This window comes from Brevundimonas sp. (assembly GCF_035561115.1).
GTDB lineage: Bacteria > Pseudomonadota > Alphaproteobacteria > Caulobacterales > Caulobacteraceae > Brevundimonas.
Genome location: NZ_DATMYH010000109.1, coordinates 1 through 54,676, shown reverse-complemented (window position 1 = coordinate 54,676; position 54,676 = coordinate 1). Strand labels below are relative to the sequence as shown.

Annotated in this window: 53 protein-coding genes; 23 read left to right on the top strand and 30 right to left on the bottom strand. The window is 68.5% G+C overall.

The features are described 5' to 3' along the window. Window positions 1-52 precede the first annotated feature (52 nt). The 3 genes from VN378_RS15065 to VN378_RS15055 all read left to right on the top strand — a co-directional run bounded on the left by VN378_RS15065 (window position 53) and on the right by VN378_RS15055 (window position 2,590). Window positions 53-1,267 carry an NADP-dependent isocitrate dehydrogenase gene (locus tag VN378_RS15065; protein WP_325744377.1) on the top strand — a complete coding sequence of 405 codons (1,215 nt, stop codon included), beginning with the start codon at window positions 53-55 and terminating at the stop codon, window positions 1,265-1,267. A 112-nt stretch (window positions 1,268-1,379) separates the two neighbouring features. Further along, window positions 1,380-1,973: a DUF2939 domain-containing protein gene (locus tag VN378_RS15060; protein ID WP_325744374.1), complete on the top strand. Its 594-nt coding sequence runs from the start codon at window positions 1,380-1,382 to the stop codon at window positions 1,971-1,973. Between the two features lie 62 nt (window positions 1,974-2,035). After that, entirely contained in the window at window positions 2,036-2,590 is a 555-nt protein-coding gene (locus tag VN378_RS15055) for a DUF2939 domain-containing protein (RefSeq protein ID WP_325744373.1), read from the top strand. Here VN378_RS15055 and alaS read toward each other — a convergent pair. Continuing rightward, entirely contained in the window at window positions 2,587-5,259 is a 2,673-nt protein-coding gene (alaS, locus tag VN378_RS15050) for an alanine--tRNA ligase (RefSeq protein WP_325744372.1), read from the bottom strand. The genes VN378_RS15055 and alaS overlap by 4 nt on opposite strands. Window positions 5,260-5,330: 71 nt before the next feature. Continuing rightward, window positions 5,331-5,855 (bottom strand): MarR family transcriptional regulator, encoded by a 525-nt coding sequence (locus VN378_RS15045; RefSeq protein WP_325744371.1) that lies wholly within the window; start codon window positions 5,853-5,855, stop codon window positions 5,331-5,333. Between the two features lie 85 nt (window positions 5,856-5,940). Here VN378_RS15045 and VN378_RS15040 point away from each other — a divergent pair, with 85 nt between their 5' ends. Further along, on the top strand, window positions 5,941-6,357 hold the full coding sequence (locus VN378_RS15040; protein WP_325744370.1) for a VOC family protein: 417 nt from the start codon (window positions 5,941-5,943) through the stop codon (window positions 6,355-6,357). Window positions 6,358-6,371: 14 nt separating this feature from the next. Here VN378_RS15040 and VN378_RS15035 read toward each other — a convergent pair whose 3' ends face one another. Next, complete coding sequence (locus VN378_RS15035) at window positions 6,372-6,836, bottom strand: hypothetical protein (RefSeq protein ID WP_325744369.1); 465 nt, start codon at window positions 6,834-6,836, stop codon at window positions 6,372-6,374. A 168-nt stretch (window positions 6,837-7,004) separates the two neighbouring features. Between VN378_RS15035 and VN378_RS15030 the strand changes: the two genes are divergently transcribed. Next, window positions 7,005-7,301, top strand: coding sequence for a hypothetical protein (locus VN378_RS15030; protein WP_325744368.1), 297 nt, complete (start codon window positions 7,005-7,007; stop codon window positions 7,299-7,301). A 225-nt stretch (window positions 7,302-7,526) separates the two neighbouring features. On the opposite strand, the gene recA is transcribed toward VN378_RS15030, so the two are convergent. The 5 genes from recA to VN378_RS15005 all read right to left on the bottom strand — a co-directional run bounded on the left by recA (window position 7,527) and on the right by VN378_RS15005 (window position 12,228). After that, a complete protein-coding gene (recA, locus tag VN378_RS15025) occupies window positions 7,527-8,609 on the bottom strand; it encodes a recombinase RecA (RefSeq protein ID WP_055827892.1) in 1,083 nt (360 codons plus the stop codon). 221 nt (window positions 8,610-8,830) lie between these two features. Further along, window positions 8,831-9,262, bottom strand: coding sequence for a hypothetical protein (locus VN378_RS15020; protein WP_325744367.1), 432 nt, complete (start codon window positions 9,260-9,262; stop codon window positions 8,831-8,833). An 86-nt stretch (window positions 9,263-9,348) separates the two neighbouring features. Further along, complete coding sequence (locus tag VN378_RS15015) at window positions 9,349-9,750, bottom strand: hypothetical protein (protein WP_325744366.1); 402 nt, start codon at window positions 9,748-9,750, stop codon at window positions 9,349-9,351. Between the two features lie 145 nt (window positions 9,751-9,895). Beyond that, window positions 9,896-10,348, bottom strand: coding sequence for a MaoC family dehydratase (locus VN378_RS15010; RefSeq protein WP_325744365.1), 453 nt, complete (start codon window positions 10,346-10,348; stop codon window positions 9,896-9,898). Next, complete coding sequence (locus tag VN378_RS15005) at window positions 10,345-12,228, bottom strand: M20/M25/M40 family metallo-hydrolase (protein ID WP_325744364.1); 1,884 nt, start codon at window positions 12,226-12,228, stop codon at window positions 10,345-10,347. Before VN378_RS15005 ends, VN378_RS15010 begins: the two co-directional genes overlap by 4 nt. A 187-nt stretch (window positions 12,229-12,415) precedes the next feature. On the opposite strand from VN378_RS15005, the gene VN378_RS15000 reads away from it, so the two are divergent. Next, window positions 12,416-13,093 (top strand): alpha/beta fold hydrolase, encoded by a 678-nt coding sequence (locus VN378_RS15000; RefSeq protein WP_325744363.1) that lies wholly within the window; start codon window positions 12,416-12,418, stop codon window positions 13,091-13,093. Window positions 13,094-13,193: 100 nt separating this feature from the next. Here the strand turns inward: VN378_RS15000 and VN378_RS14995 are convergent, their stop codons facing one another. The 3 genes from VN378_RS14995 to chpT form a co-directional block, all read right to left on the bottom strand. Further along, window positions 13,194-14,009 carry a protein-glutamate O-methyltransferase CheR gene (locus VN378_RS14995; protein ID WP_325744362.1) on the bottom strand — a complete coding sequence of 272 codons (816 nt, stop codon included), beginning with the start codon at window positions 14,007-14,009 and terminating at the stop codon, window positions 13,194-13,196. Between the two features lie 4 nt (window positions 14,010-14,013). Then, complete coding sequence (locus tag VN378_RS14990; protein WP_325744361.1) at window positions 14,014-14,385, bottom strand: response regulator; 372 nt, start codon at window positions 14,383-14,385, stop codon at window positions 14,014-14,016. Between the two features lie 100 nt (window positions 14,386-14,485). Then, on the bottom strand, window positions 14,486-15,154 hold the full coding sequence (gene chpT, locus VN378_RS14985) for a histidine phosphotransferase ChpT (protein WP_325744360.1): 669 nt from the start codon (window positions 15,152-15,154) through the stop codon (window positions 14,486-14,488). 89 nt (window positions 15,155-15,243) lie between these two features. Between chpT and cysQ the strand changes: the two genes are divergently transcribed. Continuing rightward, window positions 15,244-16,029: a 3'(2'),5'-bisphosphate nucleotidase CysQ gene (gene cysQ / locus VN378_RS14980; protein ID WP_325744359.1), complete on the top strand. Its 786-nt coding sequence runs from the start codon at window positions 15,244-15,246 to the stop codon at window positions 16,027-16,029. A 6-nt stretch (window positions 16,030-16,035) separates the two neighbouring features. Here cysQ and VN378_RS14975 read toward each other — a convergent pair whose 3' ends face one another. The 4 genes from VN378_RS14975 to VN378_RS14960 form a co-directional block, all read right to left on the bottom strand. Beyond that, window positions 16,036-17,271, bottom strand: coding sequence for a hypothetical protein (locus VN378_RS14975; RefSeq protein WP_325744358.1), 1,236 nt, complete (start codon window positions 17,269-17,271; stop codon window positions 16,036-16,038). Window positions 17,272-17,373: 102 nt separating this feature from the next. After that, window positions 17,374-18,861: a DUF1570 domain-containing protein gene (locus VN378_RS14970; RefSeq protein ID WP_325744357.1), complete on the bottom strand. Its 1,488-nt coding sequence runs from the start codon at window positions 18,859-18,861 to the stop codon at window positions 17,374-17,376. A gap of 112 nt (window positions 18,862-18,973) precedes the next feature. Beyond that, window positions 18,974-20,479, bottom strand: a complete 1,506-nt coding sequence (locus VN378_RS14965) for a hypothetical protein (RefSeq protein ID WP_325744356.1) — start codon at window positions 20,477-20,479, stop codon at window positions 18,974-18,976. A 59-nt stretch (window positions 20,480-20,538) separates the two neighbouring features. After that, window positions 20,539-22,170, bottom strand: coding sequence for a peptide chain release factor 3 (locus VN378_RS14960; RefSeq protein ID WP_325744355.1), 1,632 nt, complete (start codon window positions 22,168-22,170; stop codon window positions 20,539-20,541). A gap of 159 nt (window positions 22,171-22,329) precedes the next feature. Here VN378_RS14960 and VN378_RS14955 point away from each other — a divergent pair, with 159 nt between their 5' ends. Further along, window positions 22,330-22,476, top strand: coding sequence for a hypothetical protein (locus tag VN378_RS14955; protein WP_325744354.1), 147 nt, complete (start codon window positions 22,330-22,332; stop codon window positions 22,474-22,476). Here the strand turns inward: VN378_RS14955 and VN378_RS14950 are convergent. The 3 genes from VN378_RS14950 to VN378_RS14940 all read right to left on the bottom strand — a co-directional run bounded on the left by VN378_RS14950 (window position 22,460) and on the right by VN378_RS14940 (window position 23,812). After that, window positions 22,460-22,906: a tetratricopeptide repeat protein gene (locus tag VN378_RS14950; RefSeq protein ID WP_325744353.1), complete on the bottom strand. Its 447-nt coding sequence runs from the start codon at window positions 22,904-22,906 to the stop codon at window positions 22,460-22,462. The two genes, VN378_RS14955 and VN378_RS14950, sit on opposite strands and share 17 nt — an antisense overlap. Before the next feature lie 45 nt (window positions 22,907-22,951). Beyond that, on the bottom strand, window positions 22,952-23,332 hold the full coding sequence (locus VN378_RS14945) for a hypothetical protein (protein WP_325744352.1): 381 nt from the start codon (window positions 23,330-23,332) through the stop codon (window positions 22,952-22,954). A 150-nt stretch (window positions 23,333-23,482) separates the two neighbouring features. Next, window positions 23,483-23,812 (bottom strand): DUF1491 family protein, encoded by a 330-nt coding sequence (locus VN378_RS14940; protein ID WP_325744351.1) that lies wholly within the window; start codon window positions 23,810-23,812, stop codon window positions 23,483-23,485. Window positions 23,813-23,868: 56 nt separating this feature from the next. On the opposite strand from VN378_RS14940, the gene VN378_RS14935 reads away from it, so the two are divergent. Then, window positions 23,869-24,729, top strand: a complete 861-nt coding sequence (locus VN378_RS14935; RefSeq protein ID WP_325744350.1) for a hypothetical protein — start codon at window positions 23,869-23,871, stop codon at window positions 24,727-24,729. Between the two features lie 3 nt (window positions 24,730-24,732). Here the strand turns inward: VN378_RS14935 and VN378_RS14930 are convergent, their stop codons facing one another. Further along, entirely contained in the window at window positions 24,733-26,418 is a 1,686-nt protein-coding gene (locus tag VN378_RS14930; protein ID WP_325744349.1) for a HAMP domain-containing sensor histidine kinase, read from the bottom strand. Window positions 26,419-26,590: 172 nt separating this feature from the next. Between VN378_RS14930 and VN378_RS14925 the strand changes: the two genes are divergently transcribed. Next, on the top strand, window positions 26,591-27,022 hold the full coding sequence (locus tag VN378_RS14925) for a SufE family protein (protein WP_325744348.1): 432 nt from the start codon (window positions 26,591-26,593) through the stop codon (window positions 27,020-27,022). A 35-nt stretch (window positions 27,023-27,057) separates the two neighbouring features. Here VN378_RS14925 and VN378_RS14920 read toward each other — a convergent pair whose 3' ends face one another. Beyond that, window positions 27,058-27,780, bottom strand: a complete 723-nt coding sequence (locus tag VN378_RS14920; protein ID WP_325744347.1) for a DUF6456 domain-containing protein — start codon at window positions 27,778-27,780, stop codon at window positions 27,058-27,060. Next, a complete protein-coding gene (locus VN378_RS14915) occupies window positions 27,777-28,133 on the bottom strand; it encodes a chromosomal replication initiator DnaA (RefSeq protein ID WP_325744346.1) in 357 nt (118 codons plus the stop codon). Before VN378_RS14915 ends, VN378_RS14920 begins: the two co-directional genes overlap by 4 nt. Before the next feature lie 296 nt (window positions 28,134-28,429). Between VN378_RS14915 and ctrA the strand changes: the two genes are divergently transcribed. Continuing rightward, on the top strand, window positions 28,430-29,143 hold the full coding sequence (ctrA, locus tag VN378_RS14910; protein WP_300465993.1) for a response regulator transcription factor CtrA: 714 nt from the start codon (window positions 28,430-28,432) through the stop codon (window positions 29,141-29,143). A 2,264-nt stretch (window positions 29,144-31,407) separates the two neighbouring features. On the opposite strand, the gene VN378_RS14905 is transcribed toward ctrA, so the two are convergent. The 3 genes from VN378_RS14905 to VN378_RS14895 all read right to left on the bottom strand — a co-directional run bounded on the left by VN378_RS14905 (window position 31,408) and on the right by VN378_RS14895 (window position 34,707). After that, the gene (locus VN378_RS14905; RefSeq protein WP_325744345.1) at window positions 31,408-32,916 is read right to left on the bottom strand and encodes a DEAD/DEAH box helicase; all 1,509 of its coding nucleotides are present in this window, start codon (window positions 32,914-32,916) and stop codon (window positions 31,408-31,410) included. A gap of 284 nt (window positions 32,917-33,200) precedes the next feature. Beyond that, the gene (locus tag VN378_RS14900) at window positions 33,201-33,878 is read right to left on the bottom strand and encodes a DUF1345 domain-containing protein (RefSeq protein WP_325744344.1); all 678 of its coding nucleotides are present in this window, start codon (window positions 33,876-33,878) and stop codon (window positions 33,201-33,203) included. 76 nt (window positions 33,879-33,954) lie between these two features. After that, window positions 33,955-34,707, bottom strand: coding sequence for an SDR family oxidoreductase (locus VN378_RS14895; protein WP_325744343.1), 753 nt, complete (start codon window positions 34,705-34,707; stop codon window positions 33,955-33,957). Window positions 34,708-34,817: 110 nt separating this feature from the next. Between VN378_RS14895 and VN378_RS14890 the strand changes: the two genes are divergently transcribed. The 4 genes from VN378_RS14890 (at window position 34,818) to VN378_RS14875 (ending at window position 41,957) form a co-directional block, all read left to right on the top strand. Then, the gene (locus VN378_RS14890) at window positions 34,818-35,219 is read left to right on the top strand and encodes a helix-turn-helix domain-containing protein (protein WP_325744342.1); all 402 of its coding nucleotides are present in this window, start codon (window positions 34,818-34,820) and stop codon (window positions 35,217-35,219) included. Between the two features lie 85 nt (window positions 35,220-35,304). Continuing rightward, a complete protein-coding gene (locus VN378_RS14885; protein WP_414642260.1) occupies window positions 35,305-37,410 on the top strand; it encodes a malate synthase G in 2,106 nt (701 codons plus the stop codon). Between the two features lie 88 nt (window positions 37,411-37,498). After that, complete coding sequence (locus tag VN378_RS14880; protein ID WP_325744341.1) at window positions 37,499-38,377, top strand: ABC transporter ATP-binding protein; 879 nt, start codon at window positions 37,499-37,501, stop codon at window positions 38,375-38,377. A gap of 10 nt (window positions 38,378-38,387) precedes the next feature. Then, window positions 38,388-41,957, top strand: coding sequence for an ABC transporter permease/M1 family aminopeptidase (locus VN378_RS14875; protein WP_325744340.1), 3,570 nt, complete (start codon window positions 38,388-38,390; stop codon window positions 41,955-41,957). Here the strand turns inward: VN378_RS14875 and VN378_RS14870 are convergent. The 5 genes from VN378_RS14870 to VN378_RS14850 all read right to left on the bottom strand — a co-directional run bounded on the left by VN378_RS14870 (window position 41,954) and on the right by VN378_RS14850 (window position 46,919). Beyond that, a complete protein-coding gene (locus VN378_RS14870) occupies window positions 41,954-42,526 on the bottom strand; it encodes a hypothetical protein (protein ID WP_325744339.1) in 573 nt (190 codons plus the stop codon). The two genes, VN378_RS14875 and VN378_RS14870, sit on opposite strands and share 4 nt — an antisense overlap. Window positions 42,527-42,636: 110 nt before the next feature. Further along, window positions 42,637-43,713 carry a LuxR C-terminal-related transcriptional regulator gene (locus tag VN378_RS14865; RefSeq protein WP_325744338.1) on the bottom strand — a complete coding sequence of 359 codons (1,077 nt, stop codon included), beginning with the start codon at window positions 43,711-43,713 and terminating at the stop codon, window positions 42,637-42,639. 74 nt (window positions 43,714-43,787) lie between these two features. Then, window positions 43,788-44,417 carry a uracil phosphoribosyltransferase gene (gene upp / locus VN378_RS14860; protein WP_325744375.1) on the bottom strand — a complete coding sequence of 210 codons (630 nt, stop codon included), beginning with the start codon at window positions 44,415-44,417 and terminating at the stop codon, window positions 43,788-43,790. 20 nt (window positions 44,418-44,437) lie between these two features. After that, window positions 44,438-45,679, bottom strand: a complete 1,242-nt coding sequence (locus tag VN378_RS14855; RefSeq protein ID WP_325744337.1) for a URC4/urg3 family protein — start codon at window positions 45,677-45,679, stop codon at window positions 44,438-44,440. Next, window positions 45,666-46,919 (bottom strand): GTP cyclohydrolase II, encoded by a 1,254-nt coding sequence (locus VN378_RS14850; RefSeq protein ID WP_325744336.1) that lies wholly within the window; start codon window positions 46,917-46,919, stop codon window positions 45,666-45,668. Before VN378_RS14850 ends, VN378_RS14855 begins: the two co-directional genes overlap by 14 nt. A gap of 282 nt (window positions 46,920-47,201) precedes the next feature. Here VN378_RS14850 and VN378_RS14845 point away from each other — a divergent pair, with 282 nt between their 5' ends. The 5 genes from VN378_RS14845 (at window position 47,202) to VN378_RS14825 (ending at window position 51,431) form a co-directional block, all read left to right on the top strand. Further along, entirely contained in the window at window positions 47,202-48,059 is an 858-nt protein-coding gene (locus tag VN378_RS14845) for a Ku protein (RefSeq protein ID WP_325744335.1), read from the top strand. 231 nt (window positions 48,060-48,290) lie between these two features. After that, the gene (locus VN378_RS14840; protein WP_056618225.1) at window positions 48,291-48,620 is read left to right on the top strand and encodes a PadR family transcriptional regulator; all 330 of its coding nucleotides are present in this window, start codon (window positions 48,291-48,293) and stop codon (window positions 48,618-48,620) included. 23 nt (window positions 48,621-48,643) lie between these two features. Next, window positions 48,644-49,753 carry an HAAS signaling domain-containing protein gene (locus VN378_RS14835; RefSeq protein WP_325744334.1) on the top strand — a complete coding sequence of 370 codons (1,110 nt, stop codon included), beginning with the start codon at window positions 48,644-48,646 and terminating at the stop codon, window positions 49,751-49,753. Between the two features lie 60 nt (window positions 49,754-49,813). Continuing rightward, entirely contained in the window at window positions 49,814-50,917 is a 1,104-nt protein-coding gene (locus tag VN378_RS14830; RefSeq protein WP_325744333.1) for a bifunctional transcriptional activator/DNA repair enzyme AdaA, read from the top strand. After that, window positions 50,898-51,431: a methylated-DNA--[protein]-cysteine S-methyltransferase gene (locus tag VN378_RS14825; protein ID WP_325744332.1), complete on the top strand. Its 534-nt coding sequence runs from the start codon at window positions 50,898-50,900 to the stop codon at window positions 51,429-51,431. The genes VN378_RS14830 and VN378_RS14825 overlap by 20 nt, the downstream gene beginning before the upstream one ends. Here the strand turns inward: VN378_RS14825 and VN378_RS14820 are convergent. Beyond that, window positions 51,428-52,096: a hypothetical protein gene (locus tag VN378_RS14820; RefSeq protein WP_325744331.1), complete on the bottom strand. Its 669-nt coding sequence runs from the start codon at window positions 52,094-52,096 to the stop codon at window positions 51,428-51,430. The two genes, VN378_RS14825 and VN378_RS14820, sit on opposite strands and share 4 nt — an antisense overlap. Before the next feature lie 157 nt (window positions 52,097-52,253). On the opposite strand from VN378_RS14820, the gene nadA reads away from it, so the two are divergent. From nadA to VN378_RS14805, 3 genes are all read left to right on the top strand, one after another. After that, entirely contained in the window at window positions 52,254-53,333 is a 1,080-nt protein-coding gene (nadA, locus tag VN378_RS14815) for a quinolinate synthase NadA (protein WP_325744330.1), read from the top strand. A 109-nt stretch (window positions 53,334-53,442) separates the two neighbouring features. Further along, window positions 53,443-54,288 carry a metalloprotease gene (locus tag VN378_RS14810; RefSeq protein ID WP_325744329.1) on the top strand — a complete coding sequence of 282 codons (846 nt, stop codon included), beginning with the start codon at window positions 53,443-53,445 and terminating at the stop codon, window positions 54,286-54,288. After that, a partial coding sequence (locus VN378_RS14805) for an FAD-binding protein (protein WP_325744328.1) occupies window positions 54,285-54,676 on the top strand: 392 nt, incomplete at its 3' end. The genes VN378_RS14810 and VN378_RS14805, both read left to right, overlap by 4 nt.

Genomic DNA, 54,676 nt, shown 5'->3' with positions numbered 1-54,676 from the left:
CCGCTATACCGCCCGCCTCACTCCCCATTCCCAGTCAGAGGCGAACACCCGCATGGCCAAGATCAAGGTCGCCAATCCCATCGTGGACATCGACGGCGACGAGATGACCCGCATCATCTGGCAGATGATCAAGGACAAGCTGGTCTTCCCCTTCCTGGACGTCGATCTCGACTACTACGACCTGTCGATGGAAAACCGCGACGCCACCGACGACAAGGTGACGATCGACGCGGCGCACGCCATCCAGAAGCACGGCGTGGGCGTGAAATGCGCCACCATCACCCCCGATGAAGCCCGGGTGAAGGAGTTCGGCCTCAAGAAGATGTGGAAGTCGCCCAACGGCACCATCCGCAACATCCTGGGCGGCGTGGTCTTCCGCGAGCCGATCATCTGCTCGAACGTGCCCCGTCTGGTGCCGGGCTGGACCCAGCCGATCGTCGTCGGCCGCCACGCCTTCGGCGACCAGTACAAGGCCACGGACTTCCTCGTTCCCGGCCCCGGCAAACTGACCATGAAATGGGTCGGCAATGACGGTCAGGAGCAGAACTACGAGGTGTTCGACTTCCCCTCGGCGGGCGTCGCCATGGGCATGTATAATCTCGATGACTCGATCACCGAATTCGCCCGCGCCAGCTTCGCCTTCGGCCTGGGCCGCAATTTCCCGGTCTATCTGTCGACCAAGAACACGATCCTGAAAGCCTATGACGGCCGCTTCAAGGACATCTTCCAGAAAGTGTTCGACGAGGAATTCGCCGCCGAATTCAAGGCCAAGGGCCTGACCTATGAGCACCGTCTGATCGACGACATGGTGGCTGCGGCCATCAAATGGTCGGGCGGCTTCGTCTGGGCCTGCAAGAACTACGACGGCGACGTGCAGTCCGACGTTGTGGCGCAGGGCTTCGGCTCGCTGGGCCTGATGACCTCGGTGCTGATGACCCCGGACGGCAAGATCCTGGAGTCGGAAGCGGCCCACGGCACCGTCACCCGCCACTATCGCCAGCACCAGAAGGGCGAGGCGACCTCGACCAATTCCATCGCCTCGATCTACGCCTGGACGCGCGGCTTCTCGCACCGCGCCAAGCTGGACGGCAACGCCGAACTGGCGACCTTCGCCGATACGCTGGAGCGCGTCGTCGTCGAGACCGTCGAGGCCGGCTTCATGACCAAGGACCTGGCGCTGCTGGTCGGCGATCAGCAGGGCTGGCTGACCACCGAGGGCTTCCTCGACAAGGTGGCCGAGAACCTGACCGCGGCGATGAAGGGGTAAACGCACCTTCGTCCTGAACGACCCGAGGCTCGCCGGACTCGCGTCCGGCGAGCCTTTCATTTGAGCCCGAACGGCGTTCGTGCATTGTGGTGCCTGGACGTCGGGGATCACCATGAAGTTTGTCGGCAGGTTTATCGTCACGCTTATCGCCATTGCCGCGATCAGCTTCTTCGCGGCGCCTGGCATGGCCTTCTTCGCCCTGAGATCGGCGGCGGAAACCAATGACGCCTCCGGTCTGGCGCGGCTGATCGACTACGCCGCCGTGCGCCAATCGCTGCGGCCGCAGCTGGACGGCAACCCTGCGGCCGTCGCCCCGGCCCCGTCTTTCATGGAAGACCCCATCGGCGCCGTGCGTCGCCAGATCGAACAGGCGGCGACGCCCCAGGCCCCGGACGTCGAGGTCTATCTGACCCCCGCCGCCCTCGCGGCCCTGACCCGGGGCGAAGGCCGCTACGCCTCGCAGCGTACGGGCGGCCCCCTGCCGTCGCCGGACGCCACGACCACCGGCGGGCCGATGCCGAGACCGGTCTACTGGGGCATGAACCGCGCCCGGATGAGCGTGACCGACGAGGGCGGGTCCGAGACCATCTTCACCTTCGAGCGCAAGGGCCCGTTCGAGTGGAAGCTGGTCCATATCGGCCTGCCCGAGGGCGTCGCCCCGCCCGCCCCCGCGCCGGCCGCTCCGTCCCCTGCGGTCAAACGCTAGCCAGACGCGGCGATTCCCGGCTACCGTGACGACGGGAAGGCGTTTCGGCGCCAGAGGGAAGCATGGCCAGAAAGATCATCGTCGGCGTCGCCGTGGCGGCCGTGTGCGGGTTCGTGTTCGCCTGGGCGGCGTCGCCCGTTCTGGCGGCCAGGGCCCTGATCAAGGCCGGCAAGGCGGGCGATGCGCGCCGGATCGAACAGCTGGTCGACTTTCCGTCGCTGCGCACCAGCCTGAAGGAAGAGCTGAACGACGAGCTGATCGCCCGGATGCGCCGCGATCCGCGCGTGGTCGAAAGCGGACTGGGCGGCCTGGGCATGATGCTGGCGCCCATGCTGCTGTCCGGCGCGGTGGACACCCTGGTGACGCCCGAGGTGGTGGCGAACATGGTCACGACGGCCGAGGCGCCGGATCCGACGAAGCCCGGCGACCCCGATCCCGCCGACAAGCGCGACGGAAACGACATCCACCAGTCCTGGGGCTATCGCAGCCTGAACGAATTCGCCGTCACCCTGACGGACCGCGACCGGCCCGACGACCATCTGGCGCTGATCATGGAGCGGCGCGGCCTGTTCGAATGGAAGCTGGCCGCGGTGGACCTGCAGAGCGCGCCGGCCTAGGCGGCCCGGGCTCCCAGCGCCGCCCGCACCGCCGCCAGACCGGCCTCGGCCTTCGATCCGTCGGGCGCTCCCCCTTGCGCGAAGTCGGCCTTGCCGCCCGCGCCCTGGCCGCCCATGGCGATGACGGCCGCGCGCGCCAGATCGGCGGCGTTGACCTTGCCCGTCATGTCCGAGGTCACGGCGACGGTGATCGCCGCCTTGCCGTCGGTCAGGCCGATCAGGGCCACGACGCCCGAGCCGACCTGTTTGCGGAAGTCCTCGGCCACGCCGCGCAGACCCTTGCCGTCGACGCCGTCCAGCACGCGGGCGATCAGTTTGACGCCGGCGATCTCTTCGGGGGCGGCGTTGGCGGATGCCCCGCCGCCGCCCAGGGCCAGCTGTTTCTTCAGGTCGGCGACCTGCTTTTCCAGCGCGCGGCGGTCGGCGGTAAGGGCCTCGACCCGGGCCGGGACGTCGGCGACCTGGACCTTGAACGACTGGGCGAGCGATTTCGCGACCCCGGCCTGGGCCAGCAGATACTGACGGGCGGCCTCGCCGGTCAGGGCCTCGATGCGGCGGACGCCGGCGGCGATACCCGTCTCGGAGGTGATCTTGAACAGGGCGATATCGCCGGTGCGGGCGACGTGGGTGCCGCCGCACAGCTCGACCGAATAGGGCCCCTCACCGGTCAGGGCGCGGCCGAGCGTCAGGACGCGGACCTCGTCGCCGTATTTTTCACCGAACAGGGCGACGGCGCCGGCGGCGATGGCTTCCTGCGGCGCCATCATCCTCGTTTCGGCGAGCAGGTTCTGGCGGATGACGGCGTTCACCTCGTCCTCCATCCGGGCCAGCTCGTCCTCGGTGACGGGGGCGTTGTGGCTGAAGTCGAAGCGCAGGCGCTCGGCGTCGACCATCTGGCCCTTCTGGGCCACGTGGCCGCCCAGGACGTTGGCCAGCGCCTTGTGCAGCAGGTGGGCGGCCGAGTGGTTGGCGCGGGTGGTCAGGCGGGCGGCGGCGCTGGAGCGCAGCTGGGCCCGGGCGCCGATGGCCAGGGTCCCCGAGGTGACCTCGATGCGGTGGGCGAACAGGTCGCCGGCGTGTTTCTGGACGTCCAGCACCGTGGCCGAGCCCTGCTGGCCGGTGGCGTCGGTCCATTCGATCTCGCCGCGGTCGCCGGCCTGGCCGCCGCCCTCGCCGTAGAAGGGGGTCTGGTCGAACAGGACTTCGGCGGTCTCGCCGGGCGCCAGTTCGTCGACGGACGCGCCGTCGCGCACGATGGCGAGAACCTCGCCGGATCCCTCGACGGCGTCATAGCCGGTGAAGACGGTGGGGCCGAGGCGGTCGCGCAGGGCCAGCCACTCGCCCGTCGAGGCGGTCTGGCCCGAGCCGGTCCAGTGTTCGCGGCTGCGGCTGCGCTGTTCGTTCATGGCGGCGTCGAAGGCGTCGGTGTCGACGGTGAAGCCGCGGCGGCGGGCCTCGTCCTGCGTCAGGTCGAGGGGGAAGCCGTAGGTGTCGTACAGGGTGAAGGCCGTCTGGCCCGATAGCACGCCGCCCTCGCCGAGGTCGCGCGAGGCGTCTTCGAGCAGGCCCATGCCGCGGCCGAGGGTGGTGCGGAAGCGGATCTCTTCCTGCTTGAGGGTGTCGGTGATGAAGGCCTCGGCGCGGCGCAGCTCGGGATAGGCCTCGCCCATCTCGGCGACGAGGGTCGGCACGAGGCGGTGCATCAGGGGATCGGCGGCGCCCAGCAGGTGGGCGTGGCGCATGGCCCGGCGCATGATGCGCCGCAGGACGTAGCCGCGGCCCTCGTTCGAGGGGGTGACGCCGTCCGCGATCAGGAAGGACGAGCTGCGCAGGTGGTCGGCGATGACCCGGTGGCTGGGCGTCCGGTCGCCCTCGGCCTTCGTATGGGTCGCCTCTTCCGAGGCGGCGATCAGGCTGCGGAACAGGTCGGTCTCATAGTTGGAATGGACGCCCTGCAGCACGGCGGCGATCCGCTCCAGACCCATGCCGGTGTCAATCGACGGTTTCGGCAGCAGGGTGCGAGACCCGTCCGCCGATTGTTCGAACTGCATGAAGACGTTGTTCCAGATCTCCACGAACCGGTCGCCGTCCTCGTCCGGCGAACCGGGAGGGCCGCCGGGAATGTGGTCGCCGTGGTCCCAGAAGATTTCGGTGCAGGGACCGCACGGGCCGGTGTCGCCCATGGACCAGAAATTGTCCGAGCCGGCGATGCGGACGATCTTCGATTCCGGCAGGCCGGCGATCTTCTTCCACAGGTCGAAGGCCTCGTCGTCGTCGATGTAGACGGTGACCATCAGCCGCTTCGGATCGAGCGCAAATTCCTTCGTGCACAGGTTCCACGCCATCTCGATGGCGTGTTCCTTGAAATAGTCGCCGAAGGAGAAATTCCCCAGCATCTCGAAGAAGGTGTGGTGACGCGCGGTGTAGCCGACGTTGTCCAGGTCGTTGTGCTTGCCGCCGGCGCGGACGCATTTCTGCGAGCTGGCGGCGCGCTTGTAAGGGGGCGTGGCGGCGCCGGTGAAATAGTCCTTGAACGGCACCATGCCCGCGTTGACGAACAGCAGGGTCGGGTCGTTCTGCGGCACCAGCGGCGCGGACTGGACCTTCTCGTGGCCGTCGGCCGCGAAGTAGTCGAGGAAGGTCGAGCGGATCTGGTTCAGGCTGGACATGGTTCGTCGCAAACGCGTTCAGGAAAGGGCAGGGGAGGCAGCGTCCATATAGGTCTTTCGCCCCGAACGCATCACCCATCGCCGTTGTCCGCCGGCGGCGAGGTTTCCATGCCCAGAGCCAGCTTGCGCAAAAGGTCCGCCAGCGCCTTGCGTTCGGCGTCGTCCAGCACCGCCAGCATCCCGGCCTCGACCGCCATGTCCTCGCGGAAGGCGGCCTCGACCGTCGTGCGTCCCTTGTCGGTCAGCTGCACCAGCAGGCTGCGCCCGTCCCCCGGCGAAGGGGGGCGGGTGATCATTCCGGATTTCGCAAGCCTGTTGAGCCGGTCGGTCAACCCGCCGGAGGAGATCATCAGCGACCGGTAAAGCTCGGTCGGCCTCAGCGCCCAGGGAGGGCCGGAACGCCGCAGGGTGGAGAGGACGTCGAACTCGCCCGCGTCCATCCCGTGCCGGGCGAAGACCGCCTCGATCGGCGGCCGGCTCCTGAGGACGATACGACGCGCCCGGCCCAGAATCTCCATGCCGCGGGTGTCCAGGTCAGGCAGCTCACGCGTCCATTGGGCCCGAAGGCGGTCGATATGATCGGCGGTTTCGGTCATGAGAAACTATCTTGACGTCGAGATAAATGGAGTTATCTTGATGTCAAGATAACCTGCCTGTCCGGCCAAACAAGGAGAAACCGGCATGACCACCGCCCACCAAAACGGCTTCACCGTCACCGGCATCGACCATGTCGTGCTGCGCGTCACGGATCTGGACCGGTCTCTGGACTTCTACACCCGCGTGCTGGGGTGCCCGGTCGAACGCCGGCGGGACGATCTGGGCCTGATCCAGCTGCGGGCCGGGGCGTCGTTGATCGATCTCGTGCCGGTCGACGGCGTCATCGGCCAGCGGGGCGGAGCTGCTCCAGGCGCCGACGCCCACAACATGGACCACATCTGCATCCGGATCGCCGCCTTCGACCCTGAGGCCGCGCGCGAACATCTGCGCCGGCACGGCGTCGAGGTCGAATCCGAGGGCGTGCGGTACGGGGCGAGCGGCAACGGCATGTCCTTCTCGATCACCGACCCCGACGGGAACGGCGTCGAACTGCGCGCCTGACGCGGACGCGTGACTCAGTCCGTCGTCCGCCGCAGAATGCGGGCGGCGACCAGGGCCAGGGCGACGCCGAAGAAGGCGTGGGCCAGCAGGCCCAAGGCGATCATCATGTCGGGCGGGGCGGGCCGCGACGCGGCTTGCGACAGCGGCACGACGATGGCGTTCATCACGCCATAGACGGTCACGCCGAACAGCAGGCCCGACAGCACGGGCCTGCGCAGCGCCACCGGAGCCTGGAGCGCCGCGGCGATGAAGATGGCGGCGAAGATGATGGCGATGATGAAATGGGCGACGAGGCCGACCGCAGCCGTCGCCCAGCCGCCGCTGAACGATTCCGCACCCAGAAGGCCGCTGGCCACAGACTGCAGGATCACCATCGGCGAGGCGGGCCGGTAGATGACGAAGGCCGTCAGGATGTCGGCGGCGCCGCCGGCGAGGCCGGCGAGGATCGCGGCCAGCGCGATGGTTCGTGTCTTGCTCATGACAGGCCCTCCGGCCGCGAGCTTGACCGTCCGGGGCGCGAAGAGCAAGCGGCCGGAGATGGTTGGCAGTCGCTAACCATAGATAGGCACGCACTAGTGATTTGCCACCTGCGGTTCGGCGCCCTCAGCTCTCGGGGCGCAATCCCGCGCCCGTTTGGAGGAGTTGAGATGAAGGTAGTTCGCCACCTGAGTCTGGCCTTGGCCAGCGCCGTTCTGATGACGGCGGCGGTCGGACCGGCCGAGGCCGTGGTCCGACAGTCCTATGACCCGGAGGCCATCGCGTACCAGTACACCTACTATGCGGATGAAGCGAAGACCGAGTACCTGGGGGAGGCGTACGATACGTGCGGCGGGTCCCAGTACAATCACTGGGTGCTGCACCCCTATATTCCTACGGCCTATTACGATCAGACGCCCATGTTCGTCTGCACGGGCATGGGCCCCTATCTGCCGCCCGACTGGTAGTCCCGGAAGAAAAAAGGCCGCCCGACCCGGGGAGGGGTCGAGCGGCCGCTCCGTCCGGCCCGGCCCGGCGGGGTCGGATGGCGGGTCGGCGGACCCGGCCGGAGAAGTGTCGTTCGAGGCCGAAGGGTCCGCTCCGGAAAGTTGCGGACAATCCGGACTCTGGCGTGGGGCGAAGAGTCCGCTGCGAAAATCGCGGACTCTGCGCCCACATCGGACTCTGTCGGCCTAGCCCTCGAGGTCCTGGCCTTCGTCGGGTTCGGGCGTGCCCAGCAGTTCCTCGGCGATCTTGGTGGTCGAGGCGCGCACGGCCTTTTCGATCGAATCGGCGATGTCCGGATTGGCCTTGAGGAAGGCGCGCACGTTCTCGCGGCCCTGGCCGATGCGCTGACTGTCGTAGGAGAACCAGCTGCCCGACTTCTCGACGATGCCGGCCTTGACGCCCAGGTCGATGATTTCGCCCAGCTTGGAGATGCCCTCGCCGTACATGATGTCGAAGATGACCTCGCGGAACGGCGGGGCGACCTTGTTCTTGACCACCTTCACGCGGGTGGTGTTGCCGACGACCTCGTCGCGGTCCTTGATCGCGCCGGTGCGGCGGATGTCGAGGCGGACCGAGGCATAGAATTTCAGCGCATTTCCGCCTGTCGTCGTTTCCGGCGAGCCGTACATGACGCCGATCTTGTGGCGGATCTGGTTGATGAACAGGACGATGCACTGCGACTTGTTGATCGAGGCGGTCAGCTTGCGCAGCGCCTGGCTCATCAGACGGGCCTGCAGGCCCGGCAGGCTGTCGCCCATCTCGCCCTCGATCTCGGCGCGCGGCGTCAGGGCGGCGACGGAGTCGACCACCACGATGTCCACGGCGCCCGAGCGCACCAGGGTGTCGACGATTTCCAGCGCCTGTTCGCCCGTGTCGGGCTGGGACACCAGCAGGTCGTCGAGGTTGACGCCCAGCTTCTGGGCGTAGCCCGGATCCAGCGCATGTTCGGCGTCGACGAAGGCGGCGGTGCCGCCGGCCTTCTGGATCTCGGCCACGGTGTGCAGGGCGAGGGTCGTCTTGCCCGAACTTTCCGGTCCGAACACCTCGATCACCCGGCCGCGCGGCAGGCCGCCGATGCCCAGCGCCATGTCGAGGCCCAGCGAGCCGGTCGAGACGGACGGGATTTCCGCCACCACGCCGCCCTTGCCGAGCTTCATGACGGAGCCCTTGCCGAAGGCGCGGTCGATCTGGGCGATCGCCGCCTCCAGAGCCCGTTGCTTGTCGCCGTCGTCCCGGGTCACCAACTTCAAATTCGCCTGAGCTGCCACCTTGCCACTCTCCCTTGCCATGATTCCCATCTGGTTCCGGGAGAGACCCGCCTGGACCCGCTCCCTGTTGAGACGCAGTTAGTACACGGTTTGTTCCGGTTGCCAATATGTTCTTTTTGGAACGCGGAAGGGTACGACCAAATTTGACGTAGGGACGCCAGCGCCTGCCGCACCGCAAGCGGACCCGCCGGATGCCGCCTATGGCGGAAAGCGGACCTAACCTATGGTTCGTAAACCGCGATCACTGCGTCGAGCCGCGAGACGACGCCCGGCTCCCGGGAACGGGAGGCCCGCATTGCGCGCGCCTCGGCCACAAGCTCCTCCCCGCACCGAAGCTTGTCCATCTGCGCGTTCAGCCACTGGTCCCGCGCGGAGCCGTCCCCGCCGAATTCGCCGGAATAGTGCTGACAGTGGACTCCGCGATACTCCAAGGCTTCCAGAGGGTCGGAGGGCTCGACCTCAACCTGCCGGTAGCGCTCCTCGGTAGCGGCCCAGGACATCGGCACGGAGGGCTGTGGAGTGCTTGCTGGCGCAGAGGGCGCCGGCGCCGGGACAGGCTCCGGCGGGGCAGTTTCCGCCGTTGGGGTCTGATCCGCAGGGCCGCAGCCAGTGAGGATCAGGACGGTCAGTCCAACAACGAGGGTGCGAAACATGCGGCGCCCTCCCCGGGCATGTGACAAGGCTTCGTGCGATGGCAAGACATCAAGAGCGAGCGGCAACTCGAACCCGGGCCTTGCGCTCAGTTGGCTTCGCGAACCGCGATGATGGCCGGGAAGTTGTCGTCCATGACATTGCCGGCATTATCGAGCTGGTCGAGCTTGCCCATCTGCACCTCCCAGGTCTTTTCGGCGACCCCGTCCGCCAGAGCCTGATTTTCAAACCATGGCGCGCAGAGATCAGCGGAGCACATCACGTCATCCGGCTCCCCACCTTCGATCGGCTGGATTCGGAGATAGCAGTTGTCGCCACAGGTGAGGCCGACGATCTTGATCCTCGTCCAGGCTCCCACCGGATCCGCGGCGGCTACGGCGGGGGGCGCCGCCGCCGTTGGCGCGGCCGCTTCAGGGGCCGATGTCTGATCCGCAGGCCCGCAAGCCGCGAGCATCAAGGTGGTCAGGCCAATAAAGACAACTCGAGACATGGTCCCTCCCCGGGCACGTGAATGTGAGTGAAGCGGCGACCAAATCGAGTTCGGGCGCGCCTACGAATGGCCGCCAATGGGCACGCTACCCCGGCGTGTCAGGAATCGGAAATGGGAGCCGGACCCGGCCGGGCGGACAGGGCCCTCAGGCCGGCCGGCGCCAGGCCACGATGCGGGTGGTGGAGATCTGGACCGCCTCGCCGTGCTGGTTGCGGGTCTCGGTGCGCGTGCGGATCATGCCGCGGTCCGGGCGCGAGCGGGACGGCGTGATCTCCAGCACCTCGACATGGACGGAGAGCGCATCACCGGGCCGGGTCGGGCGCGGCCATGTGGTTTCGCCCCCGGCGCCGACAAGGCCGCCGGCGAGCGGAAAGGCCTCGACCAGCAGGCGCATGGTCAGGGCCGCCGTATGCCAGCCGCTGGCGGCCAGGCCGCCGAACAGGCTGTCCTTCGCCGCATCCTCGTCGAGGTGGAAGGGCTGGGGGTCGAACTGGCGGGCGAAGGCCTTGATCTCTTCGGTCGTGACGGTGAGGGAGTCCGAGACGAAGGTCTGGCCGAGGTGGAGGTCTTCCAGCCAGAGGGGCGTCGGCGCAGTCACGCCGAGGCGACCGTCGCAGGAGCAGGCTCCGGCTCGGCGACCCGCGCCGCCCCCGACAGGGCCGCGCCCAGCAGCAGGATCGCCAGCGCCGCCATCAGCAGGGGCCGCGCCGCCGCCCGCTCGGGGCTCAGCGGCCTGACGAACATCAGGACCAGCAGCCCCAGCAGGACCAGCACGCCGGGCAGGTCCATGCCGATGCCGAGGAAGACCGTGTGGGCCAGGCCCGCGATCCAGCCGGCGCCGAGGACGGCGGCGATGGCGATCGGGGCCAGCGATCGCGCGCGGGTCAGGCCCGGATCGGCGAAGGCGGCGACGGCGGCGGTCAGGGCGGCGAGCAGGCCGGTCCAGACGAACAGGAAGGCGGCCTCGGGCGCGAAGCCTTGCGCGGCCGCGGCGACGATCAGGATCAGGCCGATCAGACCGCTCCATCCGCCCCAGACCGAGCGGGCGGACAGGGCCGGGAACAGCGACAGGCCGATGGCGACGACCGCCGCGCCGATGACGATGAGGTTGATCCCGCCGAGGATCAGGGCGAGGACGGCCGCGGCTGCGATCCCGCCGGCGACGACGCGGCGGTCGGGCCGGGTCCGTCCGCCCAGCAGGGCGAGCGTGAGCGCGAGGACCGTGAGCGCGGTCCCTGCCTCCATCCACGGCAGGCGGGCCAGCAGGGTATAATAGGCGTCGGCGCTTTCGGCGCGTGACGAAAGCGGGCCGGCCAGCAGGCGCACGGCCTGGGTCAGGACCAGTCCCGTCGACAGGAACCACAGGCCGTCGATCATGCCGCGTCCGGCGTCGGCGAAGGTCAGGCCCGCGCGGGACCGCGCCCGCCACATCGCCGCGCCCAGGGCGAGGAAGGCCAGTCCCAGCAGCAGCCAGCCTGTCGCCGGGGCGTGGCCGACGATCACCCGTCCGAACAGGTCGGCGTAGACGACGTTCTGGGTCGCTGCGGGCAGGGCGCGGGCGCGCAGCAGGGCGTCTGAGGTCTCCAGCGCCTGGGAGCCGATGTGCTGGACGCTGCCCTGGTCCAGGGCGTCCGGGGTCGAGGCGCGGGCGTGGTACTGGGCCGGGCGGCCGATGAAGGCCAGGTTGATCCCCTGGACGCCGCGGTCCTTGGGGATGGTGAAGTCGGTGCCGTTGGGCATCAGCTCATAGACGAAGACGGCCAGGGAGTTGGACGAGACGCCGCCGGTCGCCCGGACGCCCGCGCGGGCGAACAGGCCGATGGTCTGCGCATTGCCGCGGCCGGTCTCGAACATCATGGCCCGGCCGCCGCCGCCGCGCGCCTCCAGATTGACCACGGCGCCGATCCGGTCGCGCAGGGGATGTCCGCCCCAGAAGGCGCGGGCGCCGTCCAGATTCAGCTCCTCGCCGTCGGTCAGCAGGACGACCAGGGTGCGGTCGGCGGCGCCGCGCGCGCGGATGGCGCGAACGGTCTCGAGAATGGCGGCGACGCCCGCCGTGTCGTCCGCCGCGCCGGCGGATTCCGGCACGGTGTCGTAGTGGGCCATCAGGGCGACGGCGGGCAGGCGCGGGTCGCGTCCGGGCAGGACGCCGACCAGATTGGTCAGCTCGATCCCGGTCGCCGACCGGCCGTCGCGCTCGATCCGCCGCACCGCCTCGGGGGACAGGGGACCGGGTTGCGTCGAGGTCTGCAGGCCGAGGGCGGCCATGCGCTGGAGCAGCACGGCCTGGACCCGGGCGTGGTCCGCCGAGCCGACCGGGTGGGGGCGCTGCGCGATCTCGCGGACGTCGGCCATGGCCCGTTGGGCGGAGAAGTCCGTCGCGGGCGCACTTGCCGGCGCGGGGCGAGGACTTTGCAGGGTCAGCGCCGCGATCAGCAGCGCCAGCGCCAACGATCCGATCAGCCAGAGCAGCCGCATGAGTCACCTCCCCGATGAAAGGCTACGCTAGCGGGCTATGTCGGGTTCGTCATCCTTCGGCGGGTGAAGCGATGGCCGGTTGCGACCCATTGCGGACTCTGTTCGATCGCGCGACGGTCAAGCTATGCCTTATGCTGAGCACGAGGGACGCCGCATCTTCTACACGGTTCAAGGCAGTGGACCGGTCATGGTTCTGCTGCATGGCCACCTGCTGAGTTCAGCCTGCTGGCGAGACGGCGGTTTCGCTCAAACTCTGGCAGACGGCTACACGGTCGTTCTCATCGACGCCTTGGGTCATGGCCACAGTGATAAGCCGAGCGTCCCCGCCGCGTATCAGCAGGAGCGTCGTGCCGGCGAAGTCGTTGCCGTTCTCGACGCCATCAGAGCCGGAAGCTTCCATCTCGTGGGTCATTCCATGGGCGGTTGGACCGCAGTCGGATTGGCGCGAGCCATACCCGGCCGCCTGCTCTCCGTAACACTAGGCGGATGGAACCCCGTGCAGGGCATCGCGGCAGGGCTTCCCCCCGGGGTAAAAGGGCCAATCCCGTTTGCGAGGGTGCTTAGCGTAGCCCGGGCGACCGCCCCTGAACTCGTCTCGTGGGTGACTGCCGAGAACGAGCCCGGATTGCGCGCCTCCTGGGAGGCGTTGGATGACCTCGACGGCGCGGCAGAGGTGCTTCTCGAATGTGGGTGCCCGGTGCTGCTCTGGAGCGGGCGTGACGACCCGAGAGGGACGTCTATGCAGACACTGGCAGACCAATACAGGTGGAAGATGCTTTGGACTGAAGGCGATCACCTGACTGTCGTGACCGGACATGGCAGGGAGAACGCGCCTTTGGTCCGGCAGGCCATCGAGAAGCATTGAAGGCGGCCCCGCAGCCGAGTCCGTTTTCCACCCATGGCGGACCTCTGAGGCGTCCGCTTCGAGGCCTCCCGTCGAACGGACGGACGAAGGCCCGGGGTTCTCAGGCCGCGCGGCGCAGCGCCGCCGGCGATTTCACGAACAGGCCCTTGCGGCCGGCGACCGCGCGGAAGGCGATGCTGTCGCCGTCCGGTTCCTCGTCCGGGCCCAGGAACAGGCAGCCGTCGTCGACGAGGCGGCGTTCCAGATTGTCGAACATGTCGCGGCGGCGGGCGGGATCGGCGTCGCCCAGCACATGACGGCAGAAGATGACGTCGAAGCGGTGGTCGTCGGTCGGGGCGTCGGCGAGATTGGCGCGGGCGAAATGGACGGTGGCGCGAAGCTCGGCCTTGGCGATCCACGCGTCCTCGACCTGGTCGAACCAGCGAAGCATGGTCCCCGCCTTCAGGCCGCGCTGGATCTCGAAACCCGTGTAGGCGCCGGAGCGACCCTTTTCGAGCGCGCGCTGCGACAGGTCGGTGGCGATGATCTCGACGGCGACGTGGGCTTCCTGGGCCGCGATGGCCAGCGACCACGCCTCCTGGCCGGTCGAACAGCCGGCGGACCAGATCCGGATCGGCTGATGGCCGCGCGCCTTGCCCAGCGCCGGCAGCAATTCCTGGGCGAGGGTCTCGAAGCTGGTGCGGTCGCGGCGGAACCAGGTTTCGGGATTCAGCAGGGCCTCGATCACCGCCCAGCCCAGCGAGGCGACAGGCTTGGCCCACAGGGACGCCAGCATGGCGTCGACGGTGTCGAACCCTTCACGCCGGGCCACGGGGCCCAGCCGATGTTCGGCCAGCTTCATCCGGTCGCGCGTCAGCCGGAACCCCGCGCGCGAGGCCATCAAGGTCTGCAGACGGTCGAAATCGTCCGGCGTCATGGCGTCAGACGGCCCCCACTTCGGCGAATTTCGAGGTCAGGATTTCGCCGTCAAACGGCTTCATCACATAGTCGTCAGCGCCGGCGGACAGGGCCTCAGCGATGCGCTCGGCCCGGGTCTCGATGGTGCAGAACAGGACCTTCGGAGCCATGCCGCCCGGCAGGGCGCGGAGGCGGCGCAGGAAGGTCATGCCGTCCATGACGGGCATCGACCAGTCCAGCAGGATGACCTCGGGGATGACGCCGGTGCAGAAGGCCAGCGCCTCGGCGCCGTCGGCCGCCTCATCGACCTCGAAGCCGAGTCCCTCGACGATGCGTCGCGCGACCTTGCGGATGATCCGGCTGTCGTCGACGATCAGACAGGTTCTGGGGGTCAAGGTCCGGGTTCCGATACTGAGTCGCACAACGTTCGCGTGTGCGACATGTCCATAGTCGCCCTGAGCCGGTTAACGAGTCCTTGGGAAACCGGCTTAAACGTCAGTTAGGCATGCGGGCCGTGAGGATCACGCGGCCCTCTTCGCACTGGACGTCGAGACCGCCGCCCGCGTCATGCGCGGTCAGCCACAACCAGTAGGGCTGGATCCACTGACCGGGCAGGCCTTCGCCCAGGGGGCGTCCCGCGAGTCCGGCGACGGCCTCGGCCTTCAGGCGGGCGCGGGCGCCCTCGGCCAGCCCCTCCATGATCAGGTCGTCGCCCTCGCGCCGGGTGGACACGACCGCGGTTCCGCCCGAGGGCAGGGCCGCCATGCTCAAATAGGCGAGGTTCACCAAGGCCCGCGACTGGGCCTTGGAATAGCTGGCGTCCTCGGCCTTCCAATCCAGGCTCGCGCGCCCGCCCTCGGTCAGGCCCGCGACCAGATCGCCCAGTTCGGCGCCCGAAAAGCGTTCGGCCGAGGTCGCGGCGCCGAAGGCCACCCGCGCGAACGAAACGAGGGCGACCATCTTCCTGGCGCTGGCCTCGATCAGGCTCATGGCGTCGTCGCGCATGTCCTGGGCCGAGGGATCCTTGAGCAGGTCCATGCCGGAACTGATCGCGCCGGCCGGGCTGATGAAGTCGTGGCACAGCTTGCCGGCGACCAGGGCGGCCAGCGCCTGGCCGTCAGGAAGCGCCTGGCCGTCGGGCAGGGCGGTGGAGATTTCGGTCATAGGGCCCCGGAGCAACAGTCGGACAACAGGCCGGACGCTGACCTGATTTGCCGGTTCGCGAAACCGGTCCGATGCTCTAATCCCGCGCCATGATCAAACGATTGACCGCCGACCTCGCGTCCGGCGCCCTGACCGAGGCCATGGCCGACATCGCCGAGGACGCCGCCCGCGTGATCCTGCCGTACTGGCGCAATGGCGTGGTCGCGGAGTCCAAGGTCGACGACAGCCCCGTCACCCGGGCCGACCGTGAGGCGGAACTCCTGATTCTGGCGCGGCTGGAGGCTCTGTATCCGGGGGTCCAGACGGTCGCGGAAGAGGCCGTCGCGGCCGATGGCGCGCCCGCCGAGGCCGCCGACTGGTTCTGGCTGATCGATCCGCTGGACGGCACCCGCGGCTTCATCGAGGGGCGCGAGAGCTTCACCGTCAACATCGCCCTGGTTCACAGGGCCGCGGTGGTCGCGGGGGTCGTGACGGCGCCGGCCACTGCGACCACCTGGCGCAGCGGCGTTCCGGGCGGGGGCGCCTTTCGCCGCCGCGTCGGCGAGGCCTGGCAGGCGATCAGGGTGCGCAACCGGCCCGCGTCGCCGATGGCCGTGATGAGTCACAGCATGACCGACGCCGAGGCCCAGCGGCTCGCGTCGCGCCATGGCTGTGTCCAGTGGCAGGGCACGGATTCATCGCTGAAATTCTGCCTGATCGCCGAGGGTCGGTTCGACGCCTATCCGCGCACCGGCCCGACGTCCGAGTGGGACACGGCGGCCGGGCAGGCGGTGCTCGAAGCGGCCGGCGGGCGGGTCATGGGCGAGGACGGCCAGCCGCTGCGTTACGGCAAGTCCTGTTTCGCCAACGGCGGCTTCGTGGCGCTGGGCGGCTGAGGCCGGTCAGAGGCTGACCTTCTCCGGCAGGGCCAGCACGGCCCGTTCGACCAACGCCGGCGCCCCCCACTCGCGGGCGGTTTCCATCGCTTCGGCCAGCATCAGGCCGACGGCGCGCGGCTCGACCCCCATCAGTCGTCCCCGGGCCATGGCCAACCGCGCCATGCCGATCTGGTCGGCGGCCCAGTCCAGAGGCTGGCACGCCCCGGTCAGCCGCCGGCGCACGGTCGCCTCCAGTCCCGCCAGACCCGCGACATCGCCCGCGGCCTCTGCCAGGACGGTCTCTGCCGCCAGTCGTCGCTCGCGCGCCAGGGCGCCCAGGACCAGCCCCGGTTCCCGGGTCAGGGCCTCGGCCTGGGCGAGAGGCAGGAGGGGCGTGTCGGCCTGGGCCTGGACCAGCTGCACGGCGACCCAGTCGAGCGGGCTGTGGTCCGGAGTGAACTGGTCGGCGGCGGCCTGGAACAGGGCGCGGCCCTGTTCGGTCGCGGCTTCGTTCCTGGCCAGCCGGGCCAGGGCCATCAGCCCCGCGCCGGCCAGGGCCAGGGCGCGGGCGCGGGTCAGGGGGCGGTAGTCGGGCGAGGCGGCCTCGACCAGCACCCGCAGGTCGCGTCCGGCCTGATCCAGCAGACGGCCGTCACGCCGCGCCACCCCGGCCTCGAGCGACAGGGCCGCGCGATCCAGCCTCAGTTCGTCGCCCATGGTCCGGGCCAGCCCCCGGGCCCCGTGCACCGCGGCGTCCAGCAGGGCCGCAGCGTCGAGCATGAACGACGGCTCTCCTGACAGCCGCGCCCGGCGCGCCGTCAGACGGGCATGCAGCGCCGCCGCCGCCGATTGCGTTGCGGGTCGTTCGGCGGTCAGGGACTGAACATCCGCCAGCGCCGCCGTGAGCTTTTCGGGTCCGCCGAACAGGTCGAAGCGCAGCAGATGAATCTCGCCGGATTCGATGGCCGCGGCCGCTGTCTGGTCCGGCGTCGTCGTGTGCCGGGCGGCGTCGGAGGCGGCGGAAGCCGCACGATCCAGGCTGGTCTTGCGGCCGGTGCGGCGGGCATGCTCGCGCCACAGGGCCGAGGCGCGCAGCCAGCTGGCGAAGGGGCGGTTGCAGGAGACCCGGCCCGCGTCGATCGCCTCGCGGCGGGCCTCGGCCTCGACGAGGTCCGCGCCGATCAGCTCCAGCCAGCCGAGATCGTCGCTCTCGCGCGCCTTTTCGAACAGTTTCCTCAGATCCCGGCCGAATTCGAACATGGGTCAGGCGCTCCGGTCGTCCCGCTTCGGGACCGAAAGGCGTCCCGGGGATGCAAGGTGCAAACGCAGCGCCGCGCCGGCGGTTCGACCGTGTGCTGAAAGTCAGTCCGGGGCCGGGACGGCGCGTCTCTGCCCGATCTGGTCGAGCAGCGTACGCGCCCGTTGAACACCGGGACCGCCGTGCGGATTATTGACTATGGGCGTCAACAGGGTGATCGCGTCCTCGTAGCGACCGCGCTCCATCATGGCGATCGCGGCGTCGCCCCGTATCGACATCACCTGCGGCGCGCGCTGTACGGCCAGAACCCAGGTCAGAAGGTCGTTCTCGTTGGGATAGTCCGTCGAGCCGCGCCGGATGCGCGCAAGGGCGGCGTAGACCCGATAGTCGGTGGGGTCGGCGTCCAGGGCGCGCTGCAGGAACCCTTGAGCCAGACGGCGCTGGCGTGCCCCTTCCACCGGATCCGCCGCCACATCTCCGCGGCCGGTGAGGATGTCGGCCATCAACAGCAGACCCTCGACACTGTCGGCCTGCCGGTCGAGCGCGGCCTTCAGGGCCGCTTCCGCCGCCGCGTCATCGCCCCACTGCTTCTCCGCGCGTCCAAGCGCGACCAGGGCCAGGGGATCGTCCGGGAAGCGGGTCGAGGTCGTCCGCAGCGTTTCCAGGAGCGCCGGCCCGTCGACGTCGGCGGGGTCGGGAGCGCGTGCGTTGATCATGGGCAGAAGCACTGCATCGGCCGCGGACGGGAGGATCGACACCGTGATCGCCGGCGTGACGGGGGGGAGGTCGATCTGCGCGTATCTGAGGCTGCTGCGGAGGTAGGCGCGCAGCTGGGCGGTCAACTGCTCGGGGCTGGTCCCGAAGATCGCCTGCCACGTCTCCACCGGGTCCCGCCCCCCGTTGATCGCCGTCAGATAGGCGACCAGGTTCTGGACGCGGGCCGGATCGCTGAGGGCCCAATGGGTCAGGGCCCAGGACTGGGCGTAATACATGCCGCGGCCGGCGCTATCGCCAACATCCATCGACCCCTTCGCCCGCAGCACCTGATCCTTCGGCAGCCAGCGATTCTGCTGCAGCGCATACTGGCGGCCGGGATTGGGAAGGCCGAAGGAGGCCTTTCCACGCTCGGGCACGGTCGCCGTTGCGAAATATTCCGCAAAGCCTTCGCTGAGCCAGCCCGGGTATTGGCTATCGCCGTTCTTGGCCATGAAGTGGTGGGTGTATTCATGCAGCAGGATGTCGTCGCTCTCGCCGCGCACCAGGATGGCGAAGATGTCGTTCTCGCTGGTGGAATAGTAGCCGGTGAAGCCTTCGGGGAGATTGGGCAGTGCGGTCCGCAGGGCCCGGCCGTTCTCGACCAGATAGACCGGCAGCTTGCGGACATCGTCGTCCTGCCCCCGCCCGAAACGTACTTTCATGAGCGCATCGAAACGCTCCAGCCTGGCCGTATAGTCGCGCAGATTCCGCTCCGACCCGTCGCTATAGACGATGAAGTTCGGGCTTTCGGCGCGCCGCCACTCGGCGAGGGCGGACGCCGGCGTCAGCGCGAGCAGCGCCAGGGCCAGAAGAAGACGATGGACAGCTGATGGCAAACCGGATCCCCCCGAGATCCGTCATTCTAAGCCCGGTTTGCGCATTCCGGTCCAGTCTCTGGTTTCCGACGACCCCGGCGCCGGGCGGCGGCCTGAAGCTCCGGGAGATGGATCAGTTCGTCGGCGCGGTCGCCGCGGCCCCCGCGCGGGCTTCGGCGATCCGGCCAAGAATGCGCCGGATCCGGACAGGAATTTCGCCGCCGTGTGGATCGTTGGCGATCGGCTGGATGACCTGCTCCGCCTCGTCGACGAAGCCGTGCTTCAGCATCACCTCGGCGGTTACGGCGCGGTTGCTGGCCACCTCGGGCGCGATGGCGACGGCGCGGCGCCACAGCTCGACGTCATTTTCGGTCGGATAGTCCGGGGCGAACCGGCGGCTCCAGGCGATGTTCTGATAGACCCGATTGTCCCCCGGGTCCGCCGCAAAGGCGCGGGCCAGGAAACCCCGGGCCTGGCGGTACAGGCGCTCGCGTTCGTCGGGGTTGGTCAGCCTGTCGCCGGCGGTGATCCGCGCATCGGCCATCAGCAACAACAGTTCGGTATTGGCCGGGGCGGCGTCCAGCAGGGGTTGAACCGCGCGCTCCGCGGCCGCCGGCTCACCCCAGTGGAGCTCGACCCGGGCCAGCATCATCTGCGCCATCGGATCGTCGGGATGGCGCGCCGCCGCCTCACGGGCCCGGGCGAGCATGTCCGGCCCTTGATTGGCCGGGCCGCCGTCGCGGGCGTTGAGATCGAGCAGCAGAACGTCGTTGGCGCTGTCGGACAGGGCGGTGATCGTCGGGGCCGGGATCGCGGCGCCGATCTCGAGCTCAGCATAGCGCGGGCCCGCGTTGAAATAGGCCCGCAGCGTTCGTTCCAGCTGCGCGAAATCCATGCTGAAATGCCGTCCGAGGGCCGTTTCGGGCGCCACGCCCCGCGCCGTGTCGTCGAGATAGGCCTGCATGCGCCGACGGCGTTCGGCGTCGGTGAGGATCCAGTGGGTCAGCAACCATGACTGGGCATAGAAGGCCGCGCGGCCGTCCCGCTCGCTGCGATCATACCGTCCGGTCAGCACCAGCTCGACCGGCAGCCACCGGACGTTGTTGAGGGTCCATATCCGCATCGGGCTGCTCCTGCCCAGTGTGGCGCGCCCGTTCGAGGTCACGGTCGCGGTCATGAAGAATTCGGCGAACCCTTCCCGGAACCAGGCAGGATAGGAGCCCGGAAAATTGCGATACATGAAGTGGTGGGCGTACTCGTGACGCAGGAACTCATCCCCCGTCCCCCGAACGGCGACAGCCCGGACATCGCGGAAATTGGCCGTATAGACGCCAGCGGCTGTCTCCGGGAGGCCGGGACTGACGACGGCCAGGTCCCGCCGGTTGCGAACGACGTAGACGGGCAGCTTCTTCGCTCCCTCGGCCTCGGGCAGGGCGAACCAGGTGCGCATCAACTGATCGAGACGCTCCAGCCCTATGGCGTCGGCGCGCAGTTCCCGTTCGAGGGTGTTGCCGTAGACGACGAAATGCCGCGTTTCGGCCTTGCGCCATTCGGCATGGGCCAGGCCCGGAACGGCGGCGGCGGACGCGGCGATCAGGAGGACCCGAAGGGCGATGGCGAGACGGTTCAGAACGCTCATGGATCCCCTCATGCAACCGGATGTAAATAGCCGGGGTCCATGACAGGTTGTCCAGAGGCCTAGCCTCTTTCCTTCGTCTTCGTGAAGGCCACCTGCGGGAACCGCTCCATGACATAGCCGGTCTCCCAGCTGGACTTGGCCAGGAAGACCGGGTCGTCGTCGATGTCGCGGGCCATCTGGCCGCGGTATTTGCCCATGAAGTCCTCGAGGTCCGCCTTGGTCCCGCCGATCCAGCGGGCCTCGGCCCAGGGCGAGGGCTCGAAGATGACCTCGAGGCCGTATTCCTCGCCCAGACGGTCGGCCATGACCTCGAACTGCAGCTGGCCGACGGCGCCGACGATGAAGTCCGAGCCCATCTCGGGGCGGAACAGCTGGGTCACGCCCTCTTCGGCCAGGCCGTCCAGCGCCTTCTTCAGGTGTTTGGCCTTGAGGGGATCCTTGACGCGGACGCGCTGGAGGATTTCAGGGGCGAAATTGGGCAGGCCGGCGAAGCGGATCAGGCCGCTCTCGGACAGGCTGTCGCCGACGCGCAGGACGCCGTGGTTGGGGATGCCGATGACGTCGCCGGCGTATGCGTCCTCGGCCAGTTCGCGGTCCGAGGCGAAGAACATGATCGGGGCGTTCACGCTCAGCTGCTTGCCGGTGTTCTGGACCTTCAGCTTCATGCCGCGCTGAAACTTGCCGGACGCCATGCGGAACATGGCGATGCGGTCACGGTGGTTGGGGTCCATATTGGCCTGGACCTTGAAGACGAAGCCGGTGACCTCGGGCGCGCCCGGTTCGACCGTGATCGCCACCGGTTCGGCGGCGTTGCGGGTTCCGGCGGGGGCGGCCTTGTGCGCCTTCATCACCTTGGGCGGCGGGGCCCATTCGCCGATCGCGGCCAGCAGTTCCTCGATGCCGAAATGGCGCAGGGCCGAGCCCCACAGCACGGGCGTCATATGGCCCTCGAGGAAGGACTGGCGATCGAAGGCCGGATAGCCGCCCTCGACCAGCTCCTGCGCCTCCATCAGCGCCTCGTGCTCGCCTGCTTCGAAATATTGGGCGGCCTCGGTCAGAGGCAGGGCGTCGGGGTGGGGCACGTCCTCGGCCGAGCCGGCGGGCTTGCGGGCGTAGGGCTGGAACCGGCCGGTGCCCATTTCGACCATGCCGCGCAGGCGGTTGCCGCTCTGGGCCGGCCACCAGATCGGGGCCGGGTCCAGCTGCAGGCGGCTGGCGATCTCGTCCAGCAGGGCCATCGGGTCCTGGGCCTCGCGGTCCAGCTTGTTGATGAAGGTGATGATCGGAATGTCGCGCAGGCGGCAGACCTCGAACAGCTTCAGCGTCTGCGGCTCGATGCCCTTGGCGGCGTCCAGCACCATGATGGCGCAGTCGGCGGCGGTCAGGGTGCGGTAGGTGTCTTCCGAGAAGTCCTCGTGCCCGGGGGTGTCGAGCAGGTTGAACATCTTGCCGTCGTGCTCGAACGTCATCACCGACGCGGAGACGGAGATGCCGCGTTCCTTCTCGATCTTCATCCAGTCGGACTGGGTGCGCCGGTTCTCGCCGCGCGCGCGCACGGCGCCGGCCGCGCGGATGGCTCCGCCGGCCAGCAGGATGTGCTCGGTCAGGGTGGTCTTGCCGGCGTCGGGGTGCGCGATGATGGCGAAGGTCCTGCGGCGCAGGGCCTCCTGTTCGAGAGTGAGCTTGGACATGTTCGATCCGTTGGGCGGCGGGAGTTAACCCGGACGCGGCCCGATGTCACCCGATGTGAATAACCGCTCGCAACGAAGGGGTTTCGGAGTCATTGTTCTGTCAGGCGAGACGACCCGGTCACGCAATCGGGCGCCGCCTTTGGAAACGAAGGAACGGCCATGGCCCTGAACCACCCTGTGGATCCGCCGCCTGATCCGACGACCGGGCACGACGGGCCCCATCCCGCCATTTCACTGATCGTCGGCTTCGGCGTGATCGTGCTCGGCGCCACGGTCGTGCATGTGGTTTTCAACGTGCTGGTGTAGCCGCCGCTCCGGGCTCCGCCGCCGGCTCTGATCCCGGATCAGGGACGGGCGCGTCCGGCTCCGGCCCGGTCGGCGCCGCGCCGGCCTCGGCCGCGTCCTCCAGTTCATCGGCGGACAGCGGCGGCTGCCCCGCCCGCGCCAGTACGATCAGGGACCGGGCCGCCTCGGACGCCGATCCGCCATGCGGGGAATTGGCCAGCGGCCCCAGCAGCGTGATGGCCTCGGCGAATTCGCCCGCCTGCATCATGGCGCGGGCATAGCCCAGCCGGACCGACGAAAGCTGCGGCGCGAGCTCAAGCGCCTTGAACCAGGTCAGGAGGTCATTGTCGTTGGGGTAGTCCGGGGCCCCCGGCGCACAGCGCCAATCCGGCGCCTCGCAGGAATTTCGATAAACGCAAGGCCGTCCCCCAAACTCAGGAGGGCACCCCAACTGGCCGCGCCGATGCTGTCCAAGGTTGTGGACGCCGGGACCGCCTCAAGCCGCCAGGCGCATCCAGACCGCGCGATCAGCGGCGACGGCGTCCAGCTTGCCCTGGGCGGCCCGCGTCTTCAGCTGGCGCATGATGGCGGCGGGCAGGGCGCAGAACTGCGGTTCGACCAGCGCGGGGTCGCAGCCGACGGCGGGCGCGGCGAACAGGGCGGCGTTGACCTCGGGCGACCGGTCGTGGATCAGCCAGGCCAGACGGCGCGCCCGTTGCGGATCGGTCTTGTGCATCAGAGGGTCCTCGGCGAACAGCTCGCAGCCCAGCTCCAGGACATAGTCCAGGTCCAGGTTCTCGAACCGGCGCGCGTCGCCGGGCGTGACCGGGGAGGCCTCATCCAGGTCGAACACAACGTCGTTGAGAAGAAAGAGCATCGACAACACCCACCATCGCCGGGCTCGTTTTCGGCCCGTTGATGACGACCCTAGGCCAAGGCGCTTGCGGTTCCGTTCCCGAACGCGGTTAAGCATTTCGCACTGGCGGCGGCGGCGTTAACCCGCCGGTTTCCATAGCGGCGCCAGGGATCAGACGGCGACCTTCTCGGTGATGAAGTGGCGGCCCTCGCGGTCCTCGATCTCGACCACCCAGATGTCGGGGTCGTAGCCGGCCTGGCGCTGGATGTAGGCGTCCAGCTCGCTTTCGGACTCGCTCTCGACCGGCTGCATCCACAGACGCTCGCCGTCGGGACCGAACGCCTCACTATAGAGTCTGGCGCGCCGGGTGGAGGTGTCGAACGCCTTGACGATGACGGTCCCCGCCCGCGCGTCGCCCTTGCGCGCGACCGTGGCGAAGGCCCCTGCCAGCTCGGCGCGTCGGATCAGGGCGGACACCCAAAGGTCGCTGGAAAGAAGCACTTTGATAACCCTGCTCGGAAACCGTACCGGAACGCGCGGCGCGTAGGGTGCGCCCCATGACGATAGGCCAGACCGCCCTGAAGACCAAAGCCGCGATCCTGGCGGCGGCCGTCCTGTGTCTGCCCGACGCGGCCCGGGCCGGGCCCGCCGACACCTATTACGAGCGCGCCTTCATGGTCGCCGCCGACCAGCGTTGCGGCCTGTTCGACACGCGCATCGACGCCGCTCTCGGCGCCGCGACGGCCCAGGCCCGGGGCGCCGCCCTGCGGTCCGGCGCCGCCGAGGCCGACCTCAGCGCCACCGCCGCCCGCGCCCGCGCGCGCGCCCACGCCGTCTCTTGTCGCGATCCCCAGCTGGCGACGGTCAAGGGCCGCGTCGACGACGCCTTCTCGGGCTGGCTGCGGACGCCCCGTATGACCTTCCCGGGGGGGCGGGCGGACTGGACGGCCAACCGCATGGGGTCGACGCGCGCCAGCTGGCGGCTGCAACAGACATCGGTCGTGGGCGCCTCCCCGGTCGCCTTCGGCTATGCCGGCGAGGGCGACGAACAGGATCTGGTCGCCGTGGTCAGTTTCGTCGGACGCTCACGGCCCTACGCCGCGCGGATCGTGCTGCGCGATCCCGCCAGGGTTCCGCGCGCCTGGCTGGCCGGGGACGGTCTGGTCCCGGCGGCGTCGCGCGCCAGCCTGTGGGCCGCCGGCGTGGCGCCGGCCGATCGCGGACTGCTGGCTGCCGGGCGCCGCGCCGGCGAGGCATGGCGTTTCCCCGCCGCGACCGCCGCCGCTCTGGAGCGTCTTGATCCGCGCGAAACCTTCGCCATAGAATTCCATTTTCGGGACGGCAGCGTCGCCACGGCGAAATTCGAAGCGGGCGATTTCGCCGCCGGCCGCGCCTTCCTGGCGATGGGTTTGCTCTAGGCGCTAGCCGCCGCCCTTCACAGGCATCGGAATGATTTCGGCTCCGCCCTCCGGCGCCGCCGCCCGCGCCACCAGGGCGACGGGCAGACGCACCGTCACCGCCGTGCCCTCGCCCAGGGTGCTGTCGATGCTCATCCGGCCGCCGTGCAATTCGGCGAAGGCGCGCACCAGCGACAGGCCCAGACCGGTGCCCTGCCGCCGCTGCTCGATCTCGCCGGCCTGTTCGAACGGCCGGCCCAGACGGCGCACGTCCTCGGGCGCGATGCCCACGCCGGTGTCCGCCACGACGACCTCAAGGTAGGGCCCGACGGCTTCGACCGTCACGGTGATCGTCCCGCCCGGAGGCGTGAACTTCACCGCATTGGACAGCAGGTTCAGGGTGATCTGTTTCAACGCGCGCCGATCGGCCGAGACCTCGACCGGATCGCCGGGCAGGACGCTGGAAAGGCTGACGCCCTTGTCGTCGGCGTTGACCCGGACCAGCGCCATGGCGGCGGACACGGTCTCGCGGGCGTCGAACCGCTCCAGCGTCAGGGTGTAGCGCTCGGCCTCGATCTTGGCGACGTCCAGCAGGTCGTTGATCAGGTCCAGCAGGTGGCCGCCGGCCTCGTGGATGTTGGCGGCGTATTCGCCGTAGCGGTCGGGCAGGGGGCCGAAGATGCGCTGACGCATGATGTCCGAGAAGCCCAGCACGGCGTTCAGGGGCGTGCGCAGTTCATGGCTCATATTGGCCAGGAAGCGGGTCTTGCCGGCTTCGCGGGCCTCGGCCTCGTTGCGCGCGACCTCGAGACCCAGTTCGCGGGCGTACTGGGCGGTGGCGTCGAAGACCTGTGCGACCAGTCGCGGACCGGAGGCGTCGTCGAGCCGGCGGACGATCATCTGCGCCCGGCGGTCCAGCGCCAGACGCGGGGCGAAGACGGCCATGCCGTCGTGGCCGCCCATGGCCCGTTCCATCGCGCCCAGCACGCGGGGGCGGTCGGGCGCGTGCACCGCGGCGACCAGGCCGCTTTCGAACAACGGGTCCACCGGCAGATAGGCCGGCGGCGCGCCATAGGCCGCCACGACCCGGCCCGACGGTTCCAGAACCAGCATCAACCCCGGCTGGGCCGCCAGCAGGGTTTCGATCCGGGCGGCGTCGGCCTCGGCGGCCTCGAGGCGCGCTTCGCGCTGCCGCCAGGACAGACGGACCGCCAGGGCGGCCGCCCCGGCCGTCAGGAGCGCCGAAATCGCCGCCAGGGCGGGAAGGTGGAGGCCTCTCATCCCTGCCCAGGCTGATACCAGTCCGGCGAGGGCGGCCAGGCCCACGGCCAGGGCGCCGACCTGGACAGGCCGGGTTCCACCCAGGGCGATGCCCGCCGCCAGCGGCAGGAAAACGAAGCCGGCCAGAGGACCGGTCAGGCCGCCGGACAGGGCGGCGGACAGGAAGGCCGCCAGGCCCCAGACGCCCAGCAGCGTCATTCGCTCGCCGGCCCCGTCGCGCCGCAACAGGCCGAGGCCCGTCAGGCCCGGCGCCACCATGGCCAGCACGCCGTAAAAGACCGGGCCGTCGATCCCGCCGATCCAGCGCCCGCCGAGCGCGAGCAGGGCGGCGGCCACGGCCCAGCCGGCATGCCAGGCGGCCAGCGCGGGGCGATCGCCCCGGTCGGGGTCGGTGGCAGGCCTGGGCTCGGGGCGGGCGGACTGGATCAAGGGTGCGACGAAAGAAGCCGGATCATGCCGGCGGGCCCGCCAGCCTAGCCTTGCGGCTGAGTCGTCCAAAGCACGCACGCGTTCCAGGCGACTGGGCGCGGCCCGCCAGGCCGCTTTTCCGGGGACAGGTCGCGAGGTTGTCGTTAACGCCAGCCCGGCCTATCTGGCCCGTATGAGTGCTGATCCCTCCATCGACGATGTGCTGGCCGAGCTGGTGGAGGAATTCGACCTGCTGGGCGACTGGGAGGGCCGGATCGAATACGTCATCGACCTGGGCAAGGACCTGGAGCCCTTGCCGGACGCGGACCGCACCGACGCCAACAAGGTGCCCGGCTGCGCCGCCCAGGTGTGGCTGGCCGTACGGCCCCGGGACGGGCGCCTGGTCTTCCTCGCCGACAGCGACAGCGCCCTGTCGAAGGGAAACATCGCCCTGCTGCTCAAATTGTATTCAGACCGTCGACCGGACGAGATCCTCGCCTTCGACGCCCGCGCCGCGCTTGATCGCCTGGGTCTGCCGTCGGCCCTGACGCGTCAGCGCGCCAACGGCCTGAACGCCATGGTCGGACGGATTCGCGACGCCGCGGCGTCCGCGACGCGGACCTAGCCGTCCATCACCGGCTGCGACGGTTCTCCGGCCGGTCAGCCGATGCGGTAGTGAGCCGCCAGGGCGGCCAGCCCGGTCTTCAGCAGGGTCTTGCCGCGCCGCCGGCCCAGGCCGAGATCCTGCTCCGCCGCCTGCAGCGCCGAGGCGCGGATGCAGACAGCCTCGACCATGCTGCGCGCGGGTCCGCAGGCCGCGAGCGCCGTCTCGACCCGGCGGGCCGCGGCGAGGGCGGAGACGCCGGGACCGGCTCGCCCGGGCGCATCACCGCCGGCCCCGGACCGGGGCAGGGCGTCCCACCGCATGGTGAGGGACGGGCCGCGCAAGGCCGCCTCGGCCTCCCGGGCCAGACGATCGGCGGCGGCGATTTCGGCGGGCTCCAGCCAGGAGCGGCCGTCCGGGTCCCGGTGACGCGCCAGCCAGGCGATCGCCGAATGGCCGAGATTGGCCCGTCGCATGATCATGGCGCCGTCCCCTTCCATCACCGCACGAACGCCCTCGATCAACCCGGGCCGTCCCGCCGCCGGCGTCGGCGGGACGGCGGACGGGGCGGCGCGCGCCACCCAGCCGCCGCCCGCCCGGATCCTGAGCCCCGGCTTTTCGGCCAACTGCCGGAAGACCGCCTCGTCGACGGTCAGAAGGATGCGGGCGCGCCGATCCCGGCCGACCCTCAGGCCATAGCCGCCGGGCGCGGCCTCGATCCAGCCATACCGTCGCGCGAGCAGACGTCGGGCCCGGTCCACCACTGCGGCAAGGCTCACGCGGGCACCTCGCACAGCGGCGCATCCAGCACCTCGCGCACGCAGCGCTCCAGCCGGTCCAGCATCGCGTCCAGCGTCGGACGGTCCCGCTCGTCCTCGGCCCATCGGCAGGCGGCCGCGGCTGTCGCCCGGTTCAGTCCGAAGGCGTGGGCGACCCTTTCCAGCGGCCAGCCGAAGGTGATGTAGGCCAGATACATGGCCAGCCAGCGCGCACGGCACTCCGTCCCGCCCAGCCGGACCTGGGCCCGCATCCGCTCGGCCGTCACTCCCGTCGCGGCCGCCACCAGCTGGATCGCCAGGCCCGCGCGAATCCGGTCCCCGTCCGCGACCGGCACGCGATACGTGTCATTCATTCCATAACTCCCGTCTTCCGCCGACGCCGGTTACCCGGGCGTCTGGCTCAAGATAGGAATATAATCCTCTCCTGCGTCGAATCCGGACGTAGGCGGACCCGGGGAACCGCCGGCGCCGGAGGAAAATGCGTCCGCTTGACTCAGGACTCTCGACGCCGATTCGCAAATCAGCCTACGATTCGCCTCAATGGAGTGGCGTTAACCTTTCTTAAGTTTTTACTCGGTTAACTCCCGAACAAGGTTACCCGGCATCGGATGTCGGGAGCTACTGTCAAGCTTTGCCTGGAGGGGCATCAATGCGCGTTCTGCTTATCGAAGACGATCACGCGACCGCGCAGAGCATCGAGTTGATGCTGAAGTCGGAAGGCTTCAACGTCTACACGACCGACCTCGGCGAAGAGGGTATCGATCTCGGGAAGATCTACGACTACGACCTGATCCTGCTCGACCTCAACCTGCCCGACATGAACGGTCTTGAGGTTCTGCGCCAGTTGCGCGTCGGCAAGGTCAACACCCCGGTGATGATCCTGTCCGGAACCTCGGAGATCGAGACCAAGGTCAAGACCTTCGGCGGCGGCGCCGACGACTACATGACCAAGCCCTTCCACAAGGACGAGCTGATCGCGCGCACCCACGCCGTGGTCCGCCGCTCCAAGGGTCACGCCCAGGCCATCATCCACACCGGCGAGATCGCCGTGAACCTGGACGGCAAGACGGTCGAGGTGCACGGCCACCGCGTCCATCTGACGGGCAAGGAATACCAGATGCTGGAGCTGCTCTCGCTCCGCAAGGGCACCACCCTGACCAAGGAAATGTTCCTGAACCACCTGTACGGCGGCATGGACGAGCCCGAGCTGAAGATCATCGACGTCTTCATCTGCAAGCTGCGCAAGAAGCTGGCCACGGCCGCCGGCGGCAAACACTATATCGAGACCGTCTGGGGCCGCGGCTATGTGCTGCGCGACCCGTCGGAAACCTCGGCCCCGGCGCCGGTCAGCGCCGCCGCCTGATCGGCCGGCCTTCGAGCCATTGAAACGCCCGCCGGAGTGATCCGGCGGGCGTTTTCGCTTTCGACCGGAAGCGGACTCTCTGAACGTCGGCTATGGGTGGAAAGCGGACGTCCCGGTCCGCAAACCGGGAGGCCGGAGAGAAATCCTATGGGAGCTGCAGGGCTCGATAGTTCACTGCGGGAGGTGAAGCCGGTCGGGTGCAACGAACACTGGTCTGGCGGCTCTCTCCATTGACTTTCAGCGCCACCATAACGTCGCCGCCCGCCCCACCGGAGTGATGGCCCTAACTATAGCGAGCAATGCGACAAGAGAAGCCATGATCACAGGTTGGCTATCGGTCGGGCAAAAGGTTCTCTGAAAAGAGCCCTGCCGATCGTATCTGAAGTTCGAGAGAAGGAAGTCATGCCGCAAGATCCTGCCCCGCCAGTAGACGATCTCCCTGGCATCGAGGTCGTCGGACACCGACTGCCGGCCAACTCAACCTCTCCGTTTCCGCCGGACGTCATCACTGACTCAGGTCCATTGCCGGGTGGCGACATGGGGAGATCGAAGAGCCTACAGGGCTGGCTCCTTGCGATGATCCTGTGAAACGAGCCGAGATCGACGCTGATGCTGCAGCCGCCGCCGCAATGAAGGAGGTCCACCGTCTGGTCGGCTTGGCCGGTGAAGCTTTCGCTACGAGAGAATACGCAGCATTCCTAGTACGGCAACCTGACGGGAGCATCAGGTTCGAGAGGTTGAAGGCCGGTCCCGGGGCGGCGAAGGACCGGTGCTGGATGAAACCGGCCTCGATTTCACTCAGATAGTCGGGTATTTTCACACCCACCCGTCTGGCGATCTTCAGAGCCCGATCAATCACTACGATTGGTCTGCCGTCTACAATGCCATTTGGCAGCGCGGGACCAATGAGGGCGGGGACATGTCCCACCTGAGAATGTATGTTGGCATGCAGTCAATCTCATACGAAGATGTCACCAACCTCATCCACGTTTGGAAGGGCGGGAACTGGGGTTCGACTGAAAGGCTTGTGAAGGTGAACCCTGATGCAATGCCGTGTGGATCCTAATGACTAATTTCGGCCTCCTCGTTTCCGCCGCTATGCTTGCTGCTGGTCAGCAAAGTGGAGCTCCCTTGGGCCCGGCGCAGTTCGCGCGGTTGACGGTAGTTCCGTCTTTTTCGACCGAGGTTACGGAGGTGACGTTCTCGATCGGCCGCGGCAGCACACGCGCCCAGCCGATCTACTGGGCGACGTTCAAGGAAGGCGAGGACGAATTCTCAGTCAGTTCCGAGAATTGTCCCGCCATCAGAACCGGATTGGAAACTCTCGCTACCAGAGGTGCGGCAACAGTCAGCGTCCCAGGGATAGGCGAACCTTCACCGATCCCCAGCGCAGATGGGGATCGGTACACGTTGACGGCCTCGGTCCGTCAGCCGGACGGATACACCGCGTCGATGGAGATCAACTCGAACGGGGGCGATCTCAGGCGGTGGGGTTCGGCGTTCATCACGTCGATCAAGAATTGCCGCCCCCGCTAGGCCATCTCGTCCGGCGGATCCTTCTTGGCGCCGTGGTGGAAGCGAACCAGCGAGCCGCCCGGTAGCGGGCGTTCCGAACGTCTCGAATAAGTCAGGAGCGGACGTTCCCCCATGCCCTCGCCTCTTGCACTGGCTACTGGCTACTGGCCAAAAAGCGGACTCGTCGAACGTCCGCTATGGGGGGTTAGCGGACATCGCGCGGCAACAGGCGCACAGTCGGTCCATAGGTCGCAGCGACGTCTATTAGGGCTTCCGTCGTAGCGACTACCCAATGCCGAAGTTCCACCGTTATTGGCGGCACGCCCTGCATAGCCGCGACATAATCTGGCTCCGCGTGGCTAGTGGATCGGATCAAGTCCAGGAACGCAGTTGCCGGTCCCGCATCGCTCAACGTCTTGGTGCTTGGCCCGGAGTTCGGAAAAGGGTCACCCCGAACAAGGAAGCCGACAACGACCTCCCATTCCAGTTCGTAGCTGTCGTCATCGGGAGCACCGTCCCCAGGCAACTCGCGCACCGTGACCCGTAGTCCACGGTCATCGAGAACCTCGATACTGGAAAGCGCGGGAGGGAAGCTGATGGTCGGAGTGCTCGGCATACCTTGAAGGAGACTGTCACCGTCTGCCTATCAACGTCCGCAATGGGTCGGGAGCGGACCTTGGCTCCAATCCGCAAACACGACAACGCCCGCCGGAGCGATCCGGCGGGCGTTCTGTGTGCGGCGTCGGGGTCTAGCCCTTGGCCACGTACCCCTTGCCGCCGTTGGACGGGCGGCGGCTGCGGGGACGGCGCTTGATCTCGCCGGCCGGTTTGGTCTCGGCCGGGGCCGAGGTGTGGCGCGGGTCGTTGTTGGTCGAGCGCGGACGCTCGCGCGCCATCGGATCGAACGACCGCTCGGGCGTCGGGCGGGCGTCGCGGCCCGGGCCGGCCTTGCGGACGCGGTGCGGTTGCCCGCCGCCTTCCAGCTTGACGCCGTCGCGGCGCGGGTTGCGGTTGCGCGGCCCGCCGCGCCCGTTCCGATCGCCTTCGCGTTCCTCGCGGTCCGGCATCGTCGCCTTGGACTTGACGCCCGAGGCCATGATCGACTGGTCCAGCAGGGCCAGCGACTTGTCGTTGCGGCGGTCGGTCGAGGGGATCTTCTGACGCGTGACCTTTTCGATGTCGCGCAGCAGCTTCATTTCGTCGCCGGCCACGAAGCTGATGGCCGTGCCGTCGGCGCCGGCGCGGGCCGTACGGCCGATGCGGTGCACATAGGCTTCCGGCACATAGGGCAGTTCGAAGTTCAGCACATGCGATACGCCGTCCACGTCGATGCCGCGGGCGGCGATGTCGGTGGCGACCAGAACGCGCAGCTTGCCGGCCTTGAAGGCGGCCAGGGTGCGTTCACGCTGGGGCTGGCTCTTGTTGCCGTGGATGGCGCCGGCTTCGACGCCGCCGGCTTCCAGATAGGCCGCGACCTTGTCGGCGCCGTGCTTGGTCTTGGTGAAGACCAGGCAGCGGGTGTAGCCCGGATCGGCGAACATCTCGGTCAGCAGGGCGCGCTTGCGGCCCTGTTCGATGTGGATGATCGACTGGCTGATGCGCTGGACCGTGGTGGCCTGGGGCGTCACCGAGACCTTGACCGGGTCCTTGAGCAGTTCGCCGGCCAGCTTGCCGATCTCGGTCGGCATGGTGGCCGAGAAGAACAGGTTCTGGCGCTTGGCCGGGATGCGGCTGACGATCTGGCGGATCGGCTTGACGAAGCCCAGGTCCAGCATCTGGTCGGCTTCGTCGAGGACGAAGATTTCCGTCTGGCTGAGGTCCAGGGTCTTCTGCTGCATATGATCCAGCAGACGGCCGGGGGTGGCGACCAGCACGTCGAGGCCCTGTTGAAGGGCGCGTTCCTGCGGCCCGTACTTCACGCCGCCGAAGATGACGGCGACGCGGAAGCCCAGGTGTTTGCCGTAGCTCTTGAAGCTTTCGGCGATCTGGCTGGCCAGTTCGCGGGTCGGCGACAGGATCAGGACGCGCGTCGTGCGGGGCACGGGCGGAATGCGGTTGGCGGCCAGGCGGTGCAGGATCGGCAGGGCGAAGGCGGCGGTCTTGCCGGTGCCGGTCTGGGCGATGCCCAGCAGGTCCTTGCCCAGCATCACGTCCGGAATGGCCTGGGCCTGGATCGGCGTAGGCGTGGTGTAGCCTTCGGAGGCCAGCGCCTGCAGCAGGGCGGGGTTCAGGCCGAAGGTGTCGAATGTCTTGCTCATGTGAGCGGCTTCTTTCGCGTATGCGGCGACGCGCATCAGCCATGGCTCAACGCCGATAAGGCCGCGCACCGCCAGTCCCGACAGGGTCTCGGGGAGGAGACCTTCGGGGTGGATCGGGCGCCGCCCCGCGTGTCCGGGCAGCGAATGAATCTTGAGGAACCGGCGACTGCTACAGTCAGGTCTTCGAAATTCGGAAGACCCACACGCGCTGGAGGCGCCGGTAATCGCAATTGTGCGACGCAGCGTAACTGGGCTTCCAATGCGGCCAAGTCAAGGCGCGGGGGTTAACCGCCCCCCAGCAGGGTGACCGCCATATTCACTGTCAGGGCGACGATGACGGTGTTGAAGAGGAAGGCCGCGATGCTGTGCACGGTCGTCGTGCGGCGCAGCGCCTTGTCCGAAATCTGGATGTCGGCCGTCTGCTGGGCCACGCCGATGATCGTCGAGAAGTGTACGAAGTCCCAGTAGTCCGGGTCCTCGCCGCCCGGGAAGATCAGGCCGCCGCGGTCCTTGGTCTTGTCCTTGGCGCGGCCGCCGGGCGCGGCCGGAGCGTAGTATTCATGGGCGTAATGAAAGGCGAAGATGGCGTGCACGAAGGTCCACGACAGGGCCACGGTCGCCAGGCCGAGCACCGCCGCCCCGCCCGCCTGATCCTTGTCCCCGGCGACCTGGACGGCCTCGCCCACGACCACGGCGATGCTGGCGAGCGCCGCGAACAGCGCCAGAGGAAGGACCGCGCCGCCGGCTTCGTCCAGCGCCGCCGCCCGCTCGCGGATGTCGTCGGCCGACCGGGCGCGGAGGAGCTTGAAGACGCATTCGACGAGGAAGAGGCCGACGCCAATGTCCCAGCCGAGCGCCAGCCGCGACAGCCAGCCGCCGCCGATCGGCCAGACCAGGCTGGAGACGGCGACGGCGATGACCAGCAGAATCGGCCAGTGAAGGCGGAGGTAGGCGATTGTCATGGCGCCAGCATGCGCCAGTGACGGCCACAGGCAAGAGAGACGGGCGCTCGTCCGCCTGTGGCTGTGGTCCCGCGGATCAGGCCGGGCCGTTCAACATGGAGAAGACGGCGGCGTAGTCGTTGGCCTCGGCGAACCGCAGCGGCTTGACCCGTTCGACGAGGATTTCGCCGCGCGGCGTGTCCTGATGCTCGATCAGGCCGATGACCTCGGCGGTATAGTCGGCCAGCGGCATGGAGTTGGGGTTCTCGGCATGACCGGGCATCAGGTCGGTCGCGACCGCCGGCGGCGCCAGCTCCAGCACCTCGACCGACGTCCCCGCCAGCTGGTGGCGCAGCGACTCGCTCCACGAATGGATGGCCGCCTTGGTGGCGCTGTAGGTCGGGGTGGCGGCCAGGGGGATGAAGGCGAGGCCGGACGAGACCGTCATCACCGTCGCGGCGGCTTGGGCGCGCAGGTGCGGCAACAGGGCGGCCGTCAGACGGATCGGACCGAGCAGATTGGTCGCGATAGTTTCCTCGACGATGTCGAGCTCGAAGGGTTCGGCCTTGAGGTCCTCCACCTTCATGACGCCGGCGTTGTTGATGAGGACATTGAGGGCCGGGTGATCCTTCACGACCTGAGCGGCGAAGTCGCGGACGGCGGCGGAATCGGCGACGTCGAGGGTCGCGAAGGCCATGCCGGGGTTGGCGGCCACGGTTTCGGCGAGCGGGGCTTCGCGGCGGCCGGTGATGACGACCTGGTTGCCGCGCGCGTGCAGGGCCTCGGCCAGGGCCCGGCCGATGCCGGAGCCGCCGCCGGTGATCAGAATGGTGTTGCCGGTAATGTTCATGGTCGTCTCCCTGGGGATGCACTAGCGCTGGAGACGAGGTAGATCTGACGCTAACCAATGGAAAGTAGGCACCCTGAAGGGCGGTACTTACCTGATGGAGAGATTTGGATATGACGGTGCCGACGACCGGAAGAATTGCGCATCCCGTCACCAATGAGCCGGCCGATGCCCGGGTCGAGGCGCTGGTGAACGAGGTCATCGGGCGCATTGCCGACAAGTGGACCATGCTGATCCTCGAGGTTCTGACCGAGCACGGCGAACAGCGTTTCGGCCGTATCGGCGATCTGGTCGGCGGGATCAGCCAGAAGATGCTGACCCAGACCCTGCGTCAGATGGAGCGCGACGGACTGGTGATCCGAACGGTGCATCCGGTCATCCCGCCCAAGGTCGAATATCGGCTGACCGATCTGGGCCTGACGCTGGCGGAGGCCTTCTGCGGCGTGTGGACCTGGGCGGAGAAGAACCTGGAGCGGATCGAAACGGCGCGACACGCCTTCGACACCCGCGACTGACGGGGCCGTTGCTGCGGTGCAAAATCCGCTCGACTTCCGTCGGGTCATCACGGAATGTTTCAGGCCCGTCCCCAAGGAGTGCACCATGCCGATGACGCCGCGCGCCGGACTTCAGGTCGCCGACGAACTGGCCGCCTTCATCGAGGGCGAGGCGCTGCCGGGAACGGGCCTTGAGCCCGACGCCTTCTGGACCGGCGTCGCCGCGATCTTCGCCCGTTTCGCGCCGGAGAACCGGCGGCTGCTGGCCATCCGGGACGATCTTCAGGCGCAGATCGACGCCTGGCATGTGGGGCGGCGAGGCCAGCCTTACGATGTCGCCGCCGCGACCGCCTTCCTGCGCGAGATCGGCTATCTGGCCGACGAGCCGGCGCCCTTCGTCATCGGAACACGGGATGTGGACGCCGAGGTCGCGACCCTGGCCGGACCGCAGCTGGTCGTGCCGAGCCTGAACGCCCGCTTCGTCCTGAACGCCGCCAATGCGCGGTGGGGCAGTCTGTATGACGCCCTGTATGGAACGGACGCGTTGGGCGATGCGCCGGCTTCCGGTCCCTATGACGCGGCGCGCGGGGCGCGGGTGGTGGCCCGGGCCAGGGCCTTCCTCGACGAGGCGGTTCCGCTGGCCGAGGGCCGCTGGGCCGATCTGACGGACCCGGGCGAGGGCATCGCGATCCGCGACCCGGACCAGTACGTCGGCCGGACGGACCGGTCGAGGCTGTTCCGGCACAACGGGCTGCACATCGAGGTCGTTTTCGATCCGGGCCATCCGATCGGCGCGTCCGACCCGGCCGGGATTTCCGACGTCGTGCTGGAATCGGCCCTCAGCACCATCGTCGATCTGGAGGACTCGGTCGCCGCGGTCGACGCCGCCGACAAGACGGCGGCCTACCGCAACTGGCTGGGCCTGATGAAGGGCGATCTCAGCGAGACCTTCGACAAGGGCGGGAAATCGATGACGCGGTCCCTCGCGCCCGACCGTCAGTTCACCGCGCCGGACGGATCGACCGTGACCCTGCCGGGCCGGTCGCTGCTGTTCGTGCGCAACGTCGGCCACCTGATGACCACGCCGGCGGCGCGACTCCCGGATGGGACCGACGCGCCCGAGGGCATGCTGGACGCCATCGTCACCTCGCTGATCGCGATGCACGACCTGAAGGGGCGGGGGCGGTTCCGCAACAGCCGGGCCGGTTCGATCTATATCGTCAAACCCAAGATGCACGGGCCCGGGGAGTGCGCCTTCACCGACGCCCTGTTCGACGCGGTCGAGGATCTGCTGGGTCTGGCCCGGCACACCATCAAGGTCGGGGTCATGGACGAGGAGCGTCGCACCTCTGCCAACCTCGCCGCCTGCATCCATGCGGTGAAGGACCGGATCGTCTTCATCAATACGGGCTTCCTCGATCGCACCGGCGACGAGATCCACACCGCCATGCAGGCGGGGCCGGTCGTCCGCAAGGGCGACATCAAGTCCTCGGCCTGGATCGCCGCCTATGAGGCGCGCAACGTCGCCATCGGCCTGAAATGCGGCCTGTCGGGCCGGGCCCAGATCGGCAAGGGCATGTGGGCCGCGCCGGATCGCATGGCCGAAATGCTGGAGCAGAAGGCCGCTCATCCGAAGACCGGGGCCAACACCGCCTGGGTGCCCAGCCCGACCGCGGCGACCCTGCACGCGCTGCACTATCACCAGACCGACGTCTTCGCCCTGAGGGATACGATCGCCGCCCGCCCGGTCCCGGGCCTGGAGGATTTGCTGACCCCGCCGCTGGCTGCGGGTCGCAACTGGTCGGAGGCCGAAATCGCCGAGGAGCTGGACAACAACGCCCAGGGGCTGCTCGGCTATGTGGTGCGCTGGATCGACCAGGGCGTCGGCTGTTCCAAGGTGCCCGACATCCACGACGTCGGCCTGATGGAGGACCGCGCCACACTGCGCATCTCTTCCCAACATATGGCCAACTGGTTGCTGCACGGGGTCTGCACGGCGGAGCAGGTCGATGCGGCGCTGCTGAGGATGGCGGCCAAGGTCGACGGGCAGAACGCGGACGATCCCCTGTACCGGCCCATGGCGTCCGATCCCGCCAACAGCCTCGCCTTCCGCGCCGCGCGCGCCCTGATCTTCGAAGGCGTCGCCCAACCCAACGGCTATACGGAACCGCTGCTGCATCGGTTCAGATTGATGGCCAAACACCCCGCCTGATCGCGCTGGACGGCGAACCTGTCAGAACCGTAACTTGCGGGCGCTGGGGGCTGATGACAAGGTTCCTTTACTTCACGGAGGGGCTTCCATGCTGACGATCGAAAACCTGACCCATGTTTATGGCAACGGCACGCGGGCGCTGGACGACGTCAGTCTGACCATCCCCAAGGGCATGTTCGGCCTGCTGGGCCCGAACGGCGCGGGCAAGTCGACGCTAATGCGTTCGATCGCCACCCTGCAGACGCCGACGTCGGGCTCGATCCGCTTCGGCGACATCGACGTGGTCAAGGACCCGGAACAACTGCGCCGCGTGCTGGGCTATCTGCCCCAGGATTTCGGTGTCTATCCACGCGTCTCGGCCTACGACATGCTGGACCATATGGCGGTGTTGAAGGGTGTCTCCAACGGCCGCGACCGAAAGGCGACGGTCGAGGCCCTGCTGCACCAGGTCAATCTGTGGCCTGTGCGCGGCAAGGCGCTGGCCGGCTTCTCTGGCGGCATGCGCCAGCGTTTCGGCATCGCCCAGGCCCTGATCGGCAACCCCGAACTGATCATTGTAGACGAGCCGACCGCCGGGCTCGATCCCGAGGAACGCAACCGTTTCCTCAACCTGCTCGCCGAGGTGGGAGAGAACGTCGTCATCATCCTGTCGACCCATATCGTCGAGGACGTGACCGACCTGTGTCCACGCATGGCGGTTCTGGCCGGCGGCAAGATCCAGCTGGAAGGCTCGCCTCTCGAACTGACCCACGCGCTCGAAGGGCGGGTGTGGCGCAAGACCATCGACAAGACCGAACTGACTGACCACCAGAAGCGCTACAATGTGATCTCCACGCGCCTGTTCGCGGGCCGGACCGTGATCCACGTCCTGTCCGACGCCAATCCCGGCGACGGGTTCGATCAGGCGCCGGGCGGTCTGGAAGACGTCTATCTGGCGACCGTCAACGCCTCGCGCCGCGCGGCCTGAGGGACGGATCATGTTCGCCAAGATCGCCAGTTTCGAATTCCGCTACCAGCTGCGCCAGCCGGCTTTCTGGGTCATCGCCATCGTCTTCGGCCTCCTGGCCTTCGGAGCCGTCGCCAGCCCCAACATCCAGATCGGCTCGGGCGGCAACGTCCTCAAGAACGCGCCCTATTCCCTGACCGTCGCGCACATCATCTTCAACGTGTTCTTCATGCTGGCGACCACGGCCATCGTGGCCAATGTCGTGGCGCGGGATACGCAGACCGGCTTCGGGCCGATGATCCTGTCCACCCGGATCACCAAGAGCGCCTATCTGTACGGCCGGTTCTTCGGAGCCTTCGCGGCGGTGGCGCTGTGCTACCTCAGCATCGCCCTGGGGACGCTGCTGGGCACGGTGATGCCGTGGGTCGATCCCGAAACCGTGGGGCCGTTCCGCTTCGCTGACTACGCATACGCCTATGGGGTGTTCGGCCTGACGGGCCTGTTCCTGACCTCGGCCCTGTTCTTCATGCTGGCGACGGTCACCCGGTCGATGATGGCGACCTATGTCGGCGTGGTCGCCGTGCTGATCGCCTATCTCGCCTCCAGCGGTGTGCTGGGCAACCGTCCCGAGTTCGAAACCGCCATGGCCTGGGCCGAGCCATTCGGGTCCGGCGCCTATGGTCTGGTGACCAAATACTGGACCGCGACCGAGCGGAACACGCTGAACGCGCCGCTGGAAGGCGTGCTGCTGTGGAACCGGGTCATCTGGACCGCCGTGGGCGCCGCCCTGCTGGCCGGCTCCTACCTGCTTTATCGCCCTTCGCCGAAGGGCGCGAAACTGAAGAAGCAGGAGCGCATGAAGGCGCTGGTCGAGAAGGACGTGGTCGCCACGCCCGTCGGAGCCCTGCCGCGCCCGACCTACGGCTTCGCCAGCGGCCTGACCCAGCTCTGGTCGCGCGCGGTGTTCGAGACCGTGCTGGTCTTCAAGAGCCCCGCCTATGTGGTGCTGATCCTGCTGGCGTTCGCCTTCGCCCTGTCCTTCCTGTTCTTCACGGGGGAAATCTACGGAGCGCCGATCCTGCTGGTGACGCGGGTCGTCATCACGGGCCTGACCGGCACGTTCGGCCTCATCTCGATGGTCATCGCCATCTACTACGCCGGGGAACTGGTCTGGCGGGATCGCGATCGCAAGGTGCACGAGCTCGTCGACGCCTCCGCCACGCCCGACTGGACCTTCCTGGTGCCCAAGACCCTGGCCCTCGCCCTGGTGCTGATTTCGACCCTGCTGATGGGCGTGCTGGCCGGAGTGGTGACCCAGACCATCAAGGGGCACACCGACTACGAGTTCGGGAAATATCTGCTCTGGTACGTCGTTCCGCAGTCCCTCGGCTTCCTCCAGCTGGCCGTGCTGGCGATCTTCGTCCAGGCCCTGTCGCCCAACAAATTCGTCGGCTGGGCGATCATGGTCGTCTACATGATCTCCACGATCGTGATGTCGAATATCGGCTTCGATCACCCTCTGTACCAATACGGCGGCGGCGTCGGCATGCCGCTGTCGGACATGAATGGTCGGGGAGATTTCGCCGGCTTCGCCGTGTGGATGGACTCCTACTGGACCGCCTTCGCCATCATCCTGCTGGTGCTGGCCTACGGCCTGTGGCGGCGCGGGACGGAGCAGCGGCTGTGGCCGCGGCTCAAGCGGCTGCCGCACCGCCTCATGGGGCCGGCGGGCCTGATCGGCGGCGCGGCCCTGGTCGCCTTCGTCGGCCTCGGCGCCTTCATCTACACCAACACCAACGTCTGGAACGAATACCGGACGCAGGGCGCGCAGGAGAAGGAACAGGCGGCCTACGAGAAGGCGCTGCTGCGTTACGAAGCCACGCCCCAGCCATCGGTCGCCGACGTGCGACTGGTCATGGATCTGCGGCCGCACCAACCGAAGCTGACCACGCGGGGTTCCTATGTCCTAGTCAACAATACCAATGCACCGCTGAGCGAGGTCCACCTGCGCTGGGGGGACGATCTGGACATGGTCGGCCTGACGGTCGAGGGCGCCTCGGTGGCTCGCGAGTGGAAGGATTTCGAGTACCGCATCTACCGCTTCGCCACGCCGATGCAGCCGGGCGAGCGACGCAACGTCACGTTCGAGACGGTGCTGGAGCAGCGCGGATTCAAGGCCAGCGGCAACACCACCCGGCTGGTCGACAACGGCTCCTTCGTGAACAATTTCGAGTTCGCGCCGAGGATCGGCATGGACCGTCAGGGCCTGCTGACCGACCGCACCAAACGCCGCAAGGCGGGCCTGCCGGCCGAGCTGCGTCCGGCCAGCCTGGAAGACACCTCAGCCCAGACCCGCAACTACATCGGCGCCGACTGGGTGACCGCCGATATCACGGTCTCGACCGACGCCGACCAGACGCTGGTCGCGCCCGGACGGATGGTGTCGGACGTCGTGCGCAACGGCCGGCGGACCAGCCGGTTCGTCACCGAGTCCCCGGTGTTGAACTTCTTCTCGGTCCAGTCGGCCCGCTACGAACAGACCCGGCGCATGCACAACGGCGTCGAACTGGTGGTCTTCCACGACCCCGGCCACGACCGGAACGTGCCGCGGATGCTGGACGCCCTGGCCGCCTCGCTGGACTATTTCCAGGCTGAGTTCAGCCCCTACCAGTTCAGGCAGGCGCGGATCGTGGAGTTTCCATATGGCAGCTACGCCCAGTCCTACCCGAACACCTTCGCCTGGGCCGAAGGCCTCGGTTTCATCGCCGACCTGAGCGACCCGACCAAGATCGACTACGTCACCTATGTCGGGGCGCACGAGTTCGCTCACCAGTGGTGGGCCCACCAGATCGTCGGCTCGAACCAGCAGGGCGCCACGTCCCTGTCCGAGACCCTGGCCCAGTATTCGGCCCTGATGGTCATGGAGAAGAAGTACGGCAGGGACCAGATCCGCCGCTTCCTGAAGCAGGAACTGGACCGCTATCTGCGCTCACGCGGCACCGAACGGCTGGAGGAACTGCCGCTGATGCGGGTCGAGAACCAGCAGTATATCCACTACCAGAAGGGCGGCCTGGTCATGTATCTGCTGCGCGACCAGATCGGCGAGGATGCGGTCAATCGCGCCCTGCGCCGGGTGCTGGCGCAATATGCCTTCAAGGGCGCGCCGTACCCGCGTTCACTGGACCTGGTCGCGGCCATCCGGGCCGAGGCTCCGGCCGACAAACAGGCCCTGATCACCGACCTGTTCGAGAAGATCACCCTGTACGACGTCAAGACCACGGGCGTGACCTCGACGAAGCGGGCCGACGGCCGCTGGGATGTCACGGTCACGGTCGATGCGCGCAAGCTCTATGTCGACGGCAAGGGGGTAGAGACCGCCGCGCCGTTGAACGAGACCTTCGACATCGGCCTGTTCACGGCCATGCCGGGCAAGGGCGCCTTCAACGCCCGCAACGTCGTGCTGCTGGAACGCCGGCCGATCCGGTCGGGCGTGCAGACCCTGCGGTTTGTGACCGCGCGGGCGCCGAGCTTCGGCGGCGTCGATCCCTACAATAAATGGATCGACCGCAACTCGGACGACAATGTGCGGGCGGTAAGTTAGCCGCCGGCGGCCGGGACGGGCGCGGAGGCGGGGGTTTCGATCGCCGGCGCGGATTCGACGGGCGCCGGCGCCGGTTCCGCGGAGGCCCCGGCGGGCGCCGCGGCGACCGCTTCCGGAGACGGCGCGACGGGGATGCCGCACTGGCGGCCCTGGTAGATGCCGCTGAGCAGGCTGCGGCGCTGCTCCGCGATCCGGATCCTTTCGGCCTCGGCGCGGGCGCGGGCCTCTGCGTTGCGCCGGGCGGCTGCGCCGGCCGCGTTGGCGAACAGACCCAGACCGGGGACGGCGCCGAGCGCGCCGGAATAGAGGGCCGCGTTGACGGCCACGCTGGTGGCGCCGTTGGCGATCGCGCCCTGATTTTCGGCGTTCCGGGCGTTCTGGGCCGAGATGCCGGCGATCTCCTCCATGCGCGTGATCTCGACGGTCAGCTGGTCGCAGGTCAGGCTTCCGTCGGTCGGATAGGACACCTGCAGCTGGGGTTCGCCGCGCCGTTGGGCCAGGACCGTCGTCGGCATGGCCAAGGCCAGGGCCGCACAGGCCGACGTCGTGATCCGGGTGATGTTGTGCATTGCTCCGCCTCCCTGCGATCCCGGTCCATCCGGGATCCGGACGAACGATGGTCGGGCGGGCGCGCGGGGTCGTCATCCAAATGGATGAGACGGGCCGGATTTCCGGTCGGTCAGTTCGGGCCGACCGCCAGGCGGGCCAGGAGGGCGGCGACCTCGGCCTGTCGGGTGCAGCCCGTCTTTTCGAGCACCCGGCGCAACTGCGACCGCACAGTGGTTATCGCGACCCCGCCCTGGGCCGCGATATCGTCCATCGTCCTGCCGCCGGCGATCCCCTGCGCCACCCGCGCTTCAGAGGGGGTCAGGTCGAACAAGGTCCGCATCAGCTCGGCCGAGGGCGGGCGGTCGGCGACGAGGGGCGTCAGCAGGACCAGGGCGTAGCTGCGCCCCAGCACGTCATGCGCGGACCGTCGGATCGGCATGATGTGCAACAGGGTCGTCGCCTGCCCGGCTTCGTCGCGCAGGGCGAAGGTGCGGGACGCGGCGGAGGGCAGGGTCTCGATCTGCGAGAGGGCCGAGGCCAAGGTTTCGTTCGCCCTGGCGTCCGCAAGGATCAGGCGATTGTTGACGCCGAACCGGACCTTGTCCGTCAGGGCCTCGATCAGGGTATTGGCCTCGACCACCCGCCCCGTCTCGTCGACCAGCAGGGCCGGCAGGCCGAGCGCGGTCAGGGCGTCGGTCGCGCCCTTGGCCCTTTGCAGCCCGAGACGCGCGGTGACCAGGGCGGCGCGCACCAGATGAGGCCGCAGCTCGTTCAGCCGATCGACATGCTCCCGCTCGATCGGTCCGCGCTCGAACGTGCGTTCGATACTGACCACGATCTCGTCGCCGGTCGGCATGCGCAGGCCGGTCCAGGTCGACCAGCCCAGCCCGTGGGGGCGGAACAGGTCGCGGTACATGGGGTCTTTCTCGAGCTGGTCCTTGCTCCAGAAATCCTGCTCGACGAAGAAGGACGCCCGGGCGTTGTTCATCGAACAGACGCGCCGGCTGCAGCGGTCGAACCAGCCGTCGGTGAAATATTCCTGGAAGATGTCCTGAACGCTCTCGGACGCCGTCCAGCAGAGCTGTTTGCGCGCCGAGAACAGCAGGCCGCCACGGGCGTCCGTCAGGTCGGCCAGATCGTCCAGAACCGAGGGCCACAGCTCGGGCACCACGGCGCATTCGTAGATGCGGTCGATCAACTCGGTCATGGCCGCCCCGGGATCACGGTCCTGTCAAGTCCCGAATAACCTTGTTGCATGAAAAGCGGCCTCTATCCAGCGGGTTACCGCGTTCCGAACAGCCGGTCGCCCGCGTCGCCCAGGCCCGGCACGATGTAGGCGTGCTCGTTCAGGCGCTCGTCGACGGCCGCGGTCCAGATCGGCACGTCCGGGTGCCAGCCGCGAAGCCGCTCCAGCCCCTCGGGCGAGGCGACGAGGCAGACGAAGCGGAGGTTGGTCACGCCGCGCTCCTTCAGGCGATCGAGGGCGGCGACGGCGGTGTTGCCGGTGGCCAGCATCGGGTCGATGACCACGCACAGGCGTTCGGCCACGTCCTCGGGGGCGCGGAAATAGTATTCGACGGCGTCGTGGGTCGCCGGTTCGCGGTAGAGGCCGATGTGGCCGACGCGGGCCGAGGGAACCAGCTCCAGCATGCCGTCGACGAGACCGAGGCCGGCGCGCAGGATGGGGACGAAGACCATCTTCTTGCCGGCGATGCGCTGGCCGGTGGTCGGGCCGACGGGGGTCTCGACGGGATAGTCCTCGAGCGGCAGGTCGCGGGTGACCTCGTAGCAGAGCAGGGTCGAGATCTCGCGCAGCAGCTGGCGGAAGCGGGCGGTCGAGGTGTCCTTCGCCCGCATGATGCTGAGCTTGTGGGCGACCAGCGGGTGGGTGACGACGGTGACGCCGTCCATCTTGAAGGGCTTGGTCGGCATCAGAATACGGTCCCGTCGGATACAATGGTCAGGGGCGGTCCGCCGCCCGGTCGGCGTTCGGCGGCGGCGCGGCGGCCGGCGGCCCAGGTGCCGCCCTCCAGCACGCTGGCCAGAGGCATGGTCTCGGCGGTGACGCCCAGTTCGGCCCGGACCAGCGGGGCGATCCTGTCGAGCAGGGCCACGGTCATGGCGCGCCAGCCGACCACCAGCGGATCGGAGACCGGCCAGGACTTTTCGGCGTCGGCCGGGTCCTTCAGCGTCAGCACGCCGAGGTCCGTGAACAGGCCGCCGTTGCGGTATTCGGCCAAGCCGGTCAGGCCGTCCAGGTCCCTCACCTCGACCCCCGCCGTCTGCAGCGGCTCGACCAGCGAATAGCTGAGCCACTGCGACAGCTTGTGGATCGGCACGAGGCCGTCCGTGGCGTCGGCCCGCTTCATCGCCGGATGTTTCCAGCAGTCGCCGAGGTCGACTCCGCCGAGGGTCAGGCGATCGCGCCAGACGGGGCCGAGCGCCTCCAGCAGGATCTCGAGGACGATCGGGGCGGGGAGGCGGTCCCTGTCGTCGGCGCGGTCGACCATGGCGTCGAACAGGCCGCCGGGGCGGGGTTCGTCCTCCAGCGCGAACAGGTCGGGCTCGGCGAGGCAGGCCTGTCCCAGCCGCCGCAGCAGGGCGGCGCGGCCGTCGAGGCCGACCAGCGGGTTCTTGTCAGTGACCTGGAAACCGCGGGCCAGATCGGCGGCGGTCAGGAAGGTCAGGGCCACGGCGTCGACCCGCCAGGGGTCGTCCTCGGTGATCGAGAAGGCCCCGGCCTCGAACATGCGCAGGGAGGCGATGGCCAGACCTTCGGAACGGTTCAGGGTTCGGCCGGTCTGCGCGTCCTTGTAGGACCAGTCCGGTCCGGCGCCGGCGTCGAGCAGGACCGAGACGATGGCCAGGTCGAACTCGGCCCGGGCGCGGGACGCCGCGTCCAGCCAGTCGCGTGCCTCGGCCGCCGGGCCCCAGAGATCCACGCCGTCGATGGAGAAATGCCGCCAGCGGGCGTGGAAGGGCACGGCCAGGGTCGGGTACTGGTCGCGGATCACGTCGGCGACGTAGCGCGCGGTTTCCGGCAGCCGGTCGAGATCCACGCGCCAGTGGTCGAGGCCGTCGGCGACTCCGATCTCCAGCATCTCATGGGCCCGTTCGCGGACGGCGGCGGCGCTGAGCAGGCTGTGCGCCTGCTGCGTGTCAGAACTGCTCAAGGTCGCGGCCCACCACGCGGGTCAGGTCCTCGGCCGACGGCGGCGCGTCGGGGGTGAAATAGCCGGCGGCCTTCTTGGCCTCCATCTCCACCGAGGCGTCGGGCGGCACGAGGTAGTCGGGGATCGGCACCCGTTCGCCGATCTCGATGCCCGAGGCGGTCAGGGCGTCGTGCTTCATGTTCGACATGGAGACGAAGCGGTCGATCCGGGTGATCCCCAGCCAGTGCAGTATGTCGGGCATCAACTGCTGGAAGCGGGCGTCCTGGACGCCCGCCACGCATTCGGTGCGCTCGAAATAGGTGGCGGCCTGGTCGCCGCCCGGCTGCCGCTTGCGGGCGTTGTAGACGAGGAACTTTGTGACTTCCCCGAGGGCCCGGCCCTCCTTGCGGTTATAGGCGATCAGGCCCGCGCCGCCGTCCTGGGCCTCGCGGATGCATTCCTCGATGCCGTGGGTCAGATAGGGGCGGCAGGTGCAGATGTCCGAGCCGAAGACGTCGGAACCGTTGCATTCGTCGTGCACGCGGCAGGTCAGGCGGCGGGCCGGGTCGGCGATCGCGGCGGGGTCGCCGAAGATGTAGAGGGTGATGCCGCCGATGGGGGGCAGGAAGACCTTGATGTCCGGCCGGGTGACGAGGTCGGCGTACATGCCGCCGGTCTGTTCGAACAGGGTGCGGCGCAGGGCGGTCTCGGTGACGCCGAAGCGTTCGGCGATGCCCGGCAGATACCAGACGGGATCGATCGCGGCCTTGGTGACAGCGACATCGCCGCTCTCATGCACGATCTGGCCGTCGGCCTTGAGCCGGCCGGCGGCGATGGCCTCGCCGATCTCGCCCAGCTGCAGGCGGGCGCGGGTGACGGCGATGGTGGGACGGATGTCGACGCCGTCGCGGATTTCGTCGGCGAAGTCCTCGGCCACCCGGGCGCCCCAGGGGTCCAGCGAGACGATCTTCGAGGCGTCGGTCCACTGCGGGAACGGGCCCATGGGGGTGGTCGGCGAGGTGTTGGTCAGGTCAGGCCGGTTGTTCGCGCTCATGGCGCCCGAGGACACGGCCAGGGCGCGATAGACCGAATAGGCCCCGCCGTGGGCGCCGATGGCGTTGCGGTCGCTGCCGGAGTTCACTGTGCCAATGACGGGTCCGCGTTCCTTCGCGGTGGCGGCGCCCCATTCGATCGGGAAGCGGCTGACGGTCCCTGCACCGGGGTGGGAGTTGAGCCGGATGTGGCTCGGTCGGTTGGACATGGTTCCTCACTCGAAACCGGCTTGTTGTTTTTCTTGCGCCGGACTCGTCAGGACACACCCGATGAGACTCGCTGTCCAGTGGCATCCTGTCTCCCTCCCGCTTGAGGGAGGGATGTCGGCGCGAAGCGACGACAGGCTGGGAGCGGCTTGATGGGCGGATGCTCGTCGGCGGCCGTCCCCACCCGGTCGCTGCGCGACCGCCCTCCCCGAGGGGGATGGAGAAGATGGGCTGAACGACTCGCCTGCACCCGCGTTCTGGACCCGCAACACGGAGTCTGCACCATGGCCGCCCGACCCACCTGGCAGGGACATCTCAAGCTGTCGCTGGTGACATGCCCGGTCGCCCTCTACACGGCGACGTCGAGCGCGAGCCACGTCAGCTTCCATCTGATCAATCCCGACACCAACAACCGCATCCGCATGGTGCCGACCGATCCGGACACGGGCCCGATCGAACGGTCCGATCTGGTCAAGGGCTATGAGGTTTCCAAGGACGAGTACGTCCTGTTCGATGACGCCGACTTCGACAAGGTCAAGCTGGAGAGCACGCGCACCATCGACATCAACCAGTTCGTCGACGAGGACGACATCGACCGCCTGTACTGGGACGACCCCTTCTATGTCGTGCCCGAAAAGGGCGTGGGGGCCGAGGCCTTCGCCGTGATCCGCGACGCCATGAAGGCGGCCGGCAAGATCGCCATCGGCTGTCTGGTGCTGCGCAACCGTGAACGGCAGATCGCGCTGGAGGTGCGGGGCAAGGGGCTGGTGGCCTATACCCTGCGGCCCCACGAGGAGGTGCGCGACGCCGGCGACTTCTTCGACGACATCCCGGCGGTCAAGGCCGACAGGGACATGGTCGACATCGCCACGCGGATCATCGGTCAGAAGGAGGCCGGCTTCGACCCGACCGGGTTCAAGGACCGCTACGACGACGCCCTGAAGGAGATGATCAAGGCCAAGCAGAAGGGCGGCAAGGGTCTGGTCGAGGCGCCCGAGCCCGACGACACCAATGTCATCGACCTGATGGAGGCGCTACGGGCCAGCCTGAAGGGGTCGGCGGGCGGCAAGGCGCCGGCGAAGAAGGCTGCGACGAAAAAGACGCCCGCCGGGAAGGCGGCGGCGAAAAGGAAGGCGGCGTAACCCGCATTCACCGTGCATCCCCGCGGAGGCGGGGACCCAGGCTTTAGCGCCCGCGCCGGCGTTCGGATCAGCGTCGGTTGGTTTAACCAGCATTCTCTGTCGCTCGAACCTGGGTCCCCGCCTCTGCGGGGATGCACGGATAAAACCTGCCCTCCGCGCCCTCTTGACTCCCTCACACAGTATGCGGCATACACTGTGTGTCACACACTATGTGAGATGCAGGGAAGTGGCATGAGCCTCGATCCGGACCTCTTCGAATCCATGCGGCTGGAGCTGCGACGCGGGTCGCTGGTGCTGGCGGTGCTCGCCTGCCTGAGGACCGAGCGGTACGGCTACACCCTGCGTCAGGCCCTGGCCGCCGACGGCCTGGAGATGGAGGAATCGACCCTCTATCCGCTGCTGCGCCGGCTGGAGAGCCAGGGTCTGCTGGATAGCGAATGGCGCGAGGAGGAGAAGCGGAAGAAGCGCTTCTACGTCCTGTCGCCGGGCGGCGTTTCGATGCTGGCCGCCCTCACCGACGAGTGGCGGGGGATCAACGCCTCGCTCGACAAGATTCTTTGAGATCGGGCTGAAGGGGAAAAGCCATGGACATGATCGACCGCTATCTCAACGCCGTCGCCGCCCAACTGCCGCAGGACGAACGGGCCGACATCGTCGCCGAGTTGCGCGACCTGATCCTGAGCCGGTTCGAGGCGAAGGAGGAGGAACTGGGCCGCGCCCTGACCGAGGACGAGCAGGAGGCGATCCTGCGCGAGATCGGTCATCCGCTGGTCGTGTCCGCCCGCTATCGCAAGGGACCCGATCATCTGGTCGGGCCCGAGCTGTTTCCGTACTGGTTGTTCGGGGTGAAGGCGGGGCTGCTGGTTCTGCTGGCGGTGCAGGCGATCAGCCTGTTCATCCATCTGGTGAGCGGGCCGGCGGACGCGGGCCGGGCGATCAGCCACGCCTTCCACGGCTTCTTCGGCTCGGCCCTGACCCTGATCGGCGTGGCGACCGTCGCGGCGGCGATCTTCGAACATTACGATATCCGGCCGAAATGGATGACGCAGTGGCGGGTGAAGGATCTGGGCGCCTTCGGCCTGTCGGATCCCGCGGCCTGGGGCGCCAAGGTCGGGACGATGGAGCCGCTGCAGGCCCCGAGGGCTCCGTGGGCGTCCTCGCGCCGGATGAAGGCCTGGCCCGGCGGCGAGTATCTGTTCTCGTTCATCGCCGTCGGCATGTTCTCGCTGTGGTGGGTCGGGGTTCTGCACTTCCCGGGTCTGGTGCATGTCGACCTGCTGGGCGCAGATGCGACGGTGACCCCGGCGCCGGTCTGGTCGACCCTGTTCGTTCCGATCCTGGTCTACGCCCTGATCCAGATGTCGGTCGACCTGAACAGCCTGTTCCGTCCCTATGCGGTCCGTCTTCGGGCGTTCGCCCGGCTGGGGATCGCGGCCGCAGGCCTGTGGCTGACCTGGGTGATCTTTGAGGCCGGCCACTGGTTCACCCTGACCCGTGACGGAGAGACGGCCCGCATCGCCGGCGACTGGACCATGCTGGACGCCGAACTCCTGAGGACGTTGGGCGACGGGACGCGGGATCTGGCCGGCGTGGCCGACACCCTGTCGGTGGTGATGGTCTGGGTCCTGGCCATGTCGGCGATCAGCCTGGTCTTCAGCGTCTTCGCCAATCTCTGGCGGCTGGCGCGGGGCTGATCCCACGCCCATGTCCGAAAACCGCGAGACATCCGGCGCCGCCGGGACCATCTTGCGGCCATGGAAAACGTCAGCGAACTCGATCAGGAGGCCTGTTACCGCGCGGTGCTGACCCGCGACGCGCGGTTCGACGGGCGGTTCTTCGGCTGTGTGAAGACTACCGGCATCTACTGCCGCCCGGTCTGCCCGGCCCGGACCCCGAAGCGGGAGAACATGGTCTTCGTCGTCACGGCGGCGGCGGCCGAGGAGGCGGGCTTCCGCGCCTGCCTGCGCTGCCGGCCCGAGACGGCGCCGGACATGGGCGCCTGGCGCGGGACCTCGAACACCGTCAGCCGGGCCCTGGCCCTGATCGAGGCGGGCGCGCTCGATGAAGGCGACGTGGAGGGCCTGGCCGCGCGGCTGGGCGTCGGCGAGCGGCACCTGCGGCGGCTGTTCCGCCAGCATCTGGGCGCCGCGCCGGTCAGCGTGGCCCAGACCCGCCGGGTGCTGCTGGCCAAGGCGCTGATCCATCAGACCGATCTCTCGATGGCCCAGGTGGCCCTGGCCTCGGGCTTCGGCAGCGTGCGGCGGTTCAACGAGACCTTCCAGGCTCTGTACGACCGCGCGCCCTCGGCCCTCCGCCGGCGCGGCGAGCGGGTCCATGAGGGCGGGGTGAGACTGAATCTGTCGTACCGCCCGCCCTATGACTGGGACGCCATGTTCGCGGCCCTGACCGCCCGCGGGGACGCCGTCGAGGGGCGGCGCTGGTCGCGCGCCCTGACCCGGGACGTGGACGGCGCTGAGGGCTCGGTCTCGGTCGAGCCTGCGGAGGCGGGGAGGGTGTCGATCTGTGTCGAGGTCGACGACCTGAAGGCCCTGCCGGGCGTGCTGGCCCGGGTGCGACGGGTGTTCGACCTGTCGGCCGACCCGGACGCCATCGCCCGCGACCTGTCCGCCGACCCGGTGCTGAAGCCGCTGGTCGAGGCGCGCCCGGGTCTGAGACTGCCGGGACAGTGGATCGACGACGATCTCGAGGCCCCGAGCGACCGACTGAATGACGAAACCCTCGCCGCCCGCGCCGAAGCCTGGCGCCCGTGGCGGGCCTATGGCGCGCTGCATCTCGCACTTGCCGGGATCAGCGGCGTCCAACTGATGGAGAGAGACAATGCAAAACGCGCAGCCTGAAACCCTGACCCTGGACCGGGTCCGGACCCCGACCGGCGAGGTCCTGCTGGTCACCGACGCCGACGGCGCCGTGCGCGCCCTCGATTTCGCCGGCTACGAAGAGCGGATGACACGGCTGCTGCGCCGCCACTGGGGCGAGGCGGCGCTGATCGAAGGCCGCGCGCCCCCGGCGGTGCGGTCTGCGGTCGAGGCCTATTTCGGCGGCGATGTGACCGCCCTGGACGGGCTGAAGGTCAGGACCGGCGGCACGGCCTTCCAGCGCGCCGTCTGGGCCGCCCTGCGCGCCATCCCGGCGGGCGAGACGCGGACCTACGGCCAGCTGGCGGCGGCCATCGGCTCGCCGAAGGCGGTGCGGGCGGCCGGGCTGGCCAACGGCCAGAACCCGATCGCCGTCATCGTGCCCTGCCACCGGGTGATCGGCGCCAACGGGACCCTGACCGGCTACGCCGGCGGCATCGAGCGCAAGCGCTGGCTGCTGGAGCATGAGGGCGCGGGCGTCCGCGCCGCCGCCTAGAATTTGTAGTTCAGGCCCAGCTGCACGATCGGGAACAGGCCGTAGCCCTCGGTCTCGTCGGTGATCTGCTGCGACTCGTCGCGCAGCCGGGCCTGGAAGGCCGCGTCGTTGGACAGGCTGCCGCCGGTCGAGGTCAGGGAGACCTCGGGCTTGTCGCTCCACGCCACGCCGGCGATGGCGCGGAAGCCCCAGCGGCCGCGGCGATAGAAGGTGTCGTCCCAGCCGACGCCGACGAAGGGGGCGACGTCGCGAAGCTTGATCGCCCCGTTCAGCGTCCCGACCTGCGAGGGCGTGAAGGTCTGGCCGCCGATCTCGACCGGACCCGTCGGGGTGGCGGCCAGGCCGATGTCGCGGTCGCCGACATAGGCTCCGCCCGAGATCAGCAGGCCATTGGCGAGCGGATGCAGGTCGAGGAAGCCGCCCACGGTGTCGAAGGCCAGGTCGGCGTTGTAATCGACGCCGTCATAGCTTTCGTCGGCGCTGTGGGTCAGGCGGTCGATGGAGCCCCGCAGGGTGAAGATCGGGCCGACCTTGACCTGAACCTCCAGGCCGAGACCGGCGGTTCCCGCCGTGGCCCCGACGGCGACGCCCGGCCCGGACGATTGCGCCAGCGCCGATCCGGCGGACAGAAACAGGGCGGCGGCCGCGACGGGGATCAGGCGCATGGGGTTCTCCGGTGGGATCCAACCCTTGCAGTCCGTTCCGGTTAAGATGGCGTTTCCCATAACCGCCGAGGTGAACCCCCGGCTTGCGTTTTCCAGCCAGCCGCCTACATTCATCCCGACTTATGCTAAGTTTGAGCATAAGTAGAGGAAACGAACGATGGCGGACGGCATGTTTGGCTTGTCGAAGGAACTGGAGCGGGAGACCGCGCCGGTCTGGGCCAAGGTCAGGGATCACGTCACCCCGATGGAGTGGCCGGCCCAGGCCGCCCTGATCAGCGAGATCAATGCGCTGAAGAAGCAGCGCGACGCCGTCATCCTGGCCCACAACTATATGACGCCCGAAATCTTCCACGGCGTCGGCGACTATGTCGGCGACAGCCTGGGTCTGGCCAAGGAGGCGGCGCGATCGCCCGCGAAGGTCATCGTCCAGGCCGGCGTGCATTTCATGGCCGAGACCTCGAAGATCCTGTCGCCCGAAAAGACCGTGCTGATCCCGGACCTGAAGGCCGGCTGTTCGCTGGCCGAGTCGATCACGGGCGCGGACGTGCGGCTGATCAAGCAGCGTTATCCGGGGCTCCCGGTGGTGACCTATGTCAACACCACGGCCGACGTGAAGGCCGAGACCGACATCTGCTGCACCAGCGCCAACGCCGTCCAGGTGGTGGAGTGGGCGGCCAGGGAATGGGGCGTCGATCGCGTCATCCTGATCCCGGACGAATTCCTGGCCCGCAACGTCGCGGCCCAGACCCATGTCGGCATCATCGCCTGGAAAGGCCGCTGCATCGTGCATGAGCGGTTCACGGCCGCAGACATCGCCGAGATGCGCGAGGCGTATCCGGGCGCGGAAATCCTGGCCCACCCGGAATGCCCCGAGGACGTGCTGTCGGCGGCCGATTTCGCCGGATCGACGGCGGCGATGACGGACTACATCACCAGCCGCAAGCCACGGCAGGTGGTGCTGATCACCGAATGCTCGATGGCCGCCAACATCCACGGCGACCTGCCCGAGGTCAGCTTCATCGGCCCCTGCAACATGTGCCCCTATATGAAGCGGATCACGCTTCAAAATATACGGGATTGCCTGCTTCACATGCAGTTCGAGGTCACCGTGCCGGAAGAGATGGCCGAGCGCGCGCGGCTGGCCGTGCAGCGGATGATCGACCTGCCGCCCCCGGCGGTCCCGGCCCGGTACGACCTGTTCAAGGCGAAACACCACGTCGCGGTGGAGCTGATCTGATGCACTACGTGTCCCCGGTGCGCGCGGTCGCCCATGTGGATTCTAAGAGCCTGCGGCTTCTCGCCCTCCTGGCCTTGTGGCTGAGGTCGGAGAAGGCCACGTCCCCTCAATGACAGATACAGATCAGACGCGCCGCCCCGGTCCCTGGGAAAACCTGCCCCCGGCGGCGCCGGCCGAGCGGGAAATCGCGCGACCGCAGGCGGGCGAACCGCCGCTGGACAAGGGCCAGCATCCGGTCTGGGCCGTGGTCTCGACCCTGCTTCTGGGGGGATTCATCTGGTGGGCCTCGGGCAGCTGGGTCATCGCGGTCGCCGCGATCTGGGGCCTGCTGGTGCACGAGTACGGCCATGTGCTGGCGATGAACGCGCTCGGCATGGGGCCCGCGAAAATCTACGTCATCCCCTTCCTGGGCGGGGTGGCGAAGAGCCAGCGCCTGCCGGTCAGCGAATGGCACGGCGTGCTGGTGTCGCTGGCGGGACCGGCGTTCGGCCTTCTGGCCGCCATTCCCTTCTTCGGCCTGTACATCGCGACAGGACAGGGAATGTGGCTGTCGGGGGTGTTCATCATCGCCATCATCAATCTGGTGAACCTGGCGCCCGCCCCGCCGCTGGACGGTTCGAAGGCGCTGGGCCCCGTGCTGGCCCTGATCCACCCGATGGTCGAGAAGGCCGCCATGGTCGCCGTCGGCGTGCTGGTCATCGTCTGGGGCGTCACCAACGGCAGCTATATCTTCGCCGCCTTTCTGGGTCTGGCCCTGGTCGGACATCTGCGGCGCGGCGCCTGGCGGCCGGACGGGCGGCCGCTGACCTGGCTGGAAGCCGGCCGCAGCGTGGGCCTGTTCCTGGCCGTGGCCGCGGCCTGCGCCGGCGTCGCCCTGTCCGGGCTGATGCCTGTGGCCGGATCCCTGCCGGACGCCCTGGCCCTCGGCGCCAGCTATTTCGAGTTCGGCCGTTGAGCAGAATCCGACATGACGGTCCCCTGATCGTCGGCGGCGGTCTGGCGGGCCTTTCGGCCGCGCTGGAGGCCGCGCCGCGCAAGGTGCTGCTGGTCACGCCCGCGCCCCTTCTGGAAGCCTGTTCCTCGGCCTGGGCCCAGGGCGGGGTCGCCGCGGCCCTGTCGGCGGACGACGCCCCGGCCCTGCATGCGGCCGACACGGCGGCGGCCGGCGCCGGACTGGTGGAAGCCGGGGCGGCGCGCGCCCTGACGGACGACGGACGCGAAACGGTGGAATGGCTGGCCGCGCTGGGCGCGCCGTTCGACCGCGACGCCGACGGCGGGTTCGCCGTCAGCCTGGAAGCCGCCCATTCGCAGGCCCGGGTGGCCCGGGTCGGCGGGGACGGGGC

Excerpts from the sequence above, each read along its gene's own strand:
- VN378_RS14915 (WP_325744346.1), bottom strand. The coding sequence starts at position 28,133 with ATGAATGACACGTATCGCGTGCCGGTCGCGGACGGGGACCGGATTCGC.
- VN378_RS15065 (WP_325744377.1), top strand. The coding sequence starts at position 53 with ATGGCCAAGATCAAGGTCGCCAATCCCATCGTGGACATCGACGGCGAC.
- VN378_RS14870 (WP_325744339.1), bottom strand. The coding sequence starts at position 42,526 with ATGCACAACATCACCCGGATCACGACGTCGGCCTGTGCGGCCCTGGCC.
- VN378_RS14975 (WP_325744358.1), bottom strand. The coding sequence starts at position 17,271 with ATGTTCGAATTCGGCCGGGATCTGAGGAAACTGTTCGAAAAGGCGCGC.
- VN378_RS14880 (WP_325744341.1), top strand. The coding sequence starts at position 37,499 with ATGCTGACGATCGAAAACCTGACCCATGTTTATGGCAACGGCACGCGG.
- VN378_RS15015 (WP_325744366.1), bottom strand. The coding sequence starts at position 9,750 with ATGTCTCGAGTTGTCTTTATTGGCCTGACCACCTTGATGCTCGCGGCT.
- VN378_RS14840 (WP_056618225.1), top strand. The coding sequence starts at position 48,291 with ATGAGCCTCGATCCGGACCTCTTCGAATCCATGCGGCTGGAGCTGCGA.
- VN378_RS14820 (WP_325744331.1), bottom strand. The coding sequence starts at position 52,096 with ATGCGCCTGATCCCCGTCGCGGCCGCCGCCCTGTTTCTGTCCGCCGGA.
- VN378_RS14955 (WP_325744354.1), top strand. The coding sequence starts at position 22,330 with ATGGCCCTGAACCACCCTGTGGATCCGCCGCCTGATCCGACGACCGGG.
- upp (WP_325744375.1), bottom strand. The coding sequence starts at position 44,417 with ATGGACGGCGTCACCGTCGTCACCCACCCGCTGGTCGCCCACAAGCTC.
- VN378_RS15000 (WP_325744363.1), top strand. The coding sequence starts at position 12,416 with ATGGTTCTGCTGCATGGCCACCTGCTGAGTTCAGCCTGCTGGCGAGAC.
- VN378_RS14960 (WP_325744355.1), bottom strand. The coding sequence starts at position 22,170 with ATGTCCAAGCTCACTCTCGAACAGGAGGCCCTGCGCCGCAGGACCTTC.
- VN378_RS15020 (WP_325744367.1), bottom strand. The coding sequence starts at position 9,262 with ATGTTTCGCACCCTCGTTGTTGGACTGACCGTCCTGATCCTCACTGGC.
- VN378_RS14845 (WP_325744335.1), top strand. The coding sequence starts at position 47,202 with ATGGCCGCCCGACCCACCTGGCAGGGACATCTCAAGCTGTCGCTGGTG.
- VN378_RS15030 (WP_325744368.1), top strand. The coding sequence starts at position 7,005 with ATGAAGGTAGTTCGCCACCTGAGTCTGGCCTTGGCCAGCGCCGTTCTG.
- VN378_RS14830 (WP_325744333.1), top strand. The coding sequence starts at position 49,814 with ATGGAAAACGTCAGCGAACTCGATCAGGAGGCCTGTTACCGCGCGGTG.
- VN378_RS14945 (WP_325744352.1), bottom strand. The coding sequence starts at position 23,332 with ATGCTCTTTCTTCTCAACGACGTTGTGTTCGACCTGGATGAGGCCTCC.
- VN378_RS14925 (WP_325744348.1), top strand. The coding sequence starts at position 26,591 with ATGAGTGCTGATCCCTCCATCGACGATGTGCTGGCCGAGCTGGTGGAG.
- VN378_RS15055 (WP_325744373.1), top strand. The coding sequence starts at position 2,036 with ATGGCCAGAAAGATCATCGTCGGCGTCGCCGTGGCGGCCGTGTGCGGG.
- cysQ (WP_325744359.1), top strand. The coding sequence starts at position 15,244 with ATGATCAAACGATTGACCGCCGACCTCGCGTCCGGCGCCCTGACCGAG.
- VN378_RS15045 (WP_325744371.1), bottom strand. The coding sequence starts at position 5,855 with ATGACCGAAACCGCCGATCATATCGACCGCCTTCGGGCCCAATGGACG.
- VN378_RS15060 (WP_325744374.1), top strand. The coding sequence starts at position 1,380 with ATGAAGTTTGTCGGCAGGTTTATCGTCACGCTTATCGCCATTGCCGCG.
- VN378_RS14885 (WP_414642260.1), top strand. The coding sequence starts at position 35,305 with ATGCCGATGACGCCGCGCGCCGGACTTCAGGTCGCCGACGAACTGGCC.
- VN378_RS14895 (WP_325744343.1), bottom strand. The coding sequence starts at position 34,707 with ATGAACATTACCGGCAACACCATTCTGATCACCGGCGGCGGCTCCGGC.
- alaS (WP_325744372.1), bottom strand. The coding sequence starts at position 5,259 with ATGTCCAGCCTGAACCAGATCCGCTCGACCTTCCTCGACTACTTCGCG.
- VN378_RS14865 (WP_325744338.1), bottom strand. The coding sequence starts at position 43,713 with ATGACCGAGTTGATCGACCGCATCTACGAATGCGCCGTGGTGCCCGAG.
- VN378_RS14825 (WP_325744332.1), top strand. The coding sequence starts at position 50,898 with ATGCAAAACGCGCAGCCTGAAACCCTGACCCTGGACCGGGTCCGGACC.
- VN378_RS15040 (WP_325744370.1), top strand. The coding sequence starts at position 5,941 with ATGACCACCGCCCACCAAAACGGCTTCACCGTCACCGGCATCGACCAT.
- ctrA (WP_300465993.1), top strand. The coding sequence starts at position 28,430 with ATGCGCGTTCTGCTTATCGAAGACGATCACGCGACCGCGCAGAGCATC.
- VN378_RS15005 (WP_325744364.1), bottom strand. The coding sequence starts at position 12,228 with ATGCGGCTGCTCTGGCTGATCGGATCGTTGGCGCTGGCGCTGCTGATC.
- chpT (WP_325744360.1), bottom strand. The coding sequence starts at position 15,154 with ATGACCGAAATCTCCACCGCCCTGCCCGACGGCCAGGCGCTTCCTGAC.
- VN378_RS14890 (WP_325744342.1), top strand. The coding sequence starts at position 34,818 with ATGACGGTGCCGACGACCGGAAGAATTGCGCATCCCGTCACCAATGAG.
- VN378_RS15035 (WP_325744369.1), bottom strand. The coding sequence starts at position 6,836 with ATGAGCAAGACACGAACCATCGCGCTGGCCGCGATCCTCGCCGGCCTC.
- nadA (WP_325744330.1), top strand. The coding sequence starts at position 52,254 with ATGGCGGACGGCATGTTTGGCTTGTCGAAGGAACTGGAGCGGGAGACC.
- VN378_RS14900 (WP_325744344.1), bottom strand. The coding sequence starts at position 33,878 with ATGACAATCGCCTACCTCCGCCTTCACTGGCCGATTCTGCTGGTCATC.
- VN378_RS14995 (WP_325744362.1), bottom strand. The coding sequence starts at position 14,009 with ATGACGCCGGACGATTTCGACCGTCTGCAGACCTTGATGGCCTCGCGC.
- VN378_RS14835 (WP_325744334.1), top strand. The coding sequence starts at position 48,644 with ATGGACATGATCGACCGCTATCTCAACGCCGTCGCCGCCCAACTGCCG.
- VN378_RS14965 (WP_325744356.1), bottom strand. The coding sequence starts at position 20,479 with ATGAGCGTTCTGAACCGTCTCGCCATCGCCCTTCGGGTCCTCCTGATC.
- VN378_RS14935 (WP_325744350.1), top strand. The coding sequence starts at position 23,869 with ATGACGATAGGCCAGACCGCCCTGAAGACCAAAGCCGCGATCCTGGCG.
- VN378_RS14875 (WP_325744340.1), top strand. The coding sequence starts at position 38,388 with ATGTTCGCCAAGATCGCCAGTTTCGAATTCCGCTACCAGCTGCGCCAG.
- VN378_RS14905 (WP_325744345.1), bottom strand. The coding sequence starts at position 32,916 with ATGAGCAAGACATTCGACACCTTCGGCCTGAACCCCGCCCTGCTGCAG.
- VN378_RS14850 (WP_325744336.1), bottom strand. The coding sequence starts at position 46,919 with ATGTCCAACCGACCGAGCCACATCCGGCTCAACTCCCACCCCGGTGCA.
- VN378_RS14810 (WP_325744329.1), top strand. The coding sequence starts at position 53,443 with ATGACAGATACAGATCAGACGCGCCGCCCCGGTCCCTGGGAAAACCTG.